Genomic DNA, 57671 nt, shown 5'->3' with positions numbered 1-57671 from the left:
CCTTCCGCATTTCTTTTACGGGGGTTATTGTAGACAAGCCCAAAGCCGGAACAATCATTATGACCGGCGAACGGTATTTTTTCTCCGATAAACGGTATTTATGCGGTATTCGGGACGTTCCTTTTCTGCCGGCACTCGGGGACACTCCTCACTCTGGTGCATTGGGGACAGGTTTGTTTGCACCAGGTCGGCGCAGATCAACCTGGCCCCATTGCACCAATTTCGTATGCGCTAGATAAAGAGCTCGCATTCCTTCCGCGCGACGCAAACCTTGCTCAGCATCTGGGAAACAGCGGATAGCTTGTTGGGATCAAGCTTACGAGCGCCTCGCGGACATACGGCAATGCAGCGCATGCAGGAGATGCACGCCTCGCCAGCTGCTCGTTTGGGGTCACCCTTGTCGATAGCACAAACGGGGCACGCCGCGGCGCATGCACCGCAGGAGACACAATCCCCTGTTGCCTCGGGTGCCATGCGGTGACCTCCGGCTTGTTTATAAGGACGATTGCCGGGAATAGAGGGCTCGGATGTATCCTCAGCCAACAGCTTTTGCTGAATTTGCTGCGCAAACTCTGCGAGCTGCGCCGCATCCTGCGCATCCGGTCGCCCAGCAGCAAACTGACGAGCAACGGAATGCTCAGCAATAGCAGAAACCGCTGCAACCACCCTAAATCCGGCGCGCTTCGCAACGTCCTCCAGCTCTACGAGCGTGTCCTCAAACGCGCGGTTTCCGTAGACGCACACCAGAACGGTCCGCGCTCCGTTGCCGCGCACCATGCCCAACCGGTCAGCCACCACAGCCGGTATTCTACCGGCATACGCCGGCACAGAGATTACGGCCACGTCGTCCTCAGTCATCGAGACAGCGCTGAAATCTAGCCCGCTATCGGTCAGATCGACGGTAACGGTATTCTTGCCCAGTGCCCCGGCCACAAGGCCAGACACCTTCCGCGTTCCACCCGTCGGACTAAACACAATTTCGAATACGCTCATCGAGGCACCCTCCCCTACGCCTGGCAACGCGTCAAGCCGCTTTCACATCCAGCCAGAGTATACGGCACGTGGGGTCCCCGTTTTGATGCACCAAGCACCCCAATGCACCCACCCTACGCTGTCTGCCTCTTCGTTTTGTATAAATTACGGTACAGATTGTATATATTTACGGGATACCGCTGTGTTCTCCCGAGGTACCCCATCCTGGCCCGTGCAAAAAACGGAGTATTCTGCAACGTGACCACGCCAGCACCGCCGCGGGTGGGCAAAACTGTAGGGCGCCGTATCATTCTAAGTCACGACATGGCGAGAATGACGCGCCCCTGCTCCGGAAAACGGCGAAATTTAACTCAAAACGCTCATAAGGGATATCTGAAGGCCACCGTTGGCAATACCGAATCGTATGCAGCCAACTAGAGCTGCTGAATACTCCAAAAAATGCACGGAGCACCCCATGGGACCCATTGCCGCATGGCAGGAAACAGGCCCACGGCATCCTCTAGATGCATTCCCGAGGAAATCACATTTGAACTAGCGATCGGATACGGCAAACAAAAAGGGCCCCGAGCGTAGTTGCTCGGGGCCCTTGGTTCACCTCACGCTAGCGTGCGATGCGTATGTTACTTGCGCTTGCCGCCGCCGTCACCGGGACGGCGGGAGCTGCTGCCGCGCTTGCCACCACGACTATTGCCATAGCTGCCACGATTATCGCGACCGCCGGCACGGCCGCCGCGGGAGCCGGCCTGGTTGCCGCCACGCCCGCCACGATAGCTGCCACGACGCTCCTCGCGGGTATCGTCGTAGTTGCGCCAATCATCGCGACGATCGCGGCTGGCACGCGGGTCACGACGATCGCGCGACTCGTTAGAACGACCAGCGCCGCCGCGGCCGCCATTGCCGCGAGCACCCTCGCGACGCTCGCCGCCGCGGCTACCGCGCTCTTCAAAGCGCTTGCCGCCACGGGACTCACCGCCACGGGCACCTCGCTCACCGCGGCTCTCGCCGCCGCGATGCTCATCACGGCCACCGCGCTCGTCATCACGACCGGAACGATGGCGGTCGCCCGAACCGCGCTTGCCACCGCGCGAACCGCGGCCCTCGTCCTCGCGCTCGACACGACGACGGCCACCGCGATCCTCATCCTCGCGACGGCGGCGATGCGCCTCGCCCTGGAACTGCTTGGCACGGCGCTCGGCACGGTTACCGCGCGCAGGCTGCTCAGCGGCACCAGCACCGCCGCGCTCCTCGGCAGCCACCTCGCGGGCCACGCTCTCCACAGCCTCGTCCACGCGAGCCTGAACGCCCTCGCGCACGCGGGTCTTGCCACCGCGCTTGGGACGGCTCGGACGCTCGCCGTCGCCACGGCGCTCGTCGCGACCGCGGTTGGAACGACCAGCCACGTCGCCGTAATCGTCGCCGTTGCGCTTGCCGTCGCGACGCGCCTGCTCAAGCTTCTTCTTGCTCTTGGACTTGCCGCGCTTGGTCTTCTTCTTCACCTTAAAGGCGGCAGGATCGCGCTCGGGGTCAACGGCGGGCGGGTTGGGACCCACGTGCAGGTCGCCGGCTTCGTAAATATCGGCCGTCTTGTCCATGAGCTTCTCGATCTCGTAGAACTCGTCGACGTCCTGCTCGGTCACAAACGTGATGGCCCAGCCTAGCTCGCCGGCGCGGCCCGTACGGCCAATACGGTGGATGTAGTCGGTCGGCTCGGCCGGCACGTCAAAGTTCACGACGTAGCGCACGTCGCTAATATCGATGCCGCGGGCGAGCACGTCGGTTGCCACCAGCACGTCGACGGTGCCGTCGCGGAAGGCAGAAAGCGCGCGCTCGCGCTGGGCCTGGCTGCGGTTGCCGTGAATCGCGGCGGCCCTGATGCCCTTGCGCTCCAGACGACGGCAGCAGCTGTCGGCGCGGTGCTTGGTGCGCATAAAGACGATAGTGCGCTCCGGACCCTCCTTCTTGAGGAACTCGGGCAGCAGGTTGTTCTTGGCCTCGATAGACACCGGGAACACAAACTGGTCGACGGTGTCGGCGGTCGACGTGGCGGGCGCGATCTCCACGCGAGCCGGGTCGCTCACCAGGTCGGTGATCTCGCCCACGGCCTCCTCGTCGAGCGTCGCCGAGAACAGCAGCGTCTGGCGCTCGGCCGGCGTCTCGCGCACAATACGACGGACGGCGGGCAAAAAGCCCATGTCGAGCATGCGGTCGGCCTCGTCGAGTACCAGCACTTTTACCTCGCCCAGGTGGCAGGCACCCTGCTCGATCAGATCGACCAGACGGCCCGGCGTTGCAACCAGGATATCGCAGCCGTACTTGAGTGCCGCGGTCTGCGGCTTGTAGCTCACGCCGCCCACGACGGTCACGGCAACATGGCCGGTGACGTCGGCGATCTTGCTCGCGACCTCGTCGATTTGCTGGGCAAGCTCGCGCGTAGGGGTGATGACGAGCATCACGGGGCCGCGGCCGTTGCCCTCGGGCTTTTTAGCACCGCGACGACGGTTGCGGCCGCCGCGCTCGCGCACGGGTTTGGGAGGAGCGATGTGCTCCAGATTGTTCATGGTCGGCAGCAAAAAGGCGGCCGTCTTGCCGGTGCCGGTCTGAGCGGCGGCAAGCAAGTCGCGGCCCTCGAGCACCACGGGAATCGAGCCGGCCTGCACGGGCGTCGGCGCCGTGTAGCCCAGGTTCTCAATAGCACGAAGCATCTCGTCGGAAAGTCCCAGCTCGTCAAAGGCGGGCAGGCTCTCGGTAGCGGACTCGACGGCCTGGGCAGCATTGGCCTCGTCGGCGGCATCGAAGGCAGCCTGGGTCATGGCCTCGCGGGTCTCGTCCAGAATCTCGGCGTCCGTGACGTCAGATACAGAATTACGCATATGTTGTTGTTCCTTATCTGCACGCGCAATGGGCACGGCATGCGACCGCGCGGGCGTGCTTGGTAGTGCGCTAATACATACAAAAACAGGTGCGCACAGAGAGGACGTTGCTCAGCACGCTGGCGATCGCTTTGGCAGCCCTATCACGCGCCGTCCAGACGCAGCAGCTCTAAGCGATGGAGCAGATTCGCCGCGGGTTAGTATACCCGTACTCCGTATGCCCCCACGTAAACCACAGATGACGGGGTGGACGAGGTGGGCCCGGCTGATTGTCTCAATCTGTAACATCTACAGGGCAAATCTTCCTCTACGTGTTACAGATCGAGACAAACGGTCGACACGGTTCAGAAACGTCTCAATCTGTAACAGTTACCGAGTAAAATCGGCCCTAATTGTTATAGATCAAGACAGAGGGGGATTTCCGTCCAGTCCAAACCAAATCTCTCAGTCTTCCTGCAATTTCGAACATGTGGCCTATAATGTTGCTTTGGTTACGCTATATATTGCGCAGCCATTTAATACGTCGCCCACCGGGGGCCATTAATTCCTATCGCCATATTGGCTAGGAAGCAATCAAAGGAGGTATCCGTGGCAGCAGAGACGCCTTGCTCGGTCCTCTATAACGATATTCGCTCGTTCGGCGGTCTTAAACATCTCGAGATCGCCCGAATGCTCATCAATGGAAACTCTTATCTCGGCAGTACCCTGCTCGAGAAATGCTCTTCCAACCGCTCGTATCTCACCCGTTACATCGTCCATCGCAAGCCTGACCAGTGCGCGCCCTCCATCTACAGCGACTTTACCGTCACCACGCTCAACCTTTCCTCGGCAATCTGCAGCAAGCTCGGCGGCGGCGAGTCCGCCTATCGGGCAATCGCCGAGCACTATCGCGGTCCGGCCGCCAACGAAATGATGTCGGCTCTCGCCAGCTACAAGCTGGACAGCCGCCTATATGCAAATGCCCTCAATCGCATCGACAACTTTGACGGCAATGCCGTGCGCGAGAAAAGCACGCTTTACCTTATGCTCTTTGTGGCAACGGGGGCGCTCGCCGATCCCGTTCAGGGCGTGGCCACCGTCGAGCGCTTTTGCGACAGCAAGACGGGCGAGCACTTTGGCACCACCGAAACTACCGTCGGACGTGGCTTTATGAGCAGCCTGGAGCAGCCGCGCACCGTCGCCCCCAACCTCGGTCTGCTCAGAACCCATGCCGACAACTGCGCCGACATGCAAATCCATCCCCTCACACGCGATCCGCGCGGCACCGTAATTGGTTCTTTGCCCAAAACCTCGCCCAGCATCACCGATGTGGGCGCCGACGCATCGCGCGAGCATCTTCGCATTTGGCTTGAGGGTGAGCACTGGTACGCCCAGGGCCTTGGATCGACCAACGGCACGGTACTCGAATCGGGTGCAGGCGACGGCGATATTGTGATTGAACCGCCACGCGACCAACGCGAGCCCGGCAAGATCTATCCCCCAGTGGAAATCGAAAACAGCGACAGGCTCCATCTGGGTCTCTACACGACATTCCTTGTCATTGTGGACTAGCACGGACGGCGATCGAAAGACGGTCGCCGTCCGTCTTTCGTCTTCTACCTTCTGCGTCGTAAACGACAATGCTCAGCGGTATACGTGGGCAGTGCGGCTATCATGGTACTTTACCGATATCCGCACTGCTCACGTATACGTGCGGCAACCCATGCCAGACAAAGGAACGCCATGGATACTACCGATAGCGCCTATGGCGACAAACTCATCCGTCTCGACACGTTCGATACCGCCGTGGCGGTCGACCCCAGCGCCGAGGATGACGCCAAGCGCCGGTTTATGACGCTTATTCTCCAGACGGCCCACCGCAACAACGGCAACATCGGGCACGTGCTGCGCGCGACCAACACGAGCGGCGAGGTCTTTGCCGTCAAGCTACTCAAGGACAACGCCATCCTTTCCGGCCAAGCCCCCGACCGCTCCGCCGAGCAATCGGCAGCGCACCTGGCCAACACCGCCGCGCTGTTCGAGGAGTACCGTCATCTGTGTACCGTCTCGCACCTGCGCGGATTTCCGCGCGTCTATGGCTACGGATCGCGCGAGGATGACCCTCTCATCCTCATGGAGTGGGTCGAGGGCACCTCGCTCAAGCAGGCGCTGCCCCTGCTTCCGCACGACGCCTCGGGCGGGCTGACCACCCAGATGGTCGCCGCCGTCGGAAACGCCGTGCTTCGTGCGCTCTTGATGACCCAAGGCCTCGTGAATCCGGTCATCCATCGCGACCTGTCGCCTGCCAATATCATGTTCCGCACCACCAGCCGAACGCTCGAGCAGCAGATTGCCGATTGTTCCTTTGACCCCTGCCTCATCGACATGGGCTCCGCGACCATGGCTCTCGGCGACGACACGATCACCCGACGCGCCGACATCTGGCGCTTTGCCACGCCCGCATACGCCGCGCCCGAGATGCTCACGCAGGATATCGAAGGCATCGCGGCCCTTCGCCGTTCGCCGGCAATCGATGTCTATGCGCTTTCGAGCATTCTGTACCAGCTCTACAGCGGTCGCAAACCGTTTGACTTTGAGTCGACGGACGCCGCTGCAACCGGCTCGTTCTATCTCGTAAAGACCAAGACCAAGCCGGCACCGCTCGAGCCGCGCTGCGAGGGCGATGAAGCGCTCGTCCAAATCATCATGAAGGGTCTCTCAGTCGAGCAGTGTGATCGTCCCACCGAGCAGCAGATGCTCGAGGTGCTCTCGACATACCTCACCGATGCCGAATCCGAGGGCCGCGAGGGCGCGGGCAGTGATGCCGCAATCGACATCGACTCCGGTACGCACCTTAAGGTCGACGTCGCCGGCGAGCGCGCGCGAGAGATCCTGGAACAGGCCCGGCACGATGCCATGACCCGTCGCCGGTTTATTATCGGTGGCGTCGTTGCAGCCGTTGCGGGGCTCAGCGTCATTGGGGCGGCAACCCATGGCTTTGGCATCCCCGACTACCTGGATGGCATCCGCGGTTCGCTTGACGACTACACCTGGGATCAGCTGCAGGAGATTTCGCTCAAGATTAAGGCCGCCGAGACCCGTAGCGAGGCACGCGAGATTGCCAAGCGCTATCACCTGCTCGATGCCGATGGGCATATCCCCTATCCGTGTACCAAACGTGTCACGCTCACCAACGGGCTGCAGGTTGGCGCGCAGCTTGTGGGCATCCGCCACGATGAGCTTCTGGACGGGACGGGCAAGGCCGGATTGACGTTTATGTTCGATGCGGGTATTGCCGAGCGCAACGCTGCGGCTGAACCGCCGAGCGCCGGCTGGGCAGATTGCGAGCTGCGGGAATGGCTCAACGGCGACGGCCTTAAGCTGCTGCCCAACGAGTTGCGCGCACTCATCAAATCTGTCAAAAAGATCTCGAATAACGCTGGCGCCGCCAACAGTGCATCGTGTCTGAGCGAGTTGCCCGCAACCCTTTGGCTGCCCGCCATGGTCGAGTTGTGCGGTACGCAACCGCCCGAGTCATTTGCCAAGGACTATCACTACCTGGCAGACATCTACAACGGCGAGGGCAAGGGGTACCAACTCTTCCGCGAGCTCAAGGTGAGCCCGTATTCCACGAACGAGACGATGGTCCGCCAGTGGAAGGGCAAGGACACCTGCTGGTGGGAGCGCACGGTGAGCCCCGACTCATCGGAGACCGAAGGCACGCTCTACATAAACCGTGTGGGCCACGACGGCGACGTCTTTACGTACGCAACGCCTGCGGACAACCCCAAGAAGCGGACCTGCGTGATCCCCGGGTTCTGTATTTAGGCGGCGGGCGTCTTGCCGTGACGGGACCCCTCCCCGGCAATTGTCTCGATCTGTAACACTAGCTCGGCAGATACAGGTCTAGATGTTACAGAACGAGACATTTGAGTTGACCGCAGACGCTCTGTCTCGATCTGTAACAGTTAGAGGTCATATTTGCTGCTAGATGTTACAGATTGAGACATTGAGTTTCCTGCCAACTGTTTGTCTTAATCTGTAACAAATACTCGGTAAAACGGGGTCTAGTTGTTACAAATCGAGACGTTTGGACTGCCACTCAACAGTTCGTCTAAATCTGTAACAACTATGGTTCAAAAACCGGTCCAGATGTTACAGATTGAGATGATTGGTTGGGACGGTTCATCGGCCAACCAACCACCCTCATCTGTAACGAAATGTCATACATTTCTTTCTGTACTGGACACCCCCAGGGGGTATGGGTGTATAGTATCAGCAGGTTAACAATTCCAACACCAAATTACAGAAAGGAGAAGCCATGGCTCAAGATAAGTTTGACGTGGGCGGCATGACATGTGCCGCCTGCCAGGCGCACGTGGACCGTGCCGTGAGCAAGCTCGACGGCGTCCAAAGCGTCGCGGTCAACCTGCTCGCCGGTTCCATGATGGTCGACTACGACCCCGCGCGGGTCTCCCCCGACGATATCTGTACCGCCGTCGACCGCGCGGGCTACTCGGCCTCACCCGTCGAAGCGGGCGCCGGTACCGCCGGCTCAAGTGGCAGTACGCAAGCCAGGTCCGGCGCCGCCCATATGGAGTCGCCCACCAAAAAGCTGGAGGCCGCCGCCTCTGCCATGCGCACCCGCCTCATCGTCTCGATCGTATTCCTCGTCCCACTGTTCTACATAGGCATGGGGCACATGCTCGGCTGGCCGCTGCCCGGCATCTTCACCGACCACACCCACAGCATGACGCTCGCGCTCACCGAGCTCGTCCTGCTCATTCCCATCGTCTACGTCAACGACGCGTACTTTATCAACGGGTTTAAATCACTCGCACACGGCGCGCCTACCATGGACGCCCTTATTGCCGTGGGCGCCACCGCCTCCATCGCCTGGTCGCTCTACGCCATGTTCATCATGGCCGACCAATTAGCCGCGGGCCAGGTCCACGAGGCCATGATGACGGGCATGGACAACCTGTATTTTGAGAGTGCGGGCACGATCCTGTCGCTGGTCACCGTAGGCAAATATCTCGAGACACGCAGCAAATCCAAGACCGGCGGCGCCATCGAGGCGCTCATTGACCTGGCGCCCAAGACCGCGACCGTCGTGGCCGAGGACGGTACCGAGGCCACCGTCGACGTCGATGCCATTCTGCCCGGCCAGGTCCTGCGTGTGCGCCCCGGAGAGTCCATCCCTGTCGATGGCGTGGTGCTCGAGGGCAGCTCGGCCGTGGACGAAAGCGCGCTCACCGGCGAGTCCATCCCCGTGGAGAAGACCGCCGGCGACACCGTTAACGCCGCCACCGTCAACCGCACCGGATCGTTTACCTTCCGCGCTACGCGTGTGGGCGCCGACACGTCGCTTGCCAAGATTGTCCAGCTCGTCGAGGACGCCAACGCCACCAAGGCACCCATCGCCCGCATGGCCGACAAGGTCGCCGGCGTGTTCGTGCCCGTGGTGTTCATGATCTCGGTCGTGACCTTCGTGGTGTGGATGGCACTGATCGGTAGCGTGAACGAGGCGCTCACCTCCGCCGTGGCCGTGTTGGTGATCAGCTGCCCGTGCGCGCTGGGCCTGGCCACGCCCGTCGCCATTATGGTCGGCACCGGCAAGGGCGCCGAGATGGGCATTCTGTTCAAGAGCGCCGAGGCGCTGGAGAATCTGCGCAGCGTGGGCACCGTGGTGCTCGATAAGACGGGCACGGTCACCCGCGGCAAGCCTACCGTAACCGATATCGTGGTAGCCACGCGCGCCGACGGCTCGCCCGCCATGAGCGAAAAGGCGCTGCTCAAGCTGGCCGCCGCGCTGGAGCGCTCGAGCGAGCACCCGCTGGCCGAGGCGATTATGGCCGAGTGCGAGACACGCGGGATCGTCGCGCGCATGGTCGAGGACTTTGCCGCCGTGCCCGGACGAGGCGTTACGGCGCGCGAAGGGCAAAACGCCATTGCCGCTGGTAACGTGCGCCTGATGAACGAGTTGGGCGTTACCGTGCCCGCGGGCCTTGCCGAGCAATTTGCCGCCGAAGGCAAGACGCCTCTGTTCTTTGCCAAGAACGGCGAGCTTGCCGGCACCGTCACCGTGGCTGACGAGGTCAAGGAGACGAGCGCCGGGGCCATCGCCGCACTGCGCTCGCTTGGCGTCGACGTGCGCATGCTCACCGGCGACAACCGCGTGACGGCCGAGGCCATCGCCCGCCGCGTGGGGCTGAGCAGCGAACAGGTCATCGCCGACGTCCTCCCCGCCGACAAGGAACGCCACGTGCGCGAGCTGCAGGATGCGGGCGGCAAGGTCGCCATGGTGGGCGACGGCATCAACGACTCCCCCGCCCTGGCGCGCGCCGACGTGGGCCTTGCCATCGGCACCGGCGCCGACATCGCCAAGGAGGGCGCCGACGTGGTACTCATGCGCAGCGACCTCATGGACGTCGCCCGCGCCATCGAGCTGTCGCGCGCCACGATCCGCAACATCAAGCAGGACCTGTTCTGGGCGCTGTTCTACAACGGCATCGGCATTCCGCTGGCGGCGGGCGTGTTCTTCCCCCTCACCGGTTGGCAACTCTCGCCGATGTTTGGCGCCGCGGCCATGAGCCTGTCGAGTGTCTGCGTCGTAAGCAATGCTCTGCGCCTGCGAACCTTTAAGCCTAAAGTGGCAAAATAGGCTCACCATTACGTCCATTTAGAACGGGTTTTCCAGGTGCCCGAGATCGACCTGAAAGAGGAGCGACGCGTACTTTGGTACGCGAGCGACGGCTTGAAGGTCAAGGTCGGGTGCCTGGGAAAGCCGACACAACAGAGAGGAATACCCATGCGTTACACAATCAAGACTACCGGCCTCATGTGCGGCCACTGCGACGCCACCGTCGAGACGGCGTTGCTCAACATAGCCGGCGTGACCGACGCCGACGCCGATCATGAGACTCAGACCGTACAGGTGGAGTGCGCCGACACCGTGACCGCTGAGCAGCTCGCTGCCGCCGTCGAGGACGCCGGCGAGAAGTTCCACGCCCTATCCGTGACCGCCGCGTAGCAGACGCCGCCTACTGAATCCTCAGAAGTTGCGGTGAAATACGGACTGTTGTGCCGCCCTAGGCCTTTAAACGGTCCGTATTTCACCGCAACTGACGGGGATATCCGAAAGATCGACCAGAAACGAGGACCCGCCATGATGGCAGACCACAAATCGGTGACCCGCATGCTCAAGACGGCACGCGGCCAGATCGACGGCATCTTGCGGATGGTCGAGGAGGACCGCTACTGCGTCGATATTTCCACGCAGCTCATGGCAACGCAGGCGCTCATTGCGCGCATCAACGCCGACGTGCTCAAGGCGCATATCGAGGGCTGCGTAACTTCGGCAATCGAATCGGGCGACGAAGACCTCAAAGCCGCCAAGCTCGCCGAAATCGAACGCGTCGTCGACAAGCTCTCCAAGTAATAGGGGCATTGGGGACAGACTTCTTTGCACCGTCTTGGTATTCCGGGGACAGGTATGTTTGCACCACATTGGTGCAGATTAACCTGTCCCCCTTGCTCTAAATCGGGTATAAAGGCGTGCAGCATATCGAACGAAAGGCAATTTGCATGAATGACTTTATGAAGGGTCGCAATGGCGCCGATGAACTCACCATCGTGATGGGTTTTGCCGGCATCGTCATCGCGATGATCGGATCGATAGCCCGCATCCAGTGGCTCAGCTGGATTGCCATCGCCGTAATCGTGATTGGCGTGCTGCGCGGCCTGTCCAAAAATATCGACGCACGTCGCAAGGAGAACGAGGCCTTTGTCGCCGCGACTGCAAACGTACCCGGCTTGGGCAAGTTTGTAGCCAGCTTGGGCGGCGGAGCTGCAGCGGCCAACGCCTCGCGCGCAGCCGGTACTAGCAAGGAAGACTTTGAACGTGCCAAGCGCACGGCCAAAAAGATGTGGAAGGGTCGCAAGACCACGGCATACCTCAAGTGTCCCAACTGCGGCCAGATGCTCTCCGTCCCCAAGGGCAAAGGCAAGATCCGCGTCACCTGCCCCAAGTGCCACGCCAAGATGGAAACCCGCTCCTAGCGCCCGCACGCGGGACAAATAAATCAGGTTTGTTTGTCCCAAATCTTAAGTATTTGTTCGATAAAAAAGCCGAGGCCTCGTGTTGAGACCTCGGCTTTTTGTATGCGGTAACAGAGTTGTCCCTTTGTCACACCTATGCCACGCCGTCGCGGGCGAGCTCCTCGGCCAGTGCCTCGGACGGCATGGCCATAATCGTGTCGAGCTCGGCGTCCACCTCGGGAATACGCTTCACCTTGAGTTTGCGCACCAGATCACCACGGCACATCACGTACGCCGGCTCACGCAGTGCGCACAGGTCATCGAGCGGGTTCTTGCGCGTCACCAGGATATCGGCGGCCTTGCCGCACTCGATTGTGCCGGTCTCGCCGCCCAGCCCCAGCAGCTCGGCATTGACCTGCGTGGCCGTATGCAGCGCGAAGGCGTTACTCACACCCACGTACTTGGCAAAATAGGCCACCTCACGCCACATGTCGTACTGCGTCACGAACGGGCAGCTCGAGTCCGTGCCAAGGCCCACCTTAACGCCAGCTTCCAGTGCGGCACGGGCGCTCTCGATGATGCCCGAGCACACGATGTCGCCGTTCTTCTTTTGTGTATCGGTCGAATGGGTCTTTTCCGGGTCGAGCAATACAAACGGCAGCGCCGGGCTGATCGTGCAGGTAACGCTGGGCGCACGCCCCTCGAGCTGCGTGCCCGCGGCGCCACGGTACAGCTCCAGAATCTCGGACGTCAACGGAGCGCCGTGCTCAATCGTGTCAACGCCGGCCTCAAGCGCAACCTTCACACCCTCGGTACTCTCGACATGGGCCATGACCGGAAGGCCCATATCGTGCGCCGCCTTGCACGCCGCCGCGGCAACCTCCACCGGCATACGCAGCACGCCCGGCTCGCCCACCTCGGTCGCATCGAACACACCGCCCGTTACGAACAGCTTAATGACGTCGGCACCGCGCGCATACAGGTCGCGCACCTGTTCGGCTGCCTCGGCGGGACTGTTTGCCACCTGGGCGAACAAGCCCGCACCATGGCCGCCCGGCACCGTGACGCCCGTTCCCGGCGCCACCAGGCGAGGACCTTGATACTTGCCGGCGTCGATGGCATTACGAACGGCGATGTCGGCAAACAGTGGGTCGCCCGCGCCGCGCACCGTGGTCACGCCGCTTGCCAGTTGTTGTTGGGCGCTGCCCTTAAGAATATGGCGCACGATGGCGCGCCCCACGGGATTATCGAGCTTCTTCATCAGCGCGCCCGCATCGCCCGCCGAAACCGGCTTGCCCGAACCGCACAGATGCACATGCATATTGATGAGACCGGGCATGAGATACGCACCTGCCAGGTCGATGACCTCGGCACCTGCAGGTGCCTGCGCCACAGCACTCGGCCCCATCCACGTGATGACGCCGCGCTCAACAGTCACGGCCATATCGGGTTGCGGCTCCATATGCTCCGAACCATCCAGGACGGTCGCATTGATAAACAACGTGGAACGATCGGCAGACGCCATATCGAGCTCCTCCCCCTCAGAAAACTTGAACATTTGTCCATTATTATCCAGTGTAGCCCGATTGCCACAGACATATCGGTTAACGGAGGGAAGAGGGGATGTGGGGGACGGAATACGCTGCAGTCCCACCCCAGCGACACCAGGGAAATATCTCGATCTGTAACAGATACAGGGTTGTTGGGCCCCTTGATGTTACAGATCGAGACATTCGGTCGACGTTTCACCGGTTTGTCTCGATCTGCAACAATTACGAACTCAAACAACTTCTAAACGTTACAGATCGAGACAAAACCTCTCAGCGCCCATACCACTGGCGTCTCCACTCCTCAGCCAAATCGGGCCGTCGCGGAATACCCGCCAACCTCATTTTCTCGACCAGCTTCCCCGGGTCTTTGAGTTCGTTAAACGTAAACCGAAGCACCTTGTGCCCGAGCATCGTCAGATGAGACTCCCGCTGACGCTCCGCCACGAACGGGTCGACCGACTCCCGATCCCCATCATCCTGCAGGGTATACTTCCCCCTTCCATCGAGCTCGCCGATGACACATGTCCCGTCCTCGAGACGCCAAAAATAGTCGACGCGAAACACTTGACTCGGATCAAGCGGATCGCGAAACTCCACCTGCAACTCTGGCACCGGAAAACCGTATGCAATAAAGAACGCCCGAAAACGAGACTCGCCGCCGTTTTCGGACAGCCCGTCCGCATGCGACGCAATCACCTGAGCTCTGCGATACCCTCGCCTGCCCTCACAATCGGCACGGAGGCGCTCGAACAAATCCCAACGTGATACGCCTTTCGCCCGCAGTGCAGAATCGGCAATCGCCAACCCGTAGGAGAACGGCGCACGCAGCAAGCAATCCTCCACCGTGCGCCAAAACGACGTCACCCGCACGCCATCGACTTGTTCAAGTGCACCCGCCGCCTGCGGACGCAACAACCTGCACCCGCTGCTCAACGTCACCGAACAACCCGTCTTAACAAGAAAACGCGGCCCGAGCAGATCGTTCGGCACCTCCAGACCCCACAAAAGTGCCGCGTCATAGCCCCAAAACGCCCAATCGGGATGAAACTCTGTAAGCCCTTTGATGGTACGCAGTGCTCGCTCCGCCGGCGTCAGTACATCCCAATCATGTTGAAAGCAGAACAAATACGGCTCGGGCTCCGCGATATCATCGGTTCCCACATGACGCCGCAGCCACATGAGCTCGGCATTGTCATGCGTTGCGAGCAGCACGTCTTGTTCAGCCGCCTCCGTGAGCCTGGCAAGCATCCTATTCCGCGCCAAGGTGTTGCGTGCTGCATGCTTGTGTTTGAGAACGGTATTAGACACTTTCATCACCACCACGTCAGACAAATGGACCATCGTCACCGTTGCCTCCGCTGACAAATGTCTTGATCTGTAACAGGAAGACCGATTTTTGGCCGCTAGATGTTACAGATCGAGATCTTTCGACACCGCGTCCAACCTTTGTCTCAATTTGTAACAGGTAGGTCGAGTTTTGGCCTGTAGATGTTACAGATTGAGACATTCCCCCAACCAGGTGCCAAACGTCTCGATCTGTAACAGTTAGACGTTCTCCAGGGCCCTAAACATTACAGATTTAGACAAATCAGCAGCGCCCAAGCATTCGTCTCGATCTGTAACAGGTAGACCGGTTTTTTGTCCCTAAACGTTAAAGATCGAGACAAATAGACACGCGACGGCGCTGCGACAGCCCATCCCCTACTCCCATTCCTGCTCATAAATATTGAGCGACTTCACGTAGCGCCCCTGGGCGCCCATGATGTCGCGGACCAGGCGCAAAAAGAAGCTGATGCACGAGGTGTCGAAGCCATCTTCCAGGTCTTCCGGATGGACGGCGCCAGGCCCGTCGATCGCCGTATCGCTCAGGCGCGCTATGTCGTAGAGGTAGAGCTGCCCCGCCGTCAGCCAGACATCGTCGACGCAGGCGAGGCGCACCGCAATCGCACCGTCGCTCCAATGCTCCTTTTGCACGATATGCGGGTCGTAGACATCAAAGCGACGGTCGGTGCGCGTATCCTTCAGCGCAACCATGCCGTTCGCAGGATCCTTGTCCAAAATGCCAAAGCGCGAGAAATACTGTGTGTCGCGCACCTGCTCGAGCCGCTTGAGCGAGGCAGGCGAAAGCGATGCCGGCGGCTCATCAACATACAGCTCGAGCAGCGTCTTGCCATGGCGATAGGGGCGCTCAAAGAGCAGCCAATCGGTAAATGCCATGTTGTAGGCCATGATTTCGTTTTGCGAAGGCTCGGTGCAATAGCCGAGCCACGGGTCGACAATGATCTCGAACTGCTCGCGCGCCGGCTCCAAAAACTGAAACTTCCGCAGCATCCAAAAATGGGCCATGTCGGCAATATCGTTGCCGACGGCTTCGGCCAGATGCGCTCGGTCTAAAACGTGGTCAGTCACGGCATCCTCCTCAAACTAATGGATCTCAATTTGAGCTTACGCGGAGGGTGGGCAGCCACGACCAGCGCGGGCAAAATAGGCCTCCGGCTGCAAACCAACTGCTGACCAATCACTTGACGGGACACTTGACCGAATGAGCGCACCGCAACAAAACCGCAGGTAAACATAGACGGCCAACCCGCTCTTTTGAGCCAGATGCCCGTAGCCACCACAGAAAGAGCAGAGTAGCACAGTCGCAAACGTCGACGAATGAACACTTGCACGTCGGCAAATGACAAAGTCGCCTGCAAACCCGCAAGGAGTGTCCCCGAATGCCGGCACATAAGGAACGTCCCCAGCTGCCGGCACTTGGGGACGTTCCTTTTGGGCCGGCCGTTGGGGACAGCCCTTGACGATTCAATTGTGGACAGCCGCCTTATAGCTCCAGCGCCTCGGCTACTTCGGCAGCGCAGGCCAGGGCGTCGGCCATAGCGTTCACCACGAGCGAGCTGCCGTTACGAGCGTCACCGGCAACATACACCGGCGCGGCATCCGCGGCGACGCCGTCGACACGCGCCGCAAGATGCGAGCCCTCAGCGGCCATCACAGGCAGCGGACGAGCAGTAGTGGCAACGGGCACGCCAACGGCGTCGAACGCACTGTGCTCCGGGCCCGTAAAGCCGCAGGCGATGAGCACCAGCTGCGCCGGCACCTCGTGCTCGGAGCCCGCGATGCGCTCGGGCTTTCCCGCCGACCAGTCCAGATCGACCACGCGCAGACCCGCAGCCGCACCCTTCTTGTCCAGCAGCACCTCGAGCGTATCCACGCCCCAGGCACGCATCTCGCCGCCCATGGCAGCGATGGCCTCCTGCTGGCCGTAATCGGTCTTCTTCACGTTGGGCCACTGCGGCCAGGGGTTGCTCGCCGCGCGCGCATCAGGCGCCGCCGGCAAGAACTCAAACTGGCGCACGCTGCGCGCACCCTGACGTACCGCGGTGCCCACGCAGTCGTTACCGGTATCGCCGCCGCCAATGACTACGACGTCCAGGCCGCGTGCATCGACGACAGGCTCGCCGCCATCGAGCACCGAGACGGTCGAGGCCGTCAGGTAGTCCACGGCATACACCACGCCGGGTGCGTCAATATTCTCAGCAGCCAGTCCACGCGGGGCGCGAGCACCGGCAGCCACCACAACGGCGTCAAAGCCATTGAGCTTGGCCGCCACCGCAGGGTTCGTAACGTCAGCACCCAGCTCGAACACAATGCCCAGCTCGCGCATAAGTGCCACGCGACGCTCGACAACGGACTTCTCAAGCTTCATGTTGGGAATGCCGTACATGAGCAGGCCGCCCGGGCGGTCGTCACGCTCAAATACCGTCACACGGGCACCGCGACGTGCAAGCTCCCATGCAGCCACCAGGCCAGCCGGGCCAGAGCCAATCACAGCGACCGTGGGCGCATCCTCCCCTGCCGGCTCAAAGCGGCGCGGACCACCATTTGCCCACTCATGGTCGCTGATCGCACGCTCGTTGTCATGGATCGTCGTGGGTTGGCCATCGACCGAACCCAGGTTGCACGCGGCCTCGCACAACGCCGGGCACACGCGACTCGTAAACTCGGGCATGGGCGAGGTGAGCGACAGGCGCTCGGCAGCCTCATCCCAGCGGCCGCGGTACACCAGCTCGTTCCACTCGGGAATCAGGTTGTGCAGCGGGCAGCCGCTCGGGCGTGCCTTGCCAAAGCTCGCGCCCATCTGACAAAACGCCACACCGCACATCATGCAGCGGCTCGCCTGGGCACGGCGCGCATCGTCGTCGAGCTCCACGTACAGCGGATCGAAATCGCGGCTGCGCTCCTCCACGGGGCGAAGCTCGTGGGTCACGCGATCGATATCAAGAAAAGCACCGGGCTTACCCATGGCACTTACGCCTCCTTCTTGGTCGAAGCAACAGAGCTGGCGGTGGCGGGCGCAGCGCCAGCGACACCACCCGACACATCAAAGCGAGCGACATCCGCGGCACTCGCGCGGCCGGTCACAATGTCAAACGCCAGCTCCTCGGCCTGCGCATGCGTCTTGCCCACGGCCTCGGCGGCGGCGACAATCGCCAGCACGCGCTCGTACTCGGTTGGAATGACCTTCACAAAGTGCTTGCTCATCGTCTCAAAGCTGTAGAGCAGCTTAATGCCGCGCGGGCTCTGCGTCGCGTCCACGTGCTCCTGGATGAGCGCACGAATCTGCGCAAGCTCACCGGCCGTCGGGGCTTTAAGCTCAACGCTCTCGTGGTTCACACGGGCATCGAGCGTGCCGTACTGGTCAAAGACGTAAGCCACGCCGCCCGTCATGCCGGCGGCGAAGTTCTGCCCGACCTCGCCCAGGATGAGCGCCAGACCTCCCGTCATGTACTCGCAGCCATGGTTGCCGCAGCCCTCGACCACCACGGTGGCACCGGAGTTGCGTACGCCAAAGCGCTGGCCGGCCAAGCCGTTAATGAAACCGCGACCGCTCGTGGCGCCAAAGAACGCAACATTGCCCACGATGATGTTCTCGTCGAACTTGTAGGTCGCATGCGGGTTGGGGCGCACCGACACCTCGCCGCCCGAAAGGCCCTTGCCAAAGTAGTCGTTGGCGTCGCCGCACACGTTGAGCGTAATGCCGCGCGGCAGGAAGGCGCCAAAGCTCTGACCAGCCGAACCATCGCAATCGATGGTGATGGAGCCGGCGGGCAGGCCCTCGGGATGCGCCTTGGTCACCGCGTTGCCCAAGATGGTGCCCACGCAGCGGTTGACGTTGGCGATATCGGCGCGGAAGCGAATCGGGCGCAGGTGCGCACGGGCATCGGCCGTATAGGGCACAAACAACGTGGAGTCGAGCGTCTTGTCGAGCTCGCTGTCGGCAGCCATCTGGGGCAGGAAGTGACGACCGTCGGCGCCCGGAATGTGAGCACCGAACTCGCAGGTCGCGCTCGCCAGAACGGGCGACAAATCGAGCAGGTTGGCCTTGCGGTTGCCCGGGACCTCGATCTGGCGTAAGCACTCGGGATGGCCGACCATATCGTCGACGGTACGGAAGCCCAGGCTCGCCATGACCTCGCGCAGCTGCTCGGCAACAAAGAGCATAAAATGCTCGACGTGCTCGGGCTTACCGCGGAAGCCATGACGCAGGCGGCAGTTTTGCGTCGCGATGCCGGCCGGGCAGGTGTCCTGCTGGCAGTCGCGCTGCATGAGGCAACCCATGGAGATGAGCGGCATGGTCGCAAAGCCAAACTCCTCGGCACCCAGCAGGCAGGCGACGGCGACATCGGTACCGTCCATGAGCTTGCCGTCGGCCTCGAGCACCACGCGCGAGCGCAGGCCGTTTTGCAGCAGCGTCTGCTGAGCCTCGGCAAGGCCAAGCTCCAGCGGCAGGCCGGCGTGCCAGATCGAATCGCGCGCCGCGGCACCGGAGCCGCCGTTGTGGCCGCTGATCAAAATCTTGTCGGCAGCGCCCTTGGCCACGCCGGTGGCGATGGTGCCGACGCCGGCCTCGCTGACCAGCTTGACCGACACGCGCGCGCCGGGGTTGGCGTTCTTAAGATCGAAGATAAGCTCTGCCAAGTCCTCGATGGAGTAGATGTCGTGGTGCGGCGGAGGCGAAATCAGGCCGATGCCGGGCGTGGACTGACGGACCTCGGCAATCCAGGGGTAGACCTTCTTGCCGGGCAGGTGACCGCCCTCACCGGGCTTGGCGCCCTGGGCCATCTTGATCTGAATCTCGAAGGCGCTGCACAGGTAGCGGCTCGTCACGCCAAAGCGCGCGCTTGCCACCTGCTTGATGGCGGAATTCTTGGAGTCACCGTTGGCCAGCGGGGTCTCGCGACGCGGATCCTCGCCGCCCTCGCCCGAGTTGGAACGACCGTGCAGGCGGTTCATGGCGATGGCCATGCACTCGTGTGCCTCTTTGCTGATGGAACCGTACGACATGGCGCCGGTGTTAAAGCGGCGGACGATGTTGAGCGCGGGCTCCACCTCGTCGAGCGAAACCGGCGTGCGACCGTTGGCATTAAAGTCCAGCAGGTCGCGCAGACGCACGGCACGGCAGGTGCGGTGCAGGCGGGCGCTGTACTCCTTAAAGGTGTCGTAGCTGTCCTCGCGGCAGGCGGTCTGCAGCAGGTAGACGGTCTGCGGGTCGATAAGGTGATCCTCACCGCCGAGCGGGCGCCACTTGGTCAGACCCAGCGTGGGCAGCTGATCGGGAGCCGGGCTCTTAAGGATAGCGAGCGCGGCGTCGTAGCGCTCATTCTGCTCGCGCTCGACGTCCTCGACACCCATACCGCCCACACGGCTCACCGTGCCGGCGAAGTACGCGTTGACGAACTCCGGAGTGAAGCCCACGGCCTCGAAGATCTGCGCAGAGTGGTAGCTCTGCACCGTGGAGATGCCCATCTTAGACATGATGGAGACGATGCCGGCGGTCGCAGCCTTGTTGTAGTTGGCGATGCCCTGCTCGGCCGTCACGTCCAGGTCGCCGCGTGCCGCCAGGTCGCGGATGCACGCATGTGCGTTGTACGGATAGATGCCGCTCGCGGAGTAGCCCACCAGTGCCGCAAAGTCGTGCGGGGATACAGCGTCGCCGCACTCCACCACGATGTCGGCAAAGGTACGCACGCCGGCGCGGATCAGGTGGTTGTGCACGCAGCCCACGGCGAGCAGTGACGGTACGGGCACCTCGCCCGCAGCGGCACGATCGCTCAACACCACGATGTTCACGCCGTCGCGGACCGCGGCCTCAACGTCCTCTGCAAGCTGCTTGAGCGCAGCCTGCAGCGCACCCTCGCCGGCATCGCGGCGGTAGACGGCACGGAAACGGCGGGTCTTAAAGCCCACGCGGTCGATGGCGCAGATACGCTCGAACTCCTCCTCGCTCAGCAGCGGACGCTCCAGGCGCACCAGCTGACAGGCCGTACGGGAGTCCTCGAGCAGGTTGCCGTGGTTGCCCAGGTAGAGCGTGGTCGAGGTGACCATATGCTCGCGAAGAGCGTCGATGGGCGGATTCGTGACCTGAGCGAACAGCTGATAGAAGTAGTCAAAGAACGAACGCGTCTTCTTGGACAGGCAGGCCAGCGGCGCATCGATACCCATCGAGGCGAGCGGCGCCTTGCCCTGCTGGGCCATGGGACGCACGACCTCGTCAACATCATCCCAGTGATACCCGAGCTTGGCCATGCGCACGGCGGCGGGCACCTCGGCATCCTCGGCGGACGCGGGCGCGGCGGGCTTGTCGAGTGCGTCGACGGTCAGCGTCTCCTCGGCGATCCAGTCGCGATAGGGCTTTTCCTTGGCATAGCGGGCGCGCAGCTCGTCGTTGTAGATGACGCGCCCGCGGGCAAAGTCGACCTCGAGCATCTGACCCGGCCCCAGACAGCCGCTCGTCAGGATGTTCTCGGGGCGCACCTCGATGGTGCCCACCTCGCTCGCCAGCATAAAGCGGCCGTCGCGCGTCACGTAGTAGCGAGCCGGGCGCAGGCCGTTACGGTCGAGGGCGGCACCCAGCGTGCGACCGTCGGTAAAGGCGATGGCGGCCGGGCCGTCCCAGGGCTCCATGAGCATGGACTGGTAGGCGTCGTAGGCGCGACGTTCCTCGCTCAGGCTGTCGTTGTGGTCCCACGGCTCGGGCAACAGCATGGATGCGGCGCGCGTGAGCGGGCGACCGTTCATGACCAAAAACTCGAGCACATTGTCCAAAATTGCAGAGTCGGAGCCCTCGCGGTTGATGATGGGCATCACACGCTCAAGATCGTGCTGCAGCACGGGGCTGTACAGGTTGGGTTCGCGGGCGCGAATCCAGTTGACGTTGCCCTTGAGGGTGTTGATCTCGCCGTTGTGGATGATAAAGCGGTTGGGGTGCGCACGCTCCCAACTGGGCGTGGTGTTGGTGGAGTAGCGCGAGTGTACGAGCGCCACGGCCGTCTTGACGGCGGCGTCGTTGAGGTCGATGAAGAAGCGGCGCATCTGTGTGGCGACCAGCATGCCCTTGTACACGATGGTGCGCGAGCTCATGGAGCACACATAGAAGATCTTGTTGCGCAGGGCAAACTCGGCGTCAGCCTTCTTCTCGATGGTGCGGCGGCACACGTACAGGCGGCGCTCGAAGGCGTCGCCGGCGGGCGTGTCGTCCGGACGGCCCAGGAAAGCCTGCAAGATGGTGGGCATGCAGGCGCGGGCTGTCTCGCCCAGGTCGTGCGGGTCGACCGGCACCTCGCGCCAAAAGAGCAGCGGCACGCCGGCCTCGGCGCAGCCCTCCTCAAACACGCGGCGGGCATCCTCTACGCCCTTGTCGTCCTGCGGGAAGAACAGCATGGCCACGCCATAGTCGCCCTCTGCCGGCAGAATCTGGCCGCACTTTTGAGCCTCTTTGCGGAAAAAATGATGCGGAACCTGGAACAGGATGCCGGCGCCGTCGCCGGTGTTCTTCTCGAGTCCCGTACCGCCGCGGTGCTCCAAGTTGACCAGAATGGACAGCGCGTCGTCCAGAATCTGGTGATGGCGCTCGCCGTTGATATCGGCAAGCGCGCCGATGCCACATGCATCGTGGTCGAATTCGGGGCGATAAAGGCCCTGCTGCTGAGCGGAATCTGCCTGCATCGCGATCCTCCCCTAGGTGTTAGACAGTCAGTTGACTAGGCATACTAGGTGCATCGCCGGCCCGTTGTGTTTCCCGCCCGTTTCGAAACAATCGCGTAACGCACGCCCTACGAGTGGACACCGCCGACCTCAAGGACGGCAACAAGGGCCCAAGTTCGACCTGTAAACTCACCGCTTCAAACATCTCAATCTGTAACAGGAGGAGCCGATTTTGGCGCTTAGATGTTACAGGTTGAGATTTTCTGCAGGACAGTTTTGGCTTGTCTCGATCTGTAACACGAAGGGCCGGTTTTTGCAGCTAACTGTTACAGATCGAGATTTTCCATAGGACCATTTCTTCCTGTCTTGATCTGTAACACCTATACCCAATTTCCATCCCTAGTTGTTACAGATCAAGACATTTCGGCAATCCCCTTTCACCAGCCTATCCAAATACAACAATTTTGTTAGTCTTGGTTAACTTTTTAGCCTAAAACAGGTATCCTTTGCGGCGTCAAACAAACGGCACGCAGGAGCGCACCATGCTCAACCATCTCAAACAACACTTTGGCTCGCACCGCACCGGAGGCCACGGAGGTCTGGATATCGCCCGGCACATCGGCCCCGGGCTACTCGTGACCGTCGGCTTTATCGACCCGGGCAACTGGGCCTCCAATATGGCCGCGGGCTCGCAGTTTGGCTACGCGCTGCTGTGGATCGTCACGCTGTCCACGATTATGCTCATCGCGTTGCAGCACAACGCGGCGCACCTGGGCATCGCCACGGGCACCTGTCTTGCCGAGGCCACGACACGCTACCTCCCCCGCATCGTGGGACGCGCGGTACTCGCCAGCGCCTATCTCGCGACCATCGCCACCGCCATGGCTGAAGTCCTGGGCGGTGCAATCGCGCTTCAAATGCTCTTTGGCCTGCCCGTGCGCGCGGGCTGTGTCATCGTGGCGGCAGTATCGATGGCGATGCTCATGACAAGCTCCTACAAACGCGCCGAACGCTGGATCATCGCCTTCGTAGGCGTGGTAGGACTCTCGTTTTTGGCCGAGCTCACGCTGGTCAAGGTCGACTGGCCGCAGGCCGCCGCAAGCTGGATCACACCCAGTATGCCCACCGGCTCGGCCGCGATTATCGTGAGTGTCCTGGGTGCGGTCGTTATGCCACACAACCTCTTCCTGCACTCCGAGGTCATCCAATCCATGCACTTCGAAGGCCAAGGCGAGCAGGTTATCGAAGAGCGTCTGCGCTATGAGCTCTTCGACACGCTCTTTTCGATGGGCGTGGGCTGGGCAATCAACTCGGCCATGGTCATCCTGGCCGCAACGACCTTCTTTGCGCACGGCATTGTCGTAGACGACCTCGCCGTCGCAGCGGCCACGCTCTCCCCCATCTTGGGCCCGGCGAGCTCGACCATCTTTGCGGTAGCGCTGCTGTTCGCGGGACTATCGAGCAGCGTGACAGCGGGCATGGCGGCGGGAACCATCACCGCGGGCATGTTCGACGAGGAATACGACATCCACGACCGACATTCCTCGATCGGGGTGGCGGCCTGTTTCGCCGGCGCAGTGGCGGCGTGTCTGGTCATCCCAAATCCTTTTGAAGGTCTCATCTGGAGTCAGGCGCTGCTGTCGCTTCAGTTGCCGATTACGGTCTTTGTGCTCATACGACTCACCAGTTCGCCCCGCGTTATGGGCAAATACGCCAACTCGCGCCCGCTCAACGCGCTGCTCGTAGGGATCGGCGTCATCGTGACGATTCTCGACATCGTGCTGCTAACGGGGATGTAATTGGGATAGCGTGGCTGTCCAGATATAACGTCTCAATCTGTAACACGTAAGGCCGTTTTAAACCGTCAGATAAATCAAAAGGGTCCCGGCCGAGAATTCGACCGGGACCCTTGGACAGAGCTATGTTCGGCTTTCGCCGTGTGCCTGCGAGTTACTCCTCGACGAGCTCAAACTGATCGGGACCAACGCCACAGACCGGGCACACGTAGTCCTCGGGCAGCTCGGGCGTGTCGACCTCAACCTCATAACCGCAAACGGTGCACACGAACTTATACGTCTTCTTCTCCTCAGCCATGATATTCTCCTCTCGAACGTGACTGCTGGTGTACTTACTTATTAGTATATATTCTCAATAATATAATGCAAGTATTTTTAGAACATTTCTAGCCTTGATACGACGAGGCTTTGGGCGGCGTCTTGCCCTTTAGCACCTTGTGATAGTAGTCGTACGTCAGCGGCGTCTCGTCGCTCAGGCGCTCGGCATCCTCGACCTCGCCAATAAACAGCAGATGCGTGCCCACATCCACAGTGTCGATCAAACGGCAGCTAAACAGGGCCGCCGCGTGCTCGGGCACATAGGGCATGCCCAGAGCCGTCTCGCGGGTCTCGTATTTGGCAAACTTGTCATAATCGCTGCTGGTGCGGAACCCAAAGTTACCGATGTAGAGCATGTCGGCGGTCTGATCGATCACGGTCAGCGCGAACGCTTTGGCCGATGCGATGACGCCCGAGGTGACATTGTCCTTGTTCACGGCAACCGAAATACGCGGCGGCATGGACGTCACCTGCACCGCAGTATTGATGACGCAGCCGGCGCGCAGCCCGTCTGCCGCAGCGCTCACCACGTACAGACCGCTCGGCATGGTAAAGAACGCAGTTTTGTCCATAACGATCACTCCCCTAGCTCGGGTTGGAACCTCATGAATGTATGTACCCACAAAAAAGGCGGCACCCATTACGGACGCCGCCTTTGAGACATATGTGTCAGAACAGTAAGAAAGATGAGACGCCCGCAGTTGCGGTGAAATAGGGACTGAATAGCCCCTCAAATAGGCAAAACAGTCCGTATTCCACCGCAACTTATACAGAGTGCCTAGCGGTTGCGTTCCTTAAGGGCGCGGTCGATCTCGCGTTGGACATCACGCTTGGCCATGTCCTCGCGCTTGTCGTAGAGCTTCTTGCCGCGACCCAGACCCAGCAGCAGCTTTACGCGGCCGTCGGTATTAAAGTAGAGTTCCAACGGAACCAGCGCATAACCACGGTTGCGAAGTTTGCCGTCAAGAAAGTCGATCTCCTTGCGGTGCAGCAGCAGACGGCGCCGACGGTCGGGATCGCGATTCCACACGCCACCATGGCTATAAGGGTGGATATGCAGGCCGACGAGCCAGCACTCCCCGCCGCGGATCAGCGCGAAGGTATCGGTGATCTGGCAGGCGCGCTCGCGAATCGACTTGACCTCGGTGCCACTCAGTTCAATACCGCACTCAAATGTCTCATCGATAAAGTACTCGTGATGTGCCGAGCGATTCTTGGAAATGAGTTTGCGCTCGCGCTTACTGGGCATCGCCGGCCTCCTTGGCGCCGTCGGCGTTTGAGCCCGCAGTCTCGCGCTTTGCCTTGCGCTCGGCATTGAGCTCGGCATCGCTCTCGCGCACCAGTTTGATAATCGCCGCGCAGGCCTCCTCGCCCACCAAGTCGCGAGCACGTACCGTCAGGCGCGTCGCCTCCTGCTTGTCGCCGTCGCTTGCAGCATCGGTCGCGCACATAATCAGGCAGATGGCAATCTCGGCCGAAGGCGAGGTCGGCACGCCTTGCAGGGCCAATTCACCCATCACGTGGTCGTCGCTCTCATCAGCGGCATCCGGATAGGTGGTATGGATCTTGTTGAGCAGGCGCGTCGTATGCGCATCGTTGGGCGCCAGGCGCAGCGCCAGACGCGCGCAGCCCACGGCAGCCGAAACGTTCTCGGTCTCGGGCTCCAAGAAGTACTGACCTAGATTGGCGTAAGCGCGGGCGGCGCACTTGCCATCGCTTGCACGCTCCAGCACCGAGAACGAGAGCGATGCCCATTCCTGCTTGTCCTCGAGTGCACGGAACAGCTCGGCCAAATCCAAGCGATAGTTGCAGTTCATGGGGTCCCAACGCACAGCCTGCATCAGGGCATTACGAGCGCTTACATAATCCTGCTGGCGAATGTAGGCAAACGCCATGTCAGAGTACAGGCGGTCAAACGGCACCTCGACCTGCACGAGCTCGCGCGGATCCTTCTCCACGCGGCGATAGGCCAAGCGCTCAAACTTGCTATCGAAGCTAAAGTATTGACGCTTCTCCTCCGTCTTGCACTCAGCATCAATATACTCCTCGGCGAGCTCCACCAGACGCTCCAGCAGCGGCGTCGCCGTAGCCAGGTCGCCCTGCGCCAGATAGTTCTCGGCATACGTGATGTCTTGCAAGCTGATGGGCAGATCCATGGCTACTCCTCGATCTGAGCGAAACACGGCAGGCGCCGTATATACGGTCAATACACAAAACCCGGGTCTCTTACGAGGCCCGGGCGTTCAATTTTGGTAGCCCGTACCAGATTCGAACTGGTGATCTCCGCCTTGAGAGGGCGGCGTCCTAAACCGCTAGACGAACGGGCCATATGTAGCAAATGCAATGGCTGGGATGGAGGGAGTCGAACCCCCATTGACGGAACCAGAATCCGCTGTCCTGCCATTAGACGACATCCCAATGACTGCATCGCTGCGCTCGGCTGTGCCTTTGCGCAAGAAAGAAATATACGGGAAGTCTCGCCGTGACGCAAGCCCCAATTTTGACTTTTTTGAAATTCAGTCAAATTGGCCTAATTTAGTCCAACCCGTGAAGGACCTGTGAAGCCAACCGCTGTACACGAAGGGCAAAACGCCGTGAGCGGTAGCCGTCAACCGTTGGCAGATTCTACCGTGAAAACGATAGCACCAGGCAACACAATCGAAGTATCAATGATCGCGTAGATATCGAGGCACCATGGACGAAGAGCTTGATTACCTATGGGAGACCCTGGGCCTCGAGATCACTGCCGACCTTTGGCCCGAACGGGACAAAATTCACCCCACGTTACGCCCCGCCATTACTGTGGTGCAGGCAAAATACCGCCATGCATCCTTTTTGATCATGCGGATGTCATGGCACGCGGGACTCCCCGACCTTAAGCGAATCCAGGCAAGCCTCGTCGAGTTGTCCGGTATGCCGACCGTCATATCCGAGGCGCACCTGGAGCAGCGCCAGCGCGAGCGACTGCAACAGCAGCGGATTCCCTTTATCTGCCCCGGCGTTCAGGCATATCTGCCCTTTATGGACGAGGAGTACTGGAGCGGCAAGCCCAACAAACACGTAAAGGTCTACGATCCGCACGAATGGGCACAGCTGGCGGACTGACTGGGGCAGGCCCGCCGGCGGAAAGTGCGTCCCAGATTTCAAGCTCAAACTGGTCCCTACTTTCCCGTCGAGCCCTCAACCGGAAACCGTGTCCCGCAATCGAAGCTCAGAATGGGACGTGCTTTCCGCAACCGGCCACTTTGGGAAAGTGCATCCCATTCTGGAAGCGAATTCCGGGTCGCACTTTCCGCAGCCGCTACAGCAACGCCTCGGCCCAAGCCGCTTCCCTAAAGCCGGGAATCGCAAAGTCGTCGCCCACCAGCAGCGGACGCTTGACCAGCATGCCGTCGGTCGCCAGCAGCTCGTAGCACTCCCGATCCGTCATGCCCGCATCCAGACGCGCCTTCAGGCCCAGCTCTCGATATTTCATGCCCGACGAATTAAAGAAGCGCCGCACCGGCAGCCCCGAACGAGCAATCCAGGTCGCAAGCTCATCAGCCGTGGGATTGTCCAAAACGATATCGCGATCGATATACTCTACCCCATGTTCGTCCAGCCATGCCTTGGCCTTCTTACAGGTCGAGCACTTGGGATATTCAACAAGCAGTACGGTCATGGGAATCCTCCGAATATAGATCGGCCAACGCGAGCACACGCCACACGAGGCGCCTTCGTATGATGGGCCAATTGTAGCCCACGGGTCACACGCTAAACGAACCGTACCCCGAATCCGCGTTTGATGAACGGCAGTAGCTCCATTGCCTCGGGCGTGATATGGCCCGCAACGTTCATGCGCTCGTCACCGGGAAGATCGACCCGCGCAATCTCAAGCTCGCCTTCGTAGCGCCCATATCCGCTATTGCTCACAGCGATCGACCCCGCCTTTCGCGGCAGGCCGGCTCCGGCATCCGTCGGCACGGAATCCGGCTTAAGCGTCGTACGTGACTCCTGAGACCTAAAGATGAAGACGCTCGAGTCGGGCCGGTCGTGATGAATCTGCCCGCGCGCATAGGCATAACCGGGCTCAAGCTCGCATTGCAGGTCCACGTATCCGGCGGAAACTTGAGCAAACTGCGCCCAGCCCGCATCGGATAGATCGGGGTCGCCGACCAACACAATGTCGCAATCGGCGCCATGTGCAAGCTCAAGCATATTGAGAGCAACCTTTGACGCGCGACCGCGCTGCGCCTCGACCGTCGGCAGTCCCTCGAATACCGGCCCGCGAACGTTAGCATCACCCGGCACAAAAGCCATGATTTCGAATCCAAGCGCCGCAAGACGAAGATTCACCCGAGCAATGTCCTCCAGAGCTAAACCGGTATAAGGCTTGGGGTAAAAATTGTGGCAGGCGGCAAAACGAGTCACATCGGCACCAGCCTCACGCCACGATGCGATTTCATCAGAACTCACCGTCGATGCATTGACCACAATGTGAAATACACCGGACAGCTCCGCGACCCGCTGGGCGCTAAAGCCATAGTCCAAACGAAGGTATTCCAACCCCAGATCGCGCAGGTCCTCGATGCGCTCAAGCCCGAGCAAATCGCACGTGCGAGGCCCCACATCGGCAATGAGCGCAATGCCGCGGGCGGAAAGCAGCGACAGCACATGACGGACCTTATCGGCATACGCCACTCCCCCATCCTCGGGAATATGCAGCGAGGTGAACGCATAGCGCGCACCCGCCGCGGCACCATGTTCAATCGTCCGCTCAATATCCTGCAGAGGGCTGGAAAGATAAATCGAAATACCCGTTTTCACGCTTCAACGCTCCTTTAAAAAAGGCCGGCGGAGCAGCTAGCCCCGCCGGCACAACCATAACATCAAGAAATCTGCCGCGCGCCGCGAACCCCGAGCAACACGGCTCGCGATATCAAACTACTCGCCAAAGAACTCGTTGATCTTCTGCTCGTCGACACCGAAGAACCACGTCAGGACAAAGCCGGCGGCATAGGCAAGCAGCATAGCGGCAACGTAGCCGAGCTGCTGGCCAGGAACGACGATCAGCAGGCCAAACAGACCGGAAACGCCCTGAGAAACCGTGCCGATGTGAAGCAGCGCCGCGAGCGCGCCGCCAAATCCGGCACCCAGGCAGGCCGTCACAAACGGACGAACGAGCGGCAGCGTAACAGCATACATCAGAGGCTCGCCCACACCCAGGATTCCAACGGGAATGGACTCTGCGACGTACTTCTTGAGCTTGGCGTTCTTGGTCTTAAAGTACAGCGCCAAACCGGCACCGACCTGGCCGCCGCCAGCCATCATAAGGATGGGAAGCAGGTAATTGATACCCTTGGTAGCGCCGTCGGGATCGTTGAGCATAGCGTGGATCGGCGTGAGCGCCTGATGCAGGCCGACGGACACCAGCGGCAAGAAGCCTGCCGACAGGATATAGCCGCCCAGGACGCCCAGCTTCTCGAAGATAAAGGTCAAAACGCTAAAGATGGCAGTCGTCAGCCATGCGCCAACCGGCTGGATGACGAGCATCAGAGCAAAGGCGCCGATGATGAGCACCAGTAGCGGAGACAAGAACGTGTCGAGTGCGTTGGGCATAACCTTGCGAATCTGACGCTCCATCCAAGCAAAAAATGCGCCAGCGATGAGAGCCGCGATCATGCCGCCCGCTGCGGGGTTGTACTGCGCACTGGTGAGCGGCAGCAGAATGGCAGTGGCAGGATCAGCCGCGCCAGGCGCAAGCAGGGGCATGGCACTGTTGGCGATACACATCATGCCGGCGATGCCGCCCAGCGCAGCGGAGCCACCAAACTCACGTGCCGCGTTATAGCCCACCAAGATGGGCAGATAGGCAAACAGGGCCCAGCCCATGGAACGAATGCCCTGGTACCACCACTCGCCTGCAAGCGCGCCTGCCGTCGAGACGTTAATGACGTTGCAGATACCGTTGATGAGGCCAGCCGCAATGATGCCGGGAAGCAGGGCGACGAAGACATTGGAAATCTTCTTGAGGAAGGCCTGAACCGGCTTAGACTCGTACTTGGCCTTCTGCGCGGCCTTGTTTGTGGCCGCAGCGTCAACCACGCTCTCGTCGGCAACGCCTTTCGCAAGGCCAGTGAGCTTGGAGAACTCCTCGAGCACCTTATTCACCTTGCCCGGACCCAGCACGATCTGCATCGTGTCGTCCTCGACCAGGCCCATCACGCCGTCGAGTGCCTTAATGCCCTCCGTGTCGACGTTGCCCGCGTCTTTGACGGTCACGCGCAGGCGCGTCATGCACGCCGCGTTTGCCAGCACGTTGTCTTTGCCGCCCAAAAGGTCCAGCAGCTTTTGAGCCAGCTCTTTGTTCGTCATAACTCCTCCTTGTATTGGGTATCTCGTCTGGATGTCATATCAGCTCGCGCCGCGCACCTATTGGGCATCGGCATTGCTTTTCTCATGGCCACTCACCGCAGCACGGACATGGCCTCGCGCCCGCTCAAGAGCTACCGTAGCCTGCTCGGCATCGCAGTCCAGCAGTATCGAGACAATAGCGGTTTTTACGTGGCCGCCGGCATCTGCAAGCGCCTGAACAGCGCGCTCGCGCGTGCAGCCGGTCGCCTCCATCACGATGTTCTGCCCGCGCACCACCAGCTTCTCGTTCGTCTGCTGCACATCGACCATCAGGTTTTGGTATACCTTGCCGATCTTGACCATGGCACCGGTCGAAATCATGTTGAGAATGAGCTTTTGAACCGTTCCCGCCTTGAGCCTCGTTGAGCCGGTCAGCACCTCGGGACCGGGCACGGGCTCAATGGCAAGATCTGCGCTCTCCCCGATCTTCGACCCTTGGTTGCAGGCAATTGCAATGGTCTTGCACCCAGTTGCCTTGGCGTACACAAGTCCGCCCACCACATAAGGAGTACGGCCGCTTGCCGCCAGGCCAACGACAAGATCCTTGTCCGAGAGCCCACGCTCCCGCAGGTCGCTCGCGCCAAGCTCCTCGCTGTCTTCGGCACCTTCGACAGCCTTGATAAACGCCGTCTCGCCTCCGGCAATGAGCCCGACAATCAGATCGGGTGACACGCCAAACGTGGGCGGACACTCCGAAGCGTCGAGTACGCCCAGACGACCGCTGGTGCCTGCGCCCATGTAAAAGACGCGCCCTCCGCGCTCGAGTGTCTCAGCAGCCCAGTCGATTGCTGTGGCAACCTGGGGCAACACTTTCGTGACCGACTGGACGGCACGAAGATCCTCATCGTTCATCGTCGTGACGATTTGCAGCGATGTCATCGTATCGAGGTCCATTGACCTTTGATTACGCTGTTCGGTCGTGAATTTTGTTAAATCGAGCATTTCATTCACCTCATCTTTCCTGTTTCTCGATGTAGTTTTGCTTAATGACATGCGTCGCCCGTTCGTAGTCGCTGGCAACGTAAGCAGCGTACAGGGCATCGACAACCATAAGCTGGGCCATACGCGAAGCCATGGCACCGCTGCGGACCAAGGGTTCACTCGCAGCGACGCCGAGCACGGCATCGGCCATGGTGGCAAGCTTGGATGATCCATCTACTTTGGTAACGGCCACGACGGGACAGTTGTGACGTTGAGCCTCGGCGGTGCAGTCCAGCACCTCTTGCGTCAAGCCCGAGTAGCTAAAGGCGATTGCCATATCGCCCTCATGCATGTTCTTGGCACATAAGAGCTGATCATGCCAGTCGTCGTACAGATGGCACTCTTTGTCGACACGCATGAGCTTTTGCGCCAGGTCGTGCGCGACCAAACGAGAGGCACCAATACCGAACAGATTGACCGCGCGTGCCCGCTTAAGACGGGCCGCGCATCGCTCCAAGACGGTGTAATCGAGCGTTCGCGCCGTCGCCTCAATCGTGCGCACGTTGCTTTTCATCACCTTCCCCACGATACGTTCGACGCTGTCATCCATGGAGATGTCCTCGAGGGCTACGTCTTTCTTGTCACCTAAGAGCGCCAGCTCGGCAATCAGTTCGCGCTGGAACTCCTTGTAGCCCGCAAAACCCAAACGCTTGCAAAAGCGCAAAATGCTCGAGGGCGAGGAGAACGTGACATCGGCAAGACCGCGGACGGACAGCCCGACCACCTCGTGCGGATGAGCGCTTACATATGCGATGACATTGCGTTCCGCCGGGCTCGCGCTGAGCTCACGCTCGCGAAGCCGCAAAAGCAATCCGTTTGCCATCTCAAACACCTCCGTTGAGAAGAATTAAAGACCAACGAACGATTCGTACCGGATACAAACAGCTTTTGCGGTACATTGTGCCGCATCGTGGCGCACAAAGGGCGAGCGTTCTACCGCTCGCCCCTCAAATCCGACCGCTCGGAAATACGCGCGACACAAAATAATTCAAAGAGGTTGCATTATCAGAAACGGGTTTGTTACCGGCTAGCGCCTCGCATGGGCGCCGATCGGCCGAGTCGCATGGCGCACCAACGCCGCTGCCAGCAATACCAACAGCATGGCGGTGACATAGCCCGCAGCATCGAATCCTAAATCGATAACGTCGAAATGCCTGCCGGGAACAAAGATCTTATGCACCTGATCGCCAACGGAGCAGGCGGCGCAAAAGAGCAATACGGGCACGCAACGGGAGCATACGCTCCACGGACGCCTGGAAAGGCAAACCACGACCACCGAGGCGAACAACCCGACGAAGAAAAATTCTACGGTATGGGCAACGCGACGGACGTTCGTGCCCACCCACATGCGAATGGAAGCAAGTCGGCCAGACCGGACATTCGAGGCAGCCGAATCGGTGCCCCCGGTCATTCCGTTCTCCGCCTGAGCTTCACCCGTGGCATCGACAGCCTGAACGCCCGTAGCCTGGCCCTCCACCACACGCGCGGTAGACTCGCTCAGCAACGACGTCTCCGCCGCGTCTTGCTCCGTCAGCACCCAGATACCCGCCAGCGTTGCAGCGAACAGAACGATCGCGGTCCATCCGATTATTTGTTTTATGCGCGCCAAGGGCCAACCTCCTTTTTTTGAATATCAGCGAGTGTAGCCCCAAATGACATCGTCACCGTATCAATATTTGAATCGCAACAGGAAGCGACAAAGCGACGCAAAACCCTACCCCGCCTCGCGCATCCAGCGATCGAACGTCCCCACGCACACGCCCAGGCACTTTGCTGCCTGGCTGCGGGTAATATCGCCCGCCTCATAGCTATCGCGCACCAGCTCAAACTGAGGAGGGCATGGCTTGCGAGGTCGACCGAAACGGACCCCTCGCGCCCGCGCCGCTGCAATCCCCTCCGCCTGGCGCCGATGGATATTCTCGCGCTCCACCTGCGCCACGTAGCTCAGCAGCTGCAGCACAATATCAGCAATCAGGGTGTTAGTCACATCCGGCGCGCCGCTGGCCCTGGCGCGCGTGTCAAGCAATGGCATATCCAACACCACAATGGCAACCCCGAGCACCTTGGTAATGCGTCGCCATTCCTCAAGAATCTCGGAGTAATTACGGCCAAGTCGGTCGATAGAAAGCACCACCAGCACGTCCCCGTCTCCCAGGACGTGCAGCAGCTCGCGATAACGCGGTCGATCGAAGTCCTTGCCGCTCGCATGGTCGGCATAAATATTCGCCGAGCCCACGCCATAGGCGCCCAGCGCATCCAGCTGCCGATTAAGATTCTGATCGCGCGAACTCACCCGCGCATAACCGTACACCGTCGCCATCTCATCCCCGCTTTCTTGTAAACCTGCCAAAAGAGACAGGTTTATTTTGGTAGGTTTTACCTCTCAAATAGCAGGTAAGCGGGCGGCCGAGCAGACGGCAAGGTAGCCACGATTCAAATGCGAAGGGCGGTCCCGAAAGGCCGCCCTCCGCTCCCCCACCATGAGTCAGGATTTGGCTAATGGATAAGCTTAAAGTCCAAGTGCCCACGCGTGGTATTGACGCGCGAGACCTCGATAATCACGCGCTGCCCCAGCTCGTAACGAGTGCCCGTGTCGGCACCTGTGAGCGTGAGCGCGTCCTCGTCGAACTCGAACCACTCGTTGCCCAGACTCTTGATCGAAACCAAGCCTTCGACCTGCGTTAGGTCCAAGCGCACAAAGAGGCCCATGCTGCTAACCCACGAGACGGTTCCGGCATAGCGCTCGCCCAGACGGTCCTCATAGTACTGGGCAATCTTGATCTTTTGCGTCGCATGGCTGGCGGCATCTGCCGCGCGCTCGGCATCGCTGCATGCGCGGCAGATCTGCGGCAGAATGCGCGGCAGTGACTCGCGCCCCTTGCCGATCAGGCGCGGCGTACGGACCAGGGCGTCCTTGCCGCCCAGCTGCTCATAGGCCAACTGCAGCTTGAGTACGCGGTGCACCACCAGATCGGGGTAGCGACGGATGGGACTCGTGAAGTGACAGTAGCACGGCGCGGCGAGCGCAAAGTGGCCCTCGTTGCGCGGCTTGTACAGCGCGCGCTGCATGCTGCGCAGAAGCAGCGTGTTGACGAGCGGTGCGTTGGCCGTACCGGCGGCAGCATCGACTGCAGCCTGCAGCTCATCGGGACTCCCCAGGGCAATTCCGGCAGCACGGCGATCGTCGATGATGCCTAGCTGCGCCAGCGCAACGGCGGCACCGTGCAGGCTATCGGGGCTCGGATCCTCATGCACGCGATAGCAGGCCTCGATATCACGGTCTGCCAGCCACTCTGCAACGCACTCGTTGGCGAGCAGCATGGCTTCCTCGATAAGCGACGTGGCACACGAACGCTCACGCGCCACAATCTGCACGGGTACTCCGTCCTCACCCAACAGAGCGCGAATCTCGGCCGTGTCAAAATCGACTGAGCCGCGGGCGCGACGGATACGACGGCGGAGTTCGGCGAGTTCGTTGGCGGCGACAAGGAAATCGCCGAGGTCGACGTTGTAGCCGCGGGCGGCCTCCTCGCACGCAAGACCGCGCTCAAGCGCTTCCTCGCGCGAGGTCTCGGCAGCCGCAACATCCTCGGCCGCACCCTCCAGCACCGAATACTCAACCGCGCCGGCACGCACCAGCAGCGCCTCGGCGCCGTCATAGTCCATACGCACACGCGAGCGAATCACGCTGGGGTACGGATCGTAATGCCGCACGCGACCCTGCGCATCGAGCTCGATATCGACGGTAAACGCAAGACGGTCCTCGTCAGGGCGAAGCGAGCACAGGTCACAGGACAGGCGTTCGGGCAGCATGGGAAGCACGCGATCGGCCAGATACACCGATGTCGTACGATGACGAGCCTCAAGATCGATATGCCCGTCCCAAGCCACATAGTGTGAAACGTCGGCGATATGCACACCTAGCTTGTAGCCACCCTCGGGCGTGCGCTCCAGCGAAATGGCGTCGTCAAAGTCGCGCGCGTCGACTGGGTCGATCGTGATGACAAAGCGGTCGCGCAGATCGCGGCGGAGCGGGTCCTTAAGCGCCGCGGACACATCGAGCGAAAGCCCCTCGGCCTCGTCCAGCGCGGCCTCGGGATAGCTATCGGTATAGCCGTAACGCGCCATCACATATTGAACGCCCAAATCGGGCGCGTCATCTCCGCCAATGCGGCGTTCGATCGTCACAGTGCCCGATTCCAGGCGCGTCGGGTAGGTCAAAATGCGCGCGACAACGGCATCACCCGGGTGGACACCCAGACGATCCGCCGAGGTATCCTCGGGCAAAATGAAGAAGTCAGCCTTCAAGCGCGAATCGAGCGGCTCGATCACACCGAGCGGACCGGCGGTCTGGTACGTACCCACCACGCTTATGGCTGCGCGCTCAACCACGCCTTCGATCACGGCGCGCCGCTCACCGTGCGGGCTGTTCTTAATGCTCACGGCAACGGTATCGCCGTCCATGATCTCACGCTTGCCGCGACCCATGACCTTGTAGTCGCCATTCTCGGTTATGACATAGGCACTGTGCTCATGGAGCTGCACGCGCCCGGTCAGGCTCGGACGGCGTTCGCTGCGCACCGGCCCGCGCTTATTGCGAGCTCCACGCTTATGCTTGTTATTGCGCCCCATGGCGCCTCCTAACTATCGATTGCGAACTCCAAAGAGTCTACCCAGATGATTCGCTTTCCTGCCGTCCCCTAGGGATCAAAAAACGGGCCGCCCCATAAGAGACGACCCGTTGGAAGGGATGAATTCCAGGCATGCCTACACGCGCAGGTAGCGACGCATGGCGATGGCAGAACCAAAGAGGCCGATAATCACGCCGACCAGAATCAGCGCAGCATAGGTCACCAGGTAGTACTGCATCGGCAGGGCAAACGACATCCAGCCGATGCTCTCCTGCAAACGCGGAATCATCAGATTGCGCAGCAGCTCCAGAACGCCGATGGAAAGTAGCGAGCCCAAAATGGCCTGCAGTACGCCCTCGGTGATAAACGGGCCGCGAATGAAGCCGTTGCTGGCGCCGACCAGACGCATAATCGCAATCTCACGACGACGCGCCGTAATGGACAGGCGAATCGTGTTGTTGATAAAGATGAACGCGATAAAAGTCAGCAGGCCAACGAGCACCACGGCGGCGATGCGGATGTAGTTGGTCACCTGGAACAGGCGGCTCACTTCCTCCTGGCCGTACAGCACGCTCGCGTTGACGTCGCCGTCATCCGCGATCTTCTGGAAATCGGCATCCTTCTTGAGCTTCTTTGCCGTGCTCTCGACCTTGGACGGATCGTCCATCTCAATAGCGAAGGAAGCCGGCAGCGGGTTCTGGCCATCGAGCGCGCTCATGGTGGCGTCGGCGTTGCCCGACATCTTGCTCGTATACTCGGCCAGCGCGTCGTCCTTGTCCTTATAGGTCACGGACTTGACGTTATTCCACGTCTTAAGCTCGGCCTCAAAAGCCTGAACATCGGCCTGATCGGCGTCATCACTAATGAACGCGTTGATGACAACCTGATCCTCGACGGTGCCGATCACGGAGTTCAGCATCGCAGAGCCCATGATGAACAGGCCGATGATAAACAGCGAAAGGAAGATCGTGATGACGGCGCCGAGCGAGGTAGTCCAGTTACGGAAGAAGTGGCTGATTGCCTCTTTGAAGGAGTAGCCCACGTTAGTTGGTGCCATAGTTGCCGTAACCTCCCCTCTCCTGGTCGCGGATAACGTGGCCGCCCTCGAGGGCGATCACGCGACGGTGCATGCTATCGACCATCTCGCGGTCGTGCGTGGCGACGATCACGGTGGTGCCGGTGCGGTTAATACGCTCGAGCAGCTTCATGATGCCCAGCGAGATCGCCGGGTCGAGGTTACCCGTGGGCTCGTCGCAGATCAGCAGCGGCGGACGGTTGACCATAGCGCGGGCGACGGCAACGCGCTGCTGCTCGCCACCGGAAAGCTGGTCGGGCAGCGAGTCCATCTGATCGGCCAGACCGACCAGACGCAACACCTCGGGCACCTGGCTGCGAATGACGCCCTTGGGCTTGCCGATGCACTGCAGGGCAAACGCCACGTTTTCGTAGGCGGTCTTTTGCGGCAGAAGCTTAAAGTCCTGGAACACGGCGCCAATCTGGCGGCGCAGGAACGGAACCTTGCGGTTCTTGATCTTCATGAGATCCTGACCGGCAACCAGGATGCGGCCGCTCGTCGGCTTGACGTCGCGGTTGAGCGTCGACAGCAGCGTGGTCTTACCCGAGCCGGAGTGACCGACCAGGAAGACGAACTCGCCCGGATAGATCTCGATGTTGATGTCGTCGAGTGCAGGCTTGTTGGGCTGTGCCGGATAGATCTTGGTGACATGCTCCATAAGGATGACGGGCTCGACACCGGCCTGCTTGGCCATCTTCTTGCGGCTGGCCTGCGGATCGATGGGCGCAAACACCGACGTAAAATCGGGGTTGTTGAGCGCGTTATCGAGGCTTGCGACCTCGGCTGCCTGATCGCTCTCGACCACCGGGGCAGCAGGCTGCGTGGGGTCGGGAATAGCGGCAAAGAGACCGGACTGCGCAGGCTGAGGAGCCGGCGTCGCAGGGGCCAAGGGGTCGGGAATGCCGGCCATGGTAGGCTGCGGCGTGGCGGCACCAGCCTGAGGCTGCTCCACGCGAGCGGTCACGGCCTGAACGGGCTCAAAACCCGCCGTGCCGGAAAGCGCGACATCGCTGGTTGGATTGTAGGCAAAGGGATCGGATGCCGGCTGTGCCTGATCTGCCGGCTGAGCGGGGGCCTGAGCAACAGGCTGGCCCTCTGAATCCGGAGTGGCGAAACGACTGCCCTGGACGCCTGCCTGCGTCTTGGGGGCATCATCGCCCGCACCGGAGGTACGGAAGTGGTTACCCACTGGTGCTCCTTATCGTCGTGCGTTTAAACTACATGAGCGCTTAGTATTTTAGCAGTATTAGCTTTGCTGCACATAAGAAGCATGGCGTGCTTAGGGATCCCGTCGGCCGGGCACAGGGCTACTCTCCAAATCGTCCTCGGACATGTCGGAGCCCCCGCTGCGCGCTTCGCGCGGCGGGGGCTCCTCCGTCCTGCGGAAAGATTTGGAGAGTAGCCCTGTGCCCGGCCTGCGATAACTAAGGGGTCGCCACGTTTATCTTGGGGTGCTGCATATACAAAGCTGGAAGGGTCTGAATTGCGCTTTGTCGATATATGCCCTTTTCCCTGATGGGACCGTGCTTGAGGGGCGTCTTCATGAGTTGCGGTGAAATAGGGACTGTTTTACCAGTTAAAAGGTCTAATCAGTCCCTATTTCACCGCAACTGAAACAGGGGCGCTCTCCAAGAGAGCGCCCCTGCCGGGTTTCCATAGTACTGGCGAAACAGTTTTATAGTTCTGGCGAAGCAGTCCTTGAGATCCGCCTTGCCTTATGCCAAGAACTCCTTGGTGGTCGCCACGATGTTGGCGGCGTCCAGGCCATACTTGTGCAAGAGCTCGGCACCCGGGCCAGACTCGCCAAAGGTGTCGTTGACGCCGATCTTCTTGAGGGGCGTCGGGCACTGCTCGCACAGGACGTCGGCAACGGCGCTGCCCAGGCCACCGATTACAGAATGCTCCTCGACGGTCACGACGTGGCCGGTCTTAGTGGCGCTCTTGACGATCAGGTCGGCATCGATGGGCTTGATGGTGTGCATGTTGATGACCTCGGCGTCGATGCCCTCGGCAGCGAGCTGCTCGGCGGCCTCGAGAGCCTCGCCGACCATCAGGCCGCAGGCGATGATGGTGACGTCGGCGCCCTCGCGCATGACAATGCCCTTACCCAACTCGAAGTTGTAGGTCTCGGGGTCGTTGATAACCGGCGAGGCCAAACGAGCGAAGCGCATGTACACCGGACCGTCGCACTCGTAGGCGGCGCGCGTCACGGCGCGGGCCTCGACGTCGTCGGCAGGAACGATCACAGTCATGCCGGGGATGACGCGCATGAGGGCGATATCCTCGCAGCACTGGTGCGTGGCACCATCCTCGCCCACCGAGATACCGGCGTGCGTGGCACCAATCTTAACGTTGAGGTGCGGGTAGCCGATGGAGTTACGGACCTGCTCAAAAGCGCGGCCGGCTGCGAACATGGCAAAGGTGCTCGCGAAGGCAACGCGGCCGGTGGTCGCGATACCGGCGGCGACGCCCATCAGGTTGCTCTCGGCGATACCCACGTCGAAGAAGCGGTCGGGGCAGGCGGCCTTGAACTTGCCGGTCTGCGTGGCGGCGGCCAGGTCGGCGTCGAGGACCACAAAGTCATCGTGCTCGTTGGCGAGCTCGACGAGGGCCTCGCCGTAGCTTACGCGCGTGGCGATTTTTTTGACGTCTGCCATCCTAGAGCTCCTCTCCGGCGGCCGTGAGCTCTGCCATGGCCTGCTCAAACTGTTCATCGTTGGGGGCCTTGCCGTGCCAACCAACCTGGTTCTCCATAAAGGACACGCCCTTGCCCTTCAGGGTCTCGGCGATAATGGCGGTCGGCTGCCCCTTGGTGGCGCGAGCCTCGGCAAAGGCGGCGCGGATCTGGTCGAAGTCGTTGCCGTCGGCGAGCTCCACCACGTGGAACTTAAAGGCGCGGAACTTGTCGGCGAGCGGCATGGGGTCGTTGACCTCCTCGACGGGACCGTCGATCTGCAGGCCGTTGTGGTCGACGATCACGCAGAGGTTGTCGAGCTGCTGGTTGCCAGCAAACATGGCGGCCTCCCAGACCTGGCCCTCCTCACTCTCGCCATCGCCCAGCAGGGCGTACGTGCGATAAGTATCGCCCCAGTGCTTGGCGGCAACGGCCATGCCCACGGCGGCGGAAATGCCCTGGCCGAGCGAGCCGGTGGACATGTCGACGCCCGGGGTGTCGTTCATGTTGGGGTGGCCCTGCAGGTGGCTGCCGATATGGCGCAGCGTCTCGAGGTCCTCCTTGGGGAAGAACCCACGCTCGGCGAGCACGGCGTACAGGCCCGGAGCGCAATGGCCCTTGGAGAGCACAAAACGATCGCGGTCGGCCTTGCGGGGATCGGCCGGGTCGACGTTCATTTCCTCAAAGTACAGATAGGTCATGATGTCGGCAGCGCCGAGCGAACCGCCCGGATGGCCGGACTTGGCAGCGTGCACGCCGGTGACGATGCCCTTCCTTACCTCGTTGGCAACCTTTTTGAGCTCTTCGTCGCTCATTGTGCCTTCCTTTCATCCTCATTAGACAAAATGCGCACGGCACCGAAGGTAATCCCAACACAGCCGCAATGCACGTACGTCATTCATTATGCTGGAAACTGATGGCTTTACCAGAGTTTTTATCATTATTTGAACAATTTAGCAGGCAGAACCGCTGATGAAACGGTTTATCAATGTGAACGTCTTTTGGATGGAACGTGGTCGACCCTACGCGCTAATGTCCTTGAATCCCTCGCCGAAGGCTTCCGTAACGTCAGCGACCGTCACAATGGCGTGAGGATCGCGCTCGCGCACGATGGTCTTGAGGGTATTGAGCTCTCGACGGCTCACGATGACCATAATCACCGGCTTCTCGGCACCCGAATACATGCCAGTCGCCTTAAACTTGGTACAACCACGACCCAGACCATACATGATATCAGCAGCGATATCAGGGAACTTGTCCGAGATGATGAGTACCATACGGCGTTTGTTGCCACCATCGACCACGGCATCGATCACGTAGCCGCTAATGACCATCGAAAGGCCTGCATATAGTGCGTTTTCGATTGAAAAGACCGGAGCCGACAGCGCGCATACGGCAACATCGATCGCCATGACGGTCGAGCCCACGGGCAGCGAGGTATTACGCGATATGATTTGGCCAATCGTGTCCGAACCGCCGGTGTTGGCGCCGGCGCGCAACACCATGCCGTAACCGATGCCCGTAATAATGCCGCCCCACATAGCGGGAAGCATCAGGTCCGCATCCGCCAGAGGTGCTACAAACGGGGCGAACAGATCGGTAAAGAAGCCCAGCAGCACAAAGCCCGTCGCGGTCTGCACCACGTAGAACATGCCGCCCTCGCGCATAACGACCAGTAGCAGCAAGGCATTCATCACGATGGTCTGGATACCGACGGGAAGCGACACGCCTCGCGTCGCGCCGACCGCCTGGATAATGGTGGCAAGGCCCGTAACGCCACCGGCAGCAAGGCCGTTGGGAATCAAAAACAGGTCGGTCGCAATAGCGGCCAGAGCGCACCCCAACATGATCTGGGGCAGATCGTGAAAGAAGTTCATCGAAAGAATGCGCTTGATGTCCAGACGATATGCCATGCTGCCTCCCTCAAAAAAGCGCACCCAAACGGATGCGCTTTGAACTTCTTCTTGTATTCGATTCTAACGATTCGCCGAACAAAAACCACCCCTGCGCAGGGTTTATTCTGGATACAAACCCGTCCAACCGTTGGGCTTGGCATCGGCTTGAAGCCGCCCGATGTTTTAGACCTCCGAGCCTTCTGCATCGGCGTTGCCGGTGGCCCAGCGATGGTAGCCAATAACAAACGGGTCCAGGTCGCCATCGTCAAGAACGGCCTCGACATTGCTGGTCTCCACGCCCGTGCGTAGGTCCTTGACCATCTGGTACGGGTAGAGCACGTAGCTGCGGATCTGGTTGCCAAAACCAATCGTGGTCTTGGGTCCGCGAATCTCATCGAGCGCCTCGGCACGCTTCTCGAGCTCAATCTCGTACAGGCGAGCCTTGAGGATCTGCATGCACGCGGCCTTGTTCTGGATCTGGCTGCGCTCGTTTTGGCAGGTGACCACAGTGCCGCTGGGGAAATGCGTCACGCGCACGGCGGAGTCGGTGGTGTTGACGCCCTGACCGCCCGGGCCGCTCGCGTGGTACACGTCCACGCGGATGTCATCGGGACTGATCTCGATGTCGATATCATCGGGTAGCACGGGGATGACCTCGACGCCGGCAAACGTGGTCTGGCGGCGCTTCTTGTCGTCGGTGGGGCTAATGCGAACCAAGCGGTGGACGCCGGCCTCGGCGCGCAGCATGCCAAATGCGTCCTTGCCCTCGACGGTAAAGGTCGCGCGGTCGATGCCGATGACCTCGGCTGCGGGACAGTCGTTGATGGTGACCTTCCAGCCGCGACGCTGGCAGTACTTCATGTACATCTTAAAGAGCATGAAGGTCCAGTCCTGGGCCTCCAGACCACCCTGTCCGGGCTTGATGGTCACAATGGCATCGCCGTGATCGAACTCACCGGTAAACCAGCTCGAAAGCTCAAGCTCATCGATGGCCCGGGCCAGGCGCTCAGCCGTGGCTGTAGCCTCCTCGCGAAGGGCGACGGCGTCGGGGTCATCCCCCATCTCCTCGGCAAGCTCCAGCGCGGCGCGGGCATCGGAAAGCTCGCCGCGCGCGGTGTCCACGGCAGCGATATCTTCCTTGGTACGCGCGATCTCCTCCATGGTGGCACGGGCGGCGTCGGCGTCATCCCAAAAGCCAGGGGCAACACTTTTGGCCTCGAGCTCGGTCACGCGCGTGCGCTTTTCGTCCAGGTGGAGATACGACTCGACCTCGCCGAGCCGGTCCGCGAACGCGTCCAGCTCGGCGGGCGTTACCTCTAAAGCCTCAGCCATTAACGATTCCTGCCGTGGCAGTACTTAAACTTCTTGCCGCTACCGCAGGGGCACGGGTCGTTGCGGCCCACGTTGACGTACGGATCGTCGCTCTCGGACTTGCGATAGGTGGTCACCTTGCCACCGTTGTTGACGGCAGCCGGACCACCCTGGACAGCCGTGCGGGCCTGCACCTGCGCCTGCTTGCGCAGCACCGAGTCGCCATTGTCACCATCGACCTCGGCAGGACCGGAGAAGCGCGCACCCTCGAGCGCGGGCTCCTCCTTGTGCTCCACGGCACGCGGGGCAGCCTTGATCTCGATGCGCAGAACCGTGCGCAGGTAATCCTCATACATGGTATCGACGAGTATCTGGAACGCGCCGTAGGCCTCGGTCTTGTACTCAACCAGCGGGTCGCGCTGGCCAAAGCCGCGCAGGCCGATGCCGGTCTTGAGGTAGTCCATCTCCTGCAGGTAGTTCATCCAGCGGGTATCGATGACGCGCAGCATGACCTGGGTGTTGAGCTCGCGCATCAGGTCCTCGCCCAGACGCTCGGCCTTCATGTTGTAGCACTTCTCAACATAGGCCAAGACATCGGCAGCCAGGGCTTCAAAGTCCTCGTCGGGGAACTTCGGCGTATCGATGTGGCCGGTGAGCTCCACAACCCACTTGCGCAGGCCCTCCAGGTCGCGCTCACCATCGTGACTGTCCTTGGTGCAGAACTCCTGCACGCAACGGTAGACGGTATCGTGCATGACCTCGGTGATGTGGTCGGTCAGGTCCTTGCCGTCCAGAATCTTATTGCGCTCGGCGTAGATGACCTGGCGCTGCTTGTTCATGACGTCGTCGTACTCAAGGACGCTCTTACGCATGGAGAAGTTGATGCTCTCGACCTTGTGCTGGGCGCTCTCGACGGCCTTGGAGATGATCTTGTGCTGGATGGGCATGTCGTCGCCCATGTCGGCCGTGACCATCATCTTAGAGACGCGGTCCATCTTGTCGCCACCGAACAGGCGCATAAGGTCGTCCTCGAGCGACAAGTAGAACTGGGTCTCGCCCGGATCGCCCTGACGGCCGGAACGGCCACGCAGCTGGTTGTCGATACGGCGGGACTCATGGCGCTCGGTACCGATAACGGTCAGGCCGCCGGCGGCAAGCACGCGCTCGCGCTCGGCCTTGCAAGTCTCCTTGGCCTCGGCGTTAAACTGCTCGAGCTGCTCGGGCGTCACGTCCTCCATGGTCAGGCCCTCGTACTCCAGGCGCTCGCGCACCAGCTCGTCGGGGTTGCCGCCCAGCAGGATGTCGGTACCACGACCGGCCATGTTAGTAGCGATGGTCACGGCGCCGTAGCGTCCGGCCTGGGCAACGATATGGGCCTCGCGCTCGTGATGCTTGGCGTTGAGGACCTCGTGTGCGATGCCGCGCTTGGTAAGGGCGGCGGACAGCTTCTCGGAGCTCTCGATGGAGACGGTGCCCACCAGGACCGGTTGGCCCTTGGCGTGACGACGCTCGACGTCGTCGGCAACGGCGTTGTACTTGGCCTGAATGGTGCGGTACACCAGGTCCTCGTGGTCCACGCGCTGCACTGGCTTGTTGGAGGGGATGACCTCGACGGGCAGCTTGTAGATCTCGCGGAACTCGGCATCCTCGGTAAGTGCCGTGCCGGTCATACCGGAAAGCTTGTCATACAGACGGAAGTAGTTCTGCAGGGTGATGGTGGCCAGGGTCTGGTTCTCCTCGCGTACGAGCACGCCCTCTTTGGCCTCGATGGCCTGGTGCAGGCCCTCAGAATAGCGGCGGCCCTCCATGATGCGGCCGGTGAACTCGTCGACGATCTTGACCTCGCCGTTGGTGACCACGTACTGCTTATCGCGGTGGAACATGTACTGGGCCTTCAGCGCCTGCTGCAGGTGGTTGACCAGCTGGCCGGAGAGATCGGCATAGATGTCATCGATACCCAGGCGGCGCTCGATCTTCTTAAGACCGCGCTCGGTGGCGGCGATGGTGTGCTTGGCCTCGTCCATGACGTAGTCGCCCGTGGGTTCAACGTCCTCGGTGGCGGTGAGCATGTCGTGCGACACGTCCTCACCGCGCTCCAGGCCGCGCACGGCGCGCGCGAAGTCCTTGTAGGTGCTGGCGGACTTAGTGCCGGCGCCCGAGATAATGAGCGGCGTCCTGGCCTCATCGATCAGGATGGAGTCGACCTCGTCGACGATGGCGTAGTTGTGACCGCGCTGCACGCGCTGCTCGGGACGGGTGACCATGTTGTCGCGCAGGTAGTCGAAACCGAACTCGGAGTTGGTGCCATAGGTGACGTCTGCCTGGTAGGCCGGACGCTTGAGCTCGAGCGGCATGTTGTTCTGGAGCAGACCGACGGTCATGCCCAGGTACTTGTAGATGCGGCCCATCCACTCGGAGTCGCGCTTTGCCAGGTAATCGTTGACGGTAACGACATGCACGCCCTTGCCGGCGATAGCGTTGAGGTAGCCGGACAAGGTGGAGACGAGCGTCTTGCCCTCGCCGGTCTTCATCTCGGCAATATGACCCTCATGAAGCGCCATGGCGCCGATGAGCTGTACGTCAAAGTGGCGCATGCCCGTGATGCGCTTGGAAGCCTCGCGCACGGTGGCAAAGGCCTCGGGAAGCATGTCGTCGAGCGACTCGCCGTTGGCGTAACGCTCGCGGAACTTATCGGTCTGGGCGCGGAGTTCCTCCTCGGTCATCTTCTCAAACTGGGGCTCAAGACCGTTGATCTGGTCGACGATCTTGTAGTAGCGCTTAAGGTCCTTATCGGATCCAAAGGACAGCAGCTTTGACATGAATCCCATGTGGTTTTCCTTTTTGGCCATCGCCCACGCCGTGCAGCTGCGGGCGAGTTAAACACAGATGATTGTACTTTAGCCAAACAAGGCGCGGCCTATACGGTCGACCTCGGCCGCCACGTAATAACTACGACCAACCTGCCACAATGGAACAGGTTAATTTTGGAGGGTTTATCTGGGCAAACGCCGCCTCTCCGCCATGTGGTGCCATGGGGACAGGTTAGTTTGCACTAATCAAAAAGAAAAGGGCCGTGCACCCAAATGGATGCACGGCCCTCATGCCATGAATGCGAGCGATTCCGCGGCGAGCTATTTACTCAGCAGCCTCGGTGGTCTCGGCCTCGGCAGCGGCCTCCTCGACGGGAGCCTCTGCGGGAGCCTCGGCGGCCTGCTTGGCAGCCTCCTCGGCGAACTTAGCGGCACGCTTAGCCTTCTCGGCAGCCTTAGCCTCAGCGGCGGCCTTGCGAGCGGCCTCGGCCTCAGCAGCCTTGGCGGCCTTGGCGGCCTTGGCCTCCTCAGCCTTCTTGAGCTGGGCGGCAGCGGCGCCACCGAACTTGTCGGCGAAGCGCTGGACGCGTCCACCGGTGTCGACGAACTTCTGCTGGCCGGTGTAGAACGGGTGGCACTCGTTGCAAAGCTCGACCTTCATCTCGGACACGGTAGCGTGCGTCTTGAAGGTGTTGCCGCAGGAGCACGTCACCGTGCACTCGACATACTGGGGATGGATACCCTGCTTCATGGTAGGACTCCTTATTGGTCAGGCGCTGGTTACCGATCAGCGCATAAGGCGTCTTGGTTTCCGACCAAGACAACAAACTCGGCTATGGTACCACGGCGCCGCGTGTCCCACAAAAGGTTCACGGTCTTTTCGGAACGACACGAATCTGACCCATCGAAACACATCTCCACCGTTCCTTCAACTGGGAAAATGCCGTCCCCGGGGCCTGAGAAGGGCCCCGGGGACGTTCGACTGACTGCGGGAACGGCCTTTCCGCTCAATGTGTTCGGCTGAGATCGGAAATCAACCAAACTGAACTAGGTTCAGTTGACATGGTTAAAAACGAGGGGCGACGCTTTTGCGTCACCCCTCGTCCCGGCCGGTTGCTTTAGTTGTACACACGGTAGTTACACTTGAACTGGGTTATGTGTCCATAGTTGGAGCGGTACCAACCCGACGTATAGCTGATTGCCTCTGCGCCTAGATAGTCGTAGCCCTTGTTGTAGCGAAGCTGACGGTAGGTCGTGTCGTACTCTGCTACGTAAAACGCGTCTCCAGAGAAGGCTTTGTACCGGTCCTTAACCGTCGAAGCCATGTACGCGGGTTCGACATCGCCTTTCTCCCCGTTGAGCGCATAGACGGGTGCCGCGATTCCGCATAAAGCCGTTGCCACGAGGATGGCGTAGACAGCCATGCGCGACGCATTGGACTTCAGCTGTTCAAATAGTTTCATGTCATTCACCTCGCTCGTATGTATCGAGGTATTCCTGCTTGAGCGTCTGCGAGGACGACTTGATCTTTTCCACGAGCGTGCCGGCCTCGATGAAGTAGAACGAGTTGGTGAGGTCTGCCAGGTCGTCGAGCAGATGGCTTGAAATGAGCACGCTGCGTCCCCGCGCCACCTCGCTGCGCATCGCGTCGCAGGAGGTTTTCCGCTTTCCCGGATCGAGGCCGTTCAGCGGTTCATCGAGGATGAGGTACGGGCAACCGGTCGATATCGCCATGGCAAGCTTTACCTGCTGCTTCATTCCTGTCGAGAGTTTACGGGTCGGCTTGTCGAGATATGAGGAGATTCCGAGGGAGCTGCAGAGCGAGTCGATGTCGGCGGCCGATTTCCACGCCTCCCTAACGAAAGCAAGGTGCTCGATGGCCGATAGCGTGGGATAGAGATCCGCGCCGCCCGAAGAGCTCAGGTAGACGAGTTCTGCAAATTCGGCTGATCGACGTTGGCTGATTCCGTCTGCCGCCAGGCTTCCCGAGCGGATGCGGGTGGGAAATTGGCCCGACAGCGCTTCAAGAAGGGTGGTTTTCCCCGAGCCGTTGGGAGCAACGAGGCCCGCCGCCGTTCCCGGGCTCAGGAAAAGCGACCCGATTGAAAGTATCGTCGTGCTCCCGTATCCCACGCTCGCGTCCAGAAGCTCGAGCCCATGGTGCCTTTTCGCGGGTCCAGGCTGTTTGGGCGAACGTGCCGCAACGGCGCCGACCGCAAAAAAGACCGAGACGTATGCCAGGGCCACGGCAAGCATCGATGCGCTGCCTGAACCGGAGCCAATGAATTCCGTCGGGAAGCATCCCACGTAACCCGTTGCCTCGATAGGCGAGAACACGGGCAGCGGCAGGAGCCCGAGCACGGCATTATGCCCTAGTGCCGAATCGGACAATAGCGGGAATGCCGGGGCCGCGACAAGCAGCGCGGAGGCAAGGGGGCCCGCGAGGACGCGCCTCGTTGCGGTCGATAGGACGGCGGAGCAAACGGATATCAAGGTTCCGCCCGCAAGCAGCGCGAGAAGCAGGGTCGTGAAGACGTTTCCCGCAGTCGTGGTGGCAAGCGCGCCGTCATGGAAGAAGACGATCGGGTACCCAATTTGCCCGAAGCCGTTTAGGGCCAAGGCGTAAATGCCCCCGGGTGCAAGGCCGGCGAGGAGCATCGCGGTCCCCGCGGCGATTATCGAAAACACGATCTGGATAAGGCGCCGGAATTTGGGCACGGGTGCCTTTGCCGCCAGGGTCGCAGGCCTTGTGGCGCCGAGCACGAGTATCGACGAGAGAAGGAAGGGGATGAAGGGAAGGAAAGACGGCGCCGTGGCAATGGCGTAAGGCAGGAAGGAAAGGAATGGCAGGTCGTTTGCGGAGGCCGGGATATCCGTGATGCCGGAGCTGCTCAGAGCGCGGCAATACGCGAGGTCTGCGTCATTGGTCTCTCGGTCTCCCACGATGGACCCGGATTGGAAGCCTTCGCCCATGAGCGCGTAGTAGCTCTCGGCAGAATCGAGAAAGGCGGCGTCGGTTTGAGCGGCGAGGGCGGCGTTCGCGTATCTTGCAAGCTCCGCGTCATCTTGCTGCTCTGGAGATAGGTCTGTGCCGCTGGCCTGGGGCGCGCGCGTATTGAATGCGTCGACAAAGCTCTGCATGCCCTGCTTCATAAAGAAGGGCCCGTAGATGGGTGAATTGAACGCAATGGGGACGGAAAAGGCTGCAGCGAGAACGAGCGTACAAATCCATACGGCCTTGTCTCTTAGGATTAGTTTGAGAAGAAGTCGACAGTACATTTGGAAGCACCTACGTTCCTCAAAGAATTGTTATGCCAAAAGTAACAGACCGGATGAAGATGCGTGCGACGGGGGCGAGGCGAATGGCTGAGCGGTATCGATACGCGGGTTCAACGGTATTATATTGACCACATAGATTTTTAACTTGCATTTCTACCCGCCCTTTTCGTAGAGTCGCCGATACGTGCTTAGCGCACCCTCGGCGCGTCCGGCAGGCTTTGCGAAATGGGATCCAGGAGACTTCGGCGCAGCATCATCTTGCGGAATGCTTCTAATGAGCCTCCCATCCTTCAAAAACAGAATCTCATCGCACAGCCTATCGACCGAATCCAAGATGTGGGATGACATGATGATGCACGTACCAGAATCGGCCAGCTTCCTGAGAATCTCGGAATGCAAGTCCACCCTGCTGGGGTCGAGCGCGTTCATGGGCTCATCTAATAGAAGGTACCGCGCGCCCGTCGCATACGCAATCGCCAGGGTAAGCTGCTGCTTCATGCCCTGGCTCAGAGTGCGGATCCTCATCTTCGCGAACTCGCCTATCTGCGTTTGTTCCACTATCTCTTCGATATCGCGAGCATGCGGCCACATATCGCAAACCATCTTGAGGTGATCTTCCGCACGCAATCCGGGATACAGCAGCGTCCCCTCACCAGGTGCATAGAAGATCATAGAACGGACCTCTCTCGCACCCGTACCCTGCACCTCATCCAGAACGATGCTCCCGTCCACGCGAGGACCCGGCAAACCTGCCATCGCACGCAGCAACGTCGTCTTTCCATGCCCGTTCGGAGCGACGAGACCGTAGACCGTACCCGGGGCAAACTCAGCGTTCACCGAATCTACGAGCACCTTCTTTCCATAAGAGATCGTCAGCGTTTGAAGGTCAATCATCGAGATCATCCCCTTTCGATCTTTGGAACACTCAGGCGCACCATCAACGGAGATACGGCGCCCAAGACCACCAGCAGAGCGCCCGATGCGCCGACGACCTCTCCAAAAGGCATCGCGTTCGTCCCTCGCCCAAGGAACCCAATCGTCCCCACCTGGGAAGCGGGATCAAACGAGGCGAATGGAGCCAGCAGCGCGACGCCCATGCCCACGCTTTCAACATGAGCGCTCAACGAACCCAACACCAAGAGAACCGCGCAAACCATTCCGGTGACAACGGGGTTGCGGCTAATCGCTGCTGTCAACGCAGCGACGACGGAAATCACGCCGTATGCCATGACCAGCAACGGAATACTGCACAACACCGCCTCCCCCACCATGGACGTTGTCGAAGCTCCCGCCCGAATGAGAGCGACGGGATACTCCGATCCACCCGCACCGTTCTTAATCACGGACACAACGACAGCGGGAACCATCGACACCAAAAGCAGCACCAAGCCAAGCAGGAGAGCCAGCGCAACAGCCGTCAGAAAACGCACATGCGCTGTTGCGGGGATCTGGAGAACCAGAAGGGAACGACACTGCAGGTGGGTGCACGCGAGCGATGCGACAACCACGGGCAACAGCAAAAATAAGGAGGGAAGCGCTGCCTGGAGATACGAAAGGAGGATTAATGGGGGCATCTTCGTACTTAACTCGTAAACCTTGGGGTCCGGCAAGCTCGCGATCGACTCAAGCAGAAGGGCGCGCGCCTCCGCACGAGAAGGAGTCTCCGGCTCGATTCCGATCGATTGCAGGAGAGTCGCATCTGCCGCGCCCAGCTCACCTCGAGCGCGCTCGTACGTCGCAAGGCTTCGAAACCCCTCCGCAGGCATAGGCGCGTACACGAAACCCGAAAGAGCATCCCGCATGTCTTCCAGGGCCGCTTTGCCCTCGACGTCCATATTCGCAGCGTTCTGCTCTAGATACCGATCTATTGAACGGAGCTCCCCATCCCTATACCGAACAGCGGAAACGTTATCAGCGTCAGGAAACATCTCGACCAGAGCCGGGGCCAGCATCGTCGTCGACATTGCAATCGCGCATACGGCGAGGGTAGGAGAACGCAGGAGCAGTTTCCCCATCGTTCTTACGTATGCAACGGCGGAGGCACAAGCGCTCGAACGAGTTGCCGTTCTCGATGCAGTGAAGGAACCTCTCTCAAGACAAATCGGGGATATCGGGCACGCGCAGCCGCTCTTTCCAGCAACGCAAAGCAGGCTAATTGCCAGCACCTCGATCCCGATTGCGCATACGAGGGCAATCGCGCCACGCTCGAAGCAAAGTCCAGGCAGATTCACTATCTGCGTTGTCGGGTACGGGCTATAGGCGCCGACGGTCAACTCAGTGTTCGCATACGTAAGGGGATTCAACAGGGCGAACTCACGTAAAGCGATGGATCTTCCGTAATACCCGGGAACCATCGTCACCCCCATCAGGGCACATACGAACACGATTCCAAGCGTAGGGTTATTGGCAATCTTCACGGCAAGGTGAACGACAAGCGAGATGAACGCTGCCACCAAGAATTGCAAGATGGCCGTCTGCGCGAACACCAGCCAAGCCGGTTTGATAACCGGAGTCGCATATTGAATGTAGCCTATCGGATAGAACGGCGAGCCCGGGCCATTCTTCACAAGCGCGGCGATTATCCCTGGAAGATTGATGGCGAGGACGGCAAGCATTGCAAAAACACTCGCCCATACGCTCGATGCAACAAGTCTACCCAGCTCGCCCATCGGTGCCTGGATGATGAGCTTTTCACGTTTGTTAAGACGCGCGGCAAGGAACGAGACGGCAACGGCCGTTGCGACCCATAGCAAGTACTCCTTCGATCCGTCATAATAGGTGTACTCTCCATCCGATATCTGCAGAAACGGAAGTAGGGGGAGAGAGCGGTGCCAAGATAAGACGTCCCGCGGCAAGAGGGTACAGAAGCGCGGGCATGCTTGATGAAGAGGTATAGACACCGTCCTCCCCCGCATTCACAAGCGCATCCGCATAGGATGCTGACAATTCCTGCTCAACACGGGTTATTCCCGACTCGAGGTATTCGACCCGTCCGTCGATGCCAGCCGCGCTCCTGAAGACGGGCAGAGCACAAAGAACCATCAACGCAACAACGACAACACAGAGCGACCTGGAGGAGAGAAGCGACCTAAAGATCGCCTTCGAGATTTTGAGCATATTCATCGCCAACCTTAACCTCATCCAGTCGGAACAGAGGGGCCGAACAAAATGCTCGGCCCTTATTACTTGCCGGCAAAGTCAATTTAATATAAACTGTTAAAAAGTAACCTGAGTTTTTTAAATTCTTCGGAGGTTATTATGAGTTCCGACAATCGCACTCCCCGGCTTCATTCCTTCCGCATCGCATGTGCGATAGCCTCTGCGACCCTTTGCGCCACCGCCATCGCACAAGTGGCGTTCTCCTTAAAGCCAGCAATCGAAGTGCTCGACAACCCTGTAATTGCAGACTCCCCCGCGTATCCAGCCCTTGCGATCTCGACATTGGTCCCTGCCGTCATCGGTATCGCTACGACCATCCTCAGCGCCGTTCTCGTGTGGACGATCAAGAGCGGAGACCCCTTCAAGAAAGGGTCTGCGACATGCTTGAAGGTGCTCGGCATTCTCTTCGTTGTTCAAGCTGCCACCAGCCTCTACGCCGGCTCACTCAAAACCTCCGTTTCGATGTTTGGCGGCGAGGGGGCCGTCGGCGCCCAAGAGATCGCTTCATCATTCGATTGGACCTCTCTGGTTCTCGGCATCGTCCTGTTCATGCTTTCCCAGCTCTTCTTGTACGCCCGAGAGCTGTACCTCGACTCCGACGAGATTGCGTAAGGAAACGCCATGCCCGTAATTGTTCGCCTCGACAAGATCATGGCCGAGCGAAAGATTTCCTCGAACGAACTTGCCGAAAGGATTGGAACCACGCCCGTGAACCTGTCCCGTATTAAAAAAGGGCATATTCGCGGCATTCGCTTCAACACACTCGAGCAGCTATGCCTCGCCCTTCGTTGCCAACCCGGAGACCTTCTCGAAGTCATGAGCGAAGAGGATGCCCGAAAGGAGTTCGGACTCGATTGGTCCGCCGAGGATTAGAGGGCGGTCGTACTCGCCCTGCACACGGGGATGCGAATCGGCGAGGTCTGCGGCCTTCGGTGGTGCGATGTGGATTTCGAGACGGGCCTGATCTCGATCAGACACTCGGTGGCGTACGCGAAGGGAATGGGTTCGTTCATCAAGGACACCAAGACCCATGACGCCAGGGGTATCCCCATCGACCCGGTCGGCCTACTCCCCTTCCTGAAGGAGACCCACGAGATCGACTGCGGAAAGCTGCGCTTGCGCGGCCTTACCGGGGCGGTCGAGATCGGGGACTGCTACATCCTGTCGGAGCCGGGCGCGACCTTCGCGACGACAAGCTATATCCGCAGGGCGTTCAAGACGTTCTCGGAGACCAACGGCCTCATGGGCACCAACGACGAGCTGATCACGTTCCACGGCCTTCGCCACACGTTCGCAACGCAGTGGATCCGCCAAGGCGGCGATATCAAGGCGCTCCAATCGATCCTCGGCCACAAGGACGCCATGGCGACGCTCAACGTCTACGCCGACATCGAGCCCATCTCCAAAATCCATAACATGCTGCGCGCCACGCCGTGCCTTTGGCGCGGGCACCTCGGGCCGAGGGTCGATCCGGGTCCCATGTTCCAACAGAGGATCCAGGAGTCCATCGAGACGCTCCAGGCGTTCGGCTACGGCATCACCGAGCCGGACGACCGAAATATCGCCATACGCGACGTGAAGACGAACAGTTGGCTCTAGCTCACCGAGTACGCGGCAGTGCTGGGCCCATCCCAACTGAGGTCACGGTGGTCCGATAGGGGCGCCGCCCGCGGCATGCGCCGCGGAGCGGTATCCCCTACCGAAGGGCGGGGATGCCCTCCGCTTCCAGTTCGGAATCAGCCGTCGGAGGCGTTCGGCTGACTGCGGGAACGGCCTGTCCGCTCAATGTGTTCGGCTGAGATCGGAAATCAACCCAACACGAGCCGGACACGCGCCAGACGGCTCTTCCCCGTACGGCCTTCCCCCTTACGCTCATGTTGCAGGCATGTAACGCCGCAGCGAGCGCGCCTTTTTTGCGCCAGACAGGTACAATGATGAACACTGTACCGTAGCGGAGCGCCCCGCGCGCGCCGCAATCACGCGAAAGGGTTTCCCATGGCCGAGATCTCGTCCTCCCGTATCGTCATCACCGTCCTTGGCAAGAACCGCCCCGGCATCGTCGCCGGCGTCACCCGCGTCCTGGGCGAGGCCAACGTCGACATCCGCGACATCACGCAGTCCATTATCGAGGACATCTTCACCATGACCATGCTGGCCGATACCGCCGAGTCCAAGCTCGACTTCGCTGAGCTGCAGAAGGCCCTGGCCGAGGCCGGCGAGCTTTCGGGCGTCAACGTGTCCATCCAGCGCGAGGACGTCTTTAACTTTATGTACCGCCTGTAGCGAGCAAGCCGCTGGGGATAGCCTGACGCGCGCATGCCCATGCAAGCCACCCCGATGCGGCCCGGAGAGGAGCGCGCATGGCCTACGACGCCAAGAAAATCTATTACCGCTTCGATGACCACTTGAGCCGACTGGTTCTGGATTACGAAGCAAGCCGCCAGATTTCGTCTGAGAGCGAAAGCCTCTACCACGGCCTGCCGACCGACCCTTATGACGAGGACCTGTTTGTCGAGCACAATGTCAAGCGCGGCCTGCGCAATGCCGACGGCTCGGGCGTGGTCGCGGGCCTCACTCGTATCTCGGATGTGCACGGCTACAACAAGGTCGACGGAAAGGTCGTGCCCGATCAGGGCAAGCTCACGCTTCGCGGCTACAGCATCGAGGATCTGGTCAACAATGCCCAGGCCGAGAATCGCTACGGCTACGAAGAAGTCGCCTATCTGCTTATCACGGGTTCGCTGCCCAACAAGGAAGAGCTCGACGGCTTCTGCGAGCGCCTAGGTGCCTTTAGACATCTGAGCGACGAGTACGTTAAAGAGTTCCCCATGACCACGGTGTCGTCGAGCATCATGAATGTGCTTCAGCGCGCCGTGCTGCTGCTCTACGCCTTCGACGCCGAGCCCGACGCCATTACACCCGAGCACGAAATCGACGTCGCCATCTCCATGCTCGCCCGTCTCCCCCGCATCGCCGCCTTCGCGCATATGGCCTCGGTCGCCAAGCGTCGCGGCTCCGAGGTTCATGTACCGCACCCCACACCCGGCCTCTCCACCGCCGAGACCATCCTGCAGGTGCTCCGCGGCGGCATGGCATTCACCCGCGACGAAGCCATGCTGCTCGACGTGATGCTCATGCTGCATGCCGAGCACGGCGGCGGCAACAACTCCACGTTCGCCTGCCGTGTGCTGTCCTCCTCGGCCACCGACCCGTATTCCGCCTACGCCGCGGCTATCGGCTCGCTCAAGGGCCCGCGCCACGGCGGCGCCAACGCCAAGGTCGTGTCCATGCACGAGGACATCCGTGCGCATGTTTCCAATTGGGAGGACGAGGACGAGATCGCAGCCTACCTGGGCAAGATCCTCGACAAGCAGGCCTTCGACGGCACGGGCCTCATCTACGGTATGGGCCACGCCGTCTACACGCTGAGCGACCCGCGTGCCGAGGTGTGCCGCCGTTACGCGCGCACGCTTGCCGCCAAGAAGGACCTGGGCGAGGAGTTCGCGCTCATCGAGCGTATCGAGCGCCTGGCCCCGCAAGTAATGCGTGATCACGGCATGACCAAGCCCATCTGCGCCAACATCGACCTGTACACGGGCTTTATCTACAAGATGCTCGGCGTGCCCGAGACGCTCTTTACGCCGCTGTTCGCCGTCGCCCGCATGGCCGGCTGGTCGGCGCACCGCATGGAAGAGCTCTTCTGCGCGCATCGCATCATCCGCCCGGCATACCGTCCGGTGATCGATCCGCTGGAGTACAAGCCACTCGCCGATCGCTAAGACGCGGACCGTTATAGAACCCGAACGTGACCAGGGCATCACCGCCCTCGGCCACGCTTTTTATGCCAGTAGAAAGGGCTGCATCAAATGATTGTGTTTTCCGATATGGACGGAACGCTGCTGACGAGCGATAAGCAGATGAGCGACGCCACCTGGGCAATGCTCGACGAGCTTGCGCGCCGCGGTATTGAGTTTGTGCCCTGCACGGGGCGTCCGCTGTCGGGCATCTTTGAGCCCATCCTCGCCCATCCCGCCGTACACTACGCGGTCTGCGCCAACGGCGCCAGCGTCTGGCAGCTCGACGACGGTACGCCCACCGATGCCTCACGTGCCACGCGCATTTTGAGCCGACCGCTCGACCGCGCCATCGCCCACCGCATCCATAGCATTGCCGCCGGCCATGACGTCACCTTCGATATCTTCGCGGACGGGCGGTGCTTCCTCCCCCGCTCGCTCTACACGCGCCTGGACGAATTCTGCGGCGGCGACCCCCACATCGCGGCTTCGCTCAAGCGTACGCGAACACCGATCGACATGGATATCGACAGCAAGATCGACGAGGTCGAGACGCTCGAACGCATCGCCATGTACTGGCACGACCCGGCCGATCGCGACGCCATCGCGGCGGAGCTCGAAACGCTCGGAGGCATTGAGGTCACGCGTTCGTACGCCATGAATATCGAGGTCATGGGCGAGGGCGCCACCAAGGGAACGGCCCTCACGTGGCTATGCGAATACCTGGGCGAGCGTCTCGCCGACGCCTGGGCGTTCGGCGACAACATCAACGACATCCCCATGCTGCAGGCAGCGGGCCACGGCATGGCCATGATCAACGCCGAGTCCGAAGACCGCGAGGCCGCCGACGCCATCACCGAATACGACAACGACCACGACGGCGTCGCCCGCACCATCATGGCCGCCCTCGCTTAGTCGTTGGGTAGTCATTGGGGACGTTCTTAAACGACTAGTCGTTGGGGACACTCTTCGCAAAAAGCTGCAAGGACTGTCCCCCACTGCCGGCAGAGACGATATGAGCAGGACATAAAAACATTGAGAGCCCCTGCTGCATGAAAGACCGCGGATTAGGCCGACAATGGTGAGTGTCTAATTCAGCCGCGGCGGCCACGCCGCATTCATGGAAGGGGCTCCC

45 protein-coding genes and 2 tRNA genes are annotated in these 57671 nt (G+C 60.6%); 14 read left to right on the top strand and 33 right to left on the bottom strand.

All coding sequences use genetic code 11. The features are described from left to right. Positions 1-231: 231 nt before the first annotated feature. Positions 232-933, bottom strand: coding sequence for a 4Fe-4S dicluster domain-containing protein (locus tag AAAX75_RS04965; RefSeq protein ID WP_347479495.1), 702 nt, complete (start codon positions 931-933; stop codon positions 232-234). A gap of 680 nt (positions 934-1613) precedes the next feature. Further along, positions 1614-3863: a DEAD/DEAH box helicase gene (locus AAAX75_RS04960; RefSeq protein ID WP_347479493.1), complete on the bottom strand. Its 2250-nt coding sequence runs from the start codon at positions 3861-3863 to the stop codon at positions 1614-1616. A gap of 588 nt (positions 3864-4451) precedes the next feature. Here AAAX75_RS04960 and AAAX75_RS04955 point away from each other — a divergent pair. The 6 genes from AAAX75_RS04955 to AAAX75_RS04930 all read left to right on the top strand — a co-directional run bounded on the left by AAAX75_RS04955 (position 4452) and on the right by AAAX75_RS04930 (position 11903). After that, positions 4452-5414 (top strand): FHA domain-containing protein, encoded by a 963-nt coding sequence (locus AAAX75_RS04955; RefSeq protein WP_349091283.1) that lies wholly within the window; start codon positions 4452-4454, stop codon positions 5412-5414. A gap of 171 nt (positions 5415-5585) precedes the next feature. Further along, complete coding sequence (locus tag AAAX75_RS04950) at positions 5586-7670, top strand: DUF6273 domain-containing protein (protein WP_349091281.1); 2085 nt, start codon at positions 5586-5588, stop codon at positions 7668-7670. A gap of 493 nt (positions 7671-8163) precedes the next feature. After that, on the top strand, positions 8164-10506 hold the full coding sequence (locus AAAX75_RS04945) for a heavy metal translocating P-type ATPase (protein WP_349091280.1): 2343 nt from the start codon (positions 8164-8166) through the stop codon (positions 10504-10506). 147 nt (positions 10507-10653) lie between these two features. Next, positions 10654-10875: a heavy metal-associated domain-containing protein gene (locus AAAX75_RS04940; RefSeq protein ID WP_271757453.1), complete on the top strand. Its 222-nt coding sequence runs from the start codon at positions 10654-10656 to the stop codon at positions 10873-10875. Between the two features lie 135 nt (positions 10876-11010). Further along, positions 11011-11283, top strand: coding sequence for a metal-sensing transcriptional repressor (locus tag AAAX75_RS04935; RefSeq protein WP_006235337.1), 273 nt, complete (start codon positions 11011-11013; stop codon positions 11281-11283). A gap of 146 nt (positions 11284-11429) precedes the next feature. Beyond that, on the top strand, positions 11430-11903 hold the full coding sequence (locus AAAX75_RS04930; RefSeq protein ID WP_117734398.1) for a hypothetical protein: 474 nt from the start codon (positions 11430-11432) through the stop codon (positions 11901-11903). A gap of 133 nt (positions 11904-12036) precedes the next feature. On the opposite strand, the gene AAAX75_RS04925 is transcribed toward AAAX75_RS04930, so the two are convergent. From AAAX75_RS04925 to gltB, 5 genes are all read right to left on the bottom strand, one after another. Next, on the bottom strand, positions 12037-13440 hold the full coding sequence (locus AAAX75_RS04925; protein WP_349091279.1) for an amidohydrolase family protein: 1404 nt from the start codon (positions 13438-13440) through the stop codon (positions 12037-12039). A gap of 262 nt (positions 13441-13702) precedes the next feature. Next, a complete protein-coding gene (locus tag AAAX75_RS04920; protein WP_349091278.1) occupies positions 13703-14779 on the bottom strand; it encodes a hypothetical protein in 1077 nt (358 codons plus the stop codon). Between the two features lie 354 nt (positions 14780-15133). Then, positions 15134-15841: a hypothetical protein gene (locus AAAX75_RS04915; RefSeq protein WP_349091277.1), complete on the bottom strand. Its 708-nt coding sequence runs from the start codon at positions 15839-15841 to the stop codon at positions 15134-15136. 415 nt (positions 15842-16256) lie between these two features. Further along, positions 16257-17738: a glutamate synthase subunit beta gene (locus AAAX75_RS04910; RefSeq protein ID WP_349091276.1), complete on the bottom strand. Its 1482-nt coding sequence runs from the start codon at positions 17736-17738 to the stop codon at positions 16257-16259. Between the two features lie 5 nt (positions 17739-17743). Next, positions 17744-22441 carry a glutamate synthase large subunit gene (gltB, locus tag AAAX75_RS04905; RefSeq protein ID WP_349091275.1) on the bottom strand — a complete coding sequence of 1566 codons (4698 nt, stop codon included), beginning with the start codon at positions 22439-22441 and terminating at the stop codon, positions 17744-17746. Positions 22442-22962: 521 nt separating this feature from the next. On the opposite strand from gltB, the gene AAAX75_RS04900 reads away from it, so the two are divergent. Next, positions 22963-24219 carry an Nramp family divalent metal transporter gene (locus AAAX75_RS04900; RefSeq protein ID WP_349091274.1) on the top strand — a complete coding sequence of 419 codons (1257 nt, stop codon included), beginning with the start codon at positions 22963-22965 and terminating at the stop codon, positions 24217-24219. Between the two features lie 151 nt (positions 24220-24370). Here the strand turns inward: AAAX75_RS04900 and AAAX75_RS04895 are convergent, their stop codons facing one another. The 6 genes from AAAX75_RS04895 to AAAX75_RS04870 form a co-directional block, all read right to left on the bottom strand. After that, the gene (locus AAAX75_RS04895; RefSeq protein WP_035137395.1) at positions 24371-24514 is read right to left on the bottom strand and encodes a rubredoxin-like domain-containing protein; all 144 of its coding nucleotides are present in this window, start codon (positions 24512-24514) and stop codon (positions 24371-24373) included. Positions 24515-24602: 88 nt separating this feature from the next. Then, on the bottom strand, positions 24603-25106 hold the full coding sequence (locus AAAX75_RS04890; protein WP_117746556.1) for a flavin reductase family protein: 504 nt from the start codon (positions 25104-25106) through the stop codon (positions 24603-24605). A 206-nt stretch (positions 25107-25312) separates the two neighbouring features. Further along, complete coding sequence (gene smpB, locus AAAX75_RS04885) at positions 25313-25783, bottom strand: SsrA-binding protein SmpB (RefSeq protein WP_006235325.1); 471 nt, start codon at positions 25781-25783, stop codon at positions 25313-25315. Beyond that, complete coding sequence (locus AAAX75_RS04880; protein WP_035137397.1) at positions 25773-26690, bottom strand: hypothetical protein; 918 nt, start codon at positions 26688-26690, stop codon at positions 25773-25775. The genes smpB and AAAX75_RS04880 overlap by 11 nt, the downstream gene beginning before the upstream one ends. A 94-nt stretch (positions 26691-26784) precedes the next feature. Then, positions 26785-26861, bottom strand: a tRNA-Glu gene (locus AAAX75_RS04875). A 17-nt stretch (positions 26862-26878) separates the two neighbouring features. After that, positions 26879-26952: transfer RNA gene (locus tag AAAX75_RS04870), tRNA-Gln, on the bottom strand. A gap of 276 nt (positions 26953-27228) precedes the next feature. On the opposite strand from AAAX75_RS04870, the gene AAAX75_RS04865 reads away from it, so the two are divergent. Continuing rightward, positions 27229-27639: a hypothetical protein gene (locus tag AAAX75_RS04865; RefSeq protein ID WP_349091272.1), complete on the top strand. Its 411-nt coding sequence runs from the start codon at positions 27229-27231 to the stop codon at positions 27637-27639. A gap of 196 nt (positions 27640-27835) precedes the next feature. Here AAAX75_RS04865 and AAAX75_RS04860 read toward each other — a convergent pair whose 3' ends face one another. The 20 genes from AAAX75_RS04860 to AAAX75_RS04765 form a co-directional block, all read right to left on the bottom strand. Next, positions 27836-28195: an arsenate reductase family protein gene (locus AAAX75_RS04860; RefSeq protein ID WP_349091271.1), complete on the bottom strand. Its 360-nt coding sequence runs from the start codon at positions 28193-28195 to the stop codon at positions 27836-27838. Between the two features lie 92 nt (positions 28196-28287). Continuing rightward, positions 28288-29340, bottom strand: coding sequence for a MupG family TIM beta-alpha barrel fold protein (locus tag AAAX75_RS04855; RefSeq protein WP_349091270.1), 1053 nt, complete (start codon positions 29338-29340; stop codon positions 28288-28290). A 117-nt stretch (positions 29341-29457) separates the two neighbouring features. After that, on the bottom strand, positions 29458-30888 hold the full coding sequence (locus AAAX75_RS04850) for a PTS transporter subunit EIIC (RefSeq protein ID WP_195625107.1): 1431 nt from the start codon (positions 30886-30888) through the stop codon (positions 29458-29460). A gap of 57 nt (positions 30889-30945) precedes the next feature. After that, positions 30946-31869: an N-acetylmuramic acid 6-phosphate etherase gene (gene murQ, locus AAAX75_RS04845; RefSeq protein WP_347479467.1), complete on the bottom strand. Its 924-nt coding sequence runs from the start codon at positions 31867-31869 to the stop codon at positions 30946-30948. Between the two features lie 10 nt (positions 31870-31879). Next, the gene (locus AAAX75_RS04840) at positions 31880-32731 is read right to left on the bottom strand and encodes a MurR/RpiR family transcriptional regulator (protein WP_055310345.1); all 852 of its coding nucleotides are present in this window, start codon (positions 32729-32731) and stop codon (positions 31880-31882) included. 204 nt (positions 32732-32935) lie between these two features. Then, entirely contained in the window at positions 32936-33517 is a 582-nt protein-coding gene (locus AAAX75_RS04835; RefSeq protein WP_349091269.1) for a VanZ family protein, read from the bottom strand. Positions 33518-33622: 105 nt separating this feature from the next. Then, positions 33623-34228 carry a recombinase family protein gene (locus AAAX75_RS04830; protein ID WP_195919687.1) on the bottom strand — a complete coding sequence of 202 codons (606 nt, stop codon included), beginning with the start codon at positions 34226-34228 and terminating at the stop codon, positions 33623-33625. 176 nt (positions 34229-34404) lie between these two features. Beyond that, the gene (locus AAAX75_RS04825; protein ID WP_349091268.1) at positions 34405-36540 is read right to left on the bottom strand and encodes an RNB domain-containing ribonuclease; all 2136 of its coding nucleotides are present in this window, start codon (positions 36538-36540) and stop codon (positions 34405-34407) included. Between the two features lie 135 nt (positions 36541-36675). Next, on the bottom strand, positions 36676-37596 hold the full coding sequence (gene ftsX, locus AAAX75_RS04820) for a permease-like cell division protein FtsX (protein ID WP_117769462.1): 921 nt from the start codon (positions 37594-37596) through the stop codon (positions 36676-36678). Beyond that, on the bottom strand, positions 37583-38803 hold the full coding sequence (gene ftsE / locus AAAX75_RS04815; protein WP_022094244.1) for a cell division ATP-binding protein FtsE: 1221 nt from the start codon (positions 38801-38803) through the stop codon (positions 37583-37585). The genes ftsX and ftsE overlap by 14 nt, the downstream gene beginning before the upstream one ends. A gap of 526 nt (positions 38804-39329) precedes the next feature. Next, complete coding sequence (locus AAAX75_RS04810) at positions 39330-40271, bottom strand: transketolase family protein (RefSeq protein WP_117769460.1); 942 nt, start codon at positions 40269-40271, stop codon at positions 39330-39332. A 1-nt stretch (position 40272) separates the two neighbouring features. Next, positions 40273-41103, bottom strand: a complete 831-nt coding sequence (locus AAAX75_RS04805) for a transketolase (RefSeq protein ID WP_035137416.1) — start codon at positions 41101-41103, stop codon at positions 40273-40275. Positions 41104-41310: 207 nt separating this feature from the next. Further along, positions 41311-42201 (bottom strand): YitT family protein, encoded by an 891-nt coding sequence (locus tag AAAX75_RS04800; RefSeq protein ID WP_138113002.1) that lies wholly within the window; start codon positions 42199-42201, stop codon positions 41311-41313. A 165-nt stretch (positions 42202-42366) separates the two neighbouring features. Next, entirely contained in the window at positions 42367-43515 is a 1149-nt protein-coding gene (prfB, locus tag AAAX75_RS04795) for a peptide chain release factor 2 (RefSeq protein ID WP_349091267.1), read from the bottom strand. Then, complete coding sequence (secA, locus tag AAAX75_RS04790; protein WP_349091266.1) at positions 43515-46322, bottom strand: preprotein translocase subunit SecA; 2808 nt, start codon at positions 46320-46322, stop codon at positions 43515-43517. Before secA ends, prfB begins: the two co-directional genes overlap by 1 nt. A gap of 307 nt (positions 46323-46629) precedes the next feature. Beyond that, positions 46630-47055, bottom strand: coding sequence for a 50S ribosomal protein L31 (gene rpmE / locus AAAX75_RS04785; RefSeq protein WP_006235303.1), 426 nt, complete (start codon positions 47053-47055; stop codon positions 46630-46632). Positions 47056-47422: 367 nt separating this feature from the next. Beyond that, complete coding sequence (locus tag AAAX75_RS04780) at positions 47423-47767, bottom strand: hypothetical protein (RefSeq protein ID WP_152067963.1); 345 nt, start codon at positions 47765-47767, stop codon at positions 47423-47425. Between the two features lies 1 nt (position 47768). After that, on the bottom strand, positions 47769-49457 hold the full coding sequence (locus AAAX75_RS04775) for an ABC transporter ATP-binding protein (RefSeq protein WP_349091265.1): 1689 nt from the start codon (positions 49455-49457) through the stop codon (positions 47769-47771). Between the two features lie 279 nt (positions 49458-49736). Then, complete coding sequence (locus AAAX75_RS04770) at positions 49737-50477, bottom strand: ABC transporter ATP-binding protein (protein ID WP_117769450.1); 741 nt, start codon at positions 50475-50477, stop codon at positions 49737-49739. Positions 50478-50482: 5 nt separating this feature from the next. After that, positions 50483-52336, bottom strand: coding sequence for a hypothetical protein (locus tag AAAX75_RS04765; protein WP_349091264.1), 1854 nt, complete (start codon positions 52334-52336; stop codon positions 50483-50485). A 505-nt stretch (positions 52337-52841) separates the two neighbouring features. Here AAAX75_RS04765 and AAAX75_RS04760 point away from each other — a divergent pair. The 6 genes from AAAX75_RS04760 to AAAX75_RS04735 all read left to right on the top strand — a co-directional run bounded on the left by AAAX75_RS04760 (position 52842) and on the right by AAAX75_RS04735 (position 57451). After that, the gene (locus AAAX75_RS04760) at positions 52842-53354 is read left to right on the top strand and encodes a DUF2975 domain-containing protein (protein WP_006235293.1); all 513 of its coding nucleotides are present in this window, start codon (positions 52842-52844) and stop codon (positions 53352-53354) included. A gap of 9 nt (positions 53355-53363) precedes the next feature. Continuing rightward, positions 53364-53615 carry a helix-turn-helix transcriptional regulator gene (locus tag AAAX75_RS04755; protein ID WP_006235292.1) on the top strand — a complete coding sequence of 84 codons (252 nt, stop codon included), beginning with the start codon at positions 53364-53366 and terminating at the stop codon, positions 53613-53615. 18 nt (positions 53616-53633) lie between these two features. Then, on the top strand, positions 53634-54341 hold the full coding sequence (locus AAAX75_RS04750) for a site-specific integrase (RefSeq protein WP_255360342.1): 708 nt from the start codon (positions 53634-53636) through the stop codon (positions 54339-54341). Positions 54342-54737: 396 nt separating this feature from the next. Further along, positions 54738-55025 carry an ACT domain-containing protein gene (locus AAAX75_RS04745; RefSeq protein WP_006235289.1) on the top strand — a complete coding sequence of 96 codons (288 nt, stop codon included), beginning with the start codon at positions 54738-54740 and terminating at the stop codon, positions 55023-55025. 77 nt (positions 55026-55102) lie between these two features. After that, positions 55103-56521 (top strand): citrate synthase, encoded by a 1419-nt coding sequence (locus tag AAAX75_RS04740; protein WP_349091263.1) that lies wholly within the window; start codon positions 55103-55105, stop codon positions 56519-56521. Between the two features lie 87 nt (positions 56522-56608). Beyond that, positions 56609-57451, top strand: a complete 843-nt coding sequence (locus AAAX75_RS04735) for a Cof-type HAD-IIB family hydrolase (RefSeq protein WP_161116021.1) — start codon at positions 56609-56611, stop codon at positions 57449-57451. The last annotated feature ends 220 nt before the right edge of the window (positions 57452-57671 follow it).

This window comes from Collinsella sp. CLA-ER-H7 (assembly GCF_040092345.1).
Taxonomy (GTDB): Bacteria; Actinomycetota; Coriobacteriia; order Coriobacteriales; family Coriobacteriaceae; genus Collinsella.
This window is presented reverse-complemented; position numbering and strand designations above follow the sequence as displayed.

What these genes read in the sequence shown, in the direction of transcription:
- AAAX75_RS04960 (WP_347479493.1), bottom strand. Translation starts at nt 3,863, where the DNA reads ATGCGTAATTCTGTATCTGACGTCACGGACGCCGAGATTCTGGACGAG.
- AAAX75_RS04950 (WP_349091281.1), top strand. Translation starts at nt 5,586, where the DNA reads ATGGATACTACCGATAGCGCCTATGGCGACAAACTCATCCGTCTCGAC.
- AAAX75_RS04945 (WP_349091280.1), top strand. Translation starts at nt 8,164, where the DNA reads ATGGCTCAAGATAAGTTTGACGTGGGCGGCATGACATGTGCCGCCTGC.
- AAAX75_RS04940 (WP_271757453.1), top strand. Translation starts at nt 10,654, where the DNA reads ATGCGTTACACAATCAAGACTACCGGCCTCATGTGCGGCCACTGCGAC.
- AAAX75_RS04935 (WP_006235337.1), top strand. Translation starts at nt 11,011, where the DNA reads ATGATGGCAGACCACAAATCGGTGACCCGCATGCTCAAGACGGCACGC.
- AAAX75_RS04930 (WP_117734398.1), top strand. Translation starts at nt 11,430, where the DNA reads ATGAATGACTTTATGAAGGGTCGCAATGGCGCCGATGAACTCACCATC.
- AAAX75_RS04925 (WP_349091279.1), bottom strand. Translation starts at nt 13,440, where the DNA reads ATGTTCAAGTTTTCTGAGGGGGAGGAGCTCGATATGGCGTCTGCCGAT.
- AAAX75_RS04910 (WP_349091276.1), bottom strand. Translation starts at nt 17,738, where the DNA reads ATGGGTAAGCCCGGTGCTTTTCTTGATATCGATCGCGTGACCCACGAG.
- gltB (WP_349091275.1), bottom strand. Translation starts at nt 22,441, where the DNA reads ATGCAGGCAGATTCCGCTCAGCAGCAGGGCCTTTATCGCCCCGAATTC.
- AAAX75_RS04900 (WP_349091274.1), top strand. Translation starts at nt 22,963, where the DNA reads ATGCTCAACCATCTCAAACAACACTTTGGCTCGCACCGCACCGGAGGC.
- AAAX75_RS04895 (WP_035137395.1), bottom strand. Translation starts at nt 24,514, where the DNA reads ATGGCTGAGGAGAAGAAGACGTATAAGTTCGTGTGCACCGTTTGCGGT.
- AAAX75_RS04890 (WP_117746556.1), bottom strand. Translation starts at nt 25,106, where the DNA reads ATGGACAAAACTGCGTTCTTTACCATGCCGAGCGGTCTGTACGTGGTG.
- smpB (WP_006235325.1), bottom strand. Translation starts at nt 25,783, where the DNA reads ATGCCCAGTAAGCGCGAGCGCAAACTCATTTCCAAGAATCGCTCGGCA.
- AAAX75_RS04880 (WP_035137397.1), bottom strand. Translation starts at nt 26,690, where the DNA reads ATGGATCTGCCCATCAGCTTGCAAGACATCACGTATGCCGAGAACTAT.
- AAAX75_RS04865 (WP_349091272.1), top strand. Translation starts at nt 27,229, where the DNA reads ATGGACGAAGAGCTTGATTACCTATGGGAGACCCTGGGCCTCGAGATC.
- AAAX75_RS04860 (WP_349091271.1), bottom strand. Translation starts at nt 28,195, where the DNA reads ATGACCGTACTGCTTGTTGAATATCCCAAGTGCTCGACCTGTAAGAAG.
- AAAX75_RS04850 (WP_195625107.1), bottom strand. Translation starts at nt 30,888, where the DNA reads ATGACGAACAAAGAGCTGGCTCAAAAGCTGCTGGACCTTTTGGGCGGC.
- murQ (WP_347479467.1), bottom strand. Translation starts at nt 31,869, where the DNA reads ATGCTCGATTTAACAAAATTCACGACCGAACAGCGTAATCAAAGGTCA.
- AAAX75_RS04840 (WP_055310345.1), bottom strand. Translation starts at nt 32,731, where the DNA reads ATGGCAAACGGATTGCTTTTGCGGCTTCGCGAGCGTGAGCTCAGCGCG.
- AAAX75_RS04830 (WP_195919687.1), bottom strand. Translation starts at nt 34,228, where the DNA reads ATGGCGACGGTGTACGGTTATGCGCGGGTGAGTTCGCGCGATCAGAAT.
- AAAX75_RS04825 (WP_349091268.1), bottom strand. Translation starts at nt 36,540, where the DNA reads ATGGGGCGCAATAACAAGCATAAGCGTGGAGCTCGCAATAAGCGCGGG.
- ftsX (WP_117769462.1), bottom strand. Translation starts at nt 37,596, where the DNA reads ATGGCACCAACTAACGTGGGCTACTCCTTCAAAGAGGCAATCAGCCAC.
- AAAX75_RS04810 (WP_117769460.1), bottom strand. Translation starts at nt 40,271, where the DNA reads ATGGCAGACGTCAAAAAAATCGCCACGCGCGTAAGCTACGGCGAGGCC.
- AAAX75_RS04805 (WP_035137416.1), bottom strand. Translation starts at nt 41,103, where the DNA reads ATGAGCGACGAAGAGCTCAAAAAGGTTGCCAACGAGGTAAGGAAGGGC.
- AAAX75_RS04800 (WP_138113002.1), bottom strand. Translation starts at nt 42,201, where the DNA reads ATGGCATATCGTCTGGACATCAAGCGCATTCTTTCGATGAACTTCTTT.
- prfB (WP_349091267.1), bottom strand. Translation starts at nt 43,515, where the DNA reads ATGGCTGAGGCTTTAGAGGTAACGCCCGCCGAGCTGGACGCGTTCGCG.
- secA (WP_349091266.1), bottom strand. Translation starts at nt 46,322, where the DNA reads ATGGGATTCATGTCAAAGCTGCTGTCCTTTGGATCCGATAAGGACCTT.
- rpmE (WP_006235303.1), bottom strand. Translation starts at nt 47,055, where the DNA reads ATGAAGCAGGGTATCCATCCCCAGTATGTCGAGTGCACGGTGACGTGC.
- AAAX75_RS04780 (WP_152067963.1), bottom strand. Translation starts at nt 47,767, where the DNA reads ATGAAACTATTTGAACAGCTGAAGTCCAATGCGTCGCGCATGGCTGTC.
- AAAX75_RS04775 (WP_349091265.1), bottom strand. Translation starts at nt 49,457, where the DNA reads ATGAAGCAGGGCATGCAGAGCTTTGTCGACGCATTCAATACGCGCGCG.
- AAAX75_RS04770 (WP_117769450.1), bottom strand. Translation starts at nt 50,477, where the DNA reads ATGATTGACCTTCAAACGCTGACGATCTCTTATGGAAAGAAGGTGCTC.
- AAAX75_RS04760 (WP_006235293.1), top strand. Translation starts at nt 52,842, where the DNA reads ATGAGTTCCGACAATCGCACTCCCCGGCTTCATTCCTTCCGCATCGCA.
- AAAX75_RS04755 (WP_006235292.1), top strand. Translation starts at nt 53,364, where the DNA reads ATGCCCGTAATTGTTCGCCTCGACAAGATCATGGCCGAGCGAAAGATT.
- AAAX75_RS04745 (WP_006235289.1), top strand. Translation starts at nt 54,738, where the DNA reads ATGGCCGAGATCTCGTCCTCCCGTATCGTCATCACCGTCCTTGGCAAG.
- AAAX75_RS04740 (WP_349091263.1), top strand. Translation starts at nt 55,103, where the DNA reads ATGGCCTACGACGCCAAGAAAATCTATTACCGCTTCGATGACCACTTG.
- AAAX75_RS04735 (WP_161116021.1), top strand. Translation starts at nt 56,609, where the DNA reads ATGATTGTGTTTTCCGATATGGACGGAACGCTGCTGACGAGCGATAAG.